56 protein-coding genes and 1 tRNA gene (2 of these 57 only partly in view) are annotated in these 54860 nt (G+C 69.4%); 26 read left to right on the top strand and 31 right to left on the bottom strand.

Annotated elements, in window-relative coordinates; translation table 11 throughout:
• Positions 1-828: the 5' portion of an ROK family protein gene (locus tag AC4GYY_RS02705; RefSeq protein WP_491118582.1), read on the bottom strand. It extends 57 nt beyond the left edge of the window; only the first 828 of its 885 coding nucleotides appear in the window; its start codon is at positions 826-828; the stop codon falls past the left edge of the window.
• Positions 825-1271, bottom strand: coding sequence for a MarR family winged helix-turn-helix transcriptional regulator (locus AC4GYY_RS02700; RefSeq protein ID WP_491118580.1), 447 nt, complete (start codon positions 1269-1271; stop codon positions 825-827). The genes AC4GYY_RS02705 and AC4GYY_RS02700 overlap by 4 nt, the downstream gene beginning before the upstream one ends.
• A 78-nt stretch (positions 1272-1349) precedes the next feature.
• Between AC4GYY_RS02700 and hppD the strand changes: the two genes are divergently transcribed.
• The 4 genes from hppD to AC4GYY_RS02680 all read left to right on the top strand — a co-directional run bounded on the left by hppD (position 1350) and on the right by AC4GYY_RS02680 (position 5129).
• Positions 1350-2420 (top strand): 4-hydroxyphenylpyruvate dioxygenase, encoded by a 1071-nt coding sequence (gene hppD, locus AC4GYY_RS02695; RefSeq protein ID WP_491118578.1) that lies wholly within the window; start codon positions 1350-1352, stop codon positions 2418-2420.
• Positions 2421-2575: 155 nt separating this feature from the next.
• Positions 2576-3853, top strand: a complete 1278-nt coding sequence (hmgA, locus tag AC4GYY_RS02690; RefSeq protein ID WP_491118576.1) for a homogentisate 1,2-dioxygenase — start codon at positions 2576-2578, stop codon at positions 3851-3853.
• On the top strand, positions 3817-4200 hold the full coding sequence (locus AC4GYY_RS02685) for a Rieske (2Fe-2S) protein (protein WP_491118574.1): 384 nt from the start codon (positions 3817-3819) through the stop codon (positions 4198-4200). The genes hmgA and AC4GYY_RS02685 overlap by 37 nt, the downstream gene beginning before the upstream one ends.
• Positions 4201-4235: 35 nt before the next feature.
• Positions 4236-5129 carry an alpha/beta fold hydrolase gene (locus AC4GYY_RS02680; protein ID WP_491118572.1) on the top strand — a complete coding sequence of 298 codons (894 nt, stop codon included), beginning with the start codon at positions 4236-4238 and terminating at the stop codon, positions 5127-5129.
• A 38-nt stretch (positions 5130-5167) separates the two neighbouring features.
• Here AC4GYY_RS02680 and AC4GYY_RS02675 read toward each other — a convergent pair whose 3' ends face one another.
• Genes AC4GYY_RS02675 through dapA form a run of 5 tightly spaced genes read right to left on the bottom strand, consistent with a single transcriptional unit; the run spans position 5168 to position 7499 of the window.
• The gene (locus tag AC4GYY_RS02675) at positions 5168-5716 is read right to left on the bottom strand and encodes a DUF2062 domain-containing protein (protein WP_491118570.1); all 549 of its coding nucleotides are present in this window, start codon (positions 5714-5716) and stop codon (positions 5168-5170) included.
• The gene (gene smpB, locus AC4GYY_RS02670; RefSeq protein ID WP_491118568.1) at positions 5716-6198 is read right to left on the bottom strand and encodes an SsrA-binding protein SmpB; all 483 of its coding nucleotides are present in this window, start codon (positions 6196-6198) and stop codon (positions 5716-5718) included. Before smpB ends, AC4GYY_RS02675 begins: the two co-directional genes overlap by 1 nt.
• 58 nt (positions 6199-6256) lie before the next feature.
• Positions 6257-6406 carry a hypothetical protein gene (locus AC4GYY_RS02665; protein WP_491118566.1) on the bottom strand — a complete coding sequence of 50 codons (150 nt, stop codon included), beginning with the start codon at positions 6404-6406 and terminating at the stop codon, positions 6257-6259.
• Positions 6403-6615, bottom strand: a complete 213-nt coding sequence (locus AC4GYY_RS02660; RefSeq protein WP_491118564.1) for a hypothetical protein — start codon at positions 6613-6615, stop codon at positions 6403-6405. The genes AC4GYY_RS02665 and AC4GYY_RS02660 overlap by 4 nt, the downstream gene beginning before the upstream one ends.
• Complete coding sequence (gene dapA, locus AC4GYY_RS02655; protein ID WP_491118562.1) at positions 6615-7499, bottom strand: 4-hydroxy-tetrahydrodipicolinate synthase; 885 nt, start codon at positions 7497-7499, stop codon at positions 6615-6617. Before dapA ends, AC4GYY_RS02660 begins: the two co-directional genes overlap by 1 nt.
• A gap of 76 nt (positions 7500-7575) precedes the next feature.
• On the opposite strand from dapA, the gene AC4GYY_RS02650 reads away from it, so the two are divergent.
• The 4 genes from AC4GYY_RS02650 to AC4GYY_RS02635 are packed head-to-tail and all read left to right on the top strand — an operon-like array spanning position 7576 to position 13148.
• Positions 7576-9579: a lytic transglycosylase domain-containing protein gene (locus tag AC4GYY_RS02650; RefSeq protein WP_491118560.1), complete on the top strand. Its 2004-nt coding sequence runs from the start codon at positions 7576-7578 to the stop codon at positions 9577-9579.
• A 43-nt stretch (positions 9580-9622) separates the two neighbouring features.
• Complete coding sequence (locus AC4GYY_RS02645) at positions 9623-10933, top strand: MFS transporter (protein WP_491118557.1); 1311 nt, start codon at positions 9623-9625, stop codon at positions 10931-10933.
• The gene (gene cysK / locus AC4GYY_RS02640; RefSeq protein ID WP_491118555.1) at positions 10930-11850 is read left to right on the top strand and encodes a cysteine synthase A; all 921 of its coding nucleotides are present in this window, start codon (positions 10930-10932) and stop codon (positions 11848-11850) included. The genes AC4GYY_RS02645 and cysK overlap by 4 nt, the downstream gene beginning before the upstream one ends.
• Positions 11847-13148: a cell wall hydrolase gene (locus tag AC4GYY_RS02635; RefSeq protein ID WP_491118553.1), complete on the top strand. Its 1302-nt coding sequence runs from the start codon at positions 11847-11849 to the stop codon at positions 13146-13148. The genes cysK and AC4GYY_RS02635 overlap by 4 nt, the downstream gene beginning before the upstream one ends.
• Positions 13149-13154: 6 nt before the next feature.
• On the opposite strand, the gene AC4GYY_RS02630 is transcribed toward AC4GYY_RS02635, so the two are convergent.
• From AC4GYY_RS02630 to modA, 3 genes are read right to left on the bottom strand one after another with little or no spacing between them, the layout of a single operon-like run.
• Positions 13155-13757: an ATP-binding cassette domain-containing protein gene (locus AC4GYY_RS02630; RefSeq protein WP_491118551.1), complete on the bottom strand. Its 603-nt coding sequence runs from the start codon at positions 13755-13757 to the stop codon at positions 13155-13157.
• Positions 13747-14430, bottom strand: coding sequence for a molybdate ABC transporter permease subunit (modB, locus tag AC4GYY_RS02625; protein ID WP_491118549.1), 684 nt, complete (start codon positions 14428-14430; stop codon positions 13747-13749). The genes AC4GYY_RS02630 and modB overlap by 11 nt, the downstream gene beginning before the upstream one ends.
• Positions 14427-15185, bottom strand: a complete 759-nt coding sequence (modA, locus tag AC4GYY_RS02620) for a molybdate ABC transporter substrate-binding protein (RefSeq protein WP_491118547.1) — start codon at positions 15183-15185, stop codon at positions 14427-14429. Before modA ends, modB begins: the two co-directional genes overlap by 4 nt.
• A gap of 81 nt (positions 15186-15266) precedes the next feature.
• On the opposite strand from modA, the gene AC4GYY_RS02615 reads away from it, so the two are divergent.
• Positions 15267-16580, top strand: coding sequence for an alginate export family protein (locus tag AC4GYY_RS02615; RefSeq protein WP_491118545.1), 1314 nt, complete (start codon positions 15267-15269; stop codon positions 16578-16580).
• Here AC4GYY_RS02615 and zapE read toward each other — a convergent pair.
• From zapE to AC4GYY_RS02585, 6 genes are all read right to left on the bottom strand, one after another.
• Positions 16577-17668: a cell division protein ZapE gene (gene zapE / locus AC4GYY_RS02610; protein ID WP_491119278.1), complete on the bottom strand. Its 1092-nt coding sequence runs from the start codon at positions 17666-17668 to the stop codon at positions 16577-16579. The two genes, AC4GYY_RS02615 and zapE, sit on opposite strands and share 4 nt — an antisense overlap.
• A gap of 5 nt (positions 17669-17673) precedes the next feature.
• A complete protein-coding gene (locus AC4GYY_RS02605) occupies positions 17674-18132 on the bottom strand; it encodes a PaaI family thioesterase (protein WP_491118543.1) in 459 nt (152 codons plus the stop codon).
• Between the two features lies 1 nt (position 18133).
• Positions 18134-18916, bottom strand: a complete 783-nt coding sequence (locus tag AC4GYY_RS02600) for a succinate dehydrogenase iron-sulfur subunit (RefSeq protein WP_491118541.1) — start codon at positions 18914-18916, stop codon at positions 18134-18136.
• Between the two features lie 68 nt (positions 18917-18984).
• Positions 18985-20196 carry a class I SAM-dependent methyltransferase gene (locus AC4GYY_RS02595; protein WP_491118539.1) on the bottom strand — a complete coding sequence of 404 codons (1212 nt, stop codon included), beginning with the start codon at positions 20194-20196 and terminating at the stop codon, positions 18985-18987.
• Positions 20197-20236: 40 nt separating this feature from the next.
• On the bottom strand, positions 20237-21589 hold the full coding sequence (locus AC4GYY_RS02590) for a cryptochrome/photolyase family protein (RefSeq protein WP_491118537.1): 1353 nt from the start codon (positions 21587-21589) through the stop codon (positions 20237-20239).
• A gap of 40 nt (positions 21590-21629) precedes the next feature.
• Positions 21630-22019 (bottom strand): dihydroneopterin aldolase, encoded by a 390-nt coding sequence (locus AC4GYY_RS02585; RefSeq protein WP_491118535.1) that lies wholly within the window; start codon positions 22017-22019, stop codon positions 21630-21632.
• A 55-nt stretch (positions 22020-22074) separates the two neighbouring features.
• Between AC4GYY_RS02585 and AC4GYY_RS02580 the strand changes: the two genes are divergently transcribed.
• Genes AC4GYY_RS02580 through AC4GYY_RS02565 form a run of 4 tightly spaced genes read left to right on the top strand, consistent with a single transcriptional unit; the run spans position 22075 to position 24956 of the window.
• Positions 22075-22593, top strand: coding sequence for a GNAT family N-acetyltransferase (locus tag AC4GYY_RS02580; RefSeq protein ID WP_491118533.1), 519 nt, complete (start codon positions 22075-22077; stop codon positions 22591-22593).
• Positions 22594-22630: 37 nt separating this feature from the next.
• Positions 22631-23191 carry a DUF1285 domain-containing protein gene (locus AC4GYY_RS02575; RefSeq protein ID WP_491118532.1) on the top strand — a complete coding sequence of 187 codons (561 nt, stop codon included), beginning with the start codon at positions 22631-22633 and terminating at the stop codon, positions 23189-23191.
• A complete protein-coding gene (locus AC4GYY_RS02570; protein ID WP_491118530.1) occupies positions 23188-23784 on the top strand; it encodes a CoA pyrophosphatase in 597 nt (198 codons plus the stop codon). Before AC4GYY_RS02575 ends, AC4GYY_RS02570 begins: the two co-directional genes overlap by 4 nt.
• Complete coding sequence (locus AC4GYY_RS02565) at positions 23772-24956, top strand: CCA tRNA nucleotidyltransferase (protein ID WP_491118528.1); 1185 nt, start codon at positions 23772-23774, stop codon at positions 24954-24956. The genes AC4GYY_RS02570 and AC4GYY_RS02565 overlap by 13 nt, the downstream gene beginning before the upstream one ends.
• On the opposite strand, the gene AC4GYY_RS02560 is transcribed toward AC4GYY_RS02565, so the two are convergent.
• The 3 genes from AC4GYY_RS02560 to AC4GYY_RS02550 are packed head-to-tail and all read right to left on the bottom strand — an operon-like array spanning position 24926 to position 29817.
• Positions 24926-26584, bottom strand: a complete 1659-nt coding sequence (locus AC4GYY_RS02560; RefSeq protein ID WP_491118526.1) for a putative bifunctional diguanylate cyclase/phosphodiesterase — start codon at positions 26582-26584, stop codon at positions 24926-24928. The two genes, AC4GYY_RS02565 and AC4GYY_RS02560, sit on opposite strands and share 31 nt — an antisense overlap.
• A 54-nt stretch (positions 26585-26638) precedes the next feature.
• Positions 26639-28891, bottom strand: a complete 2253-nt coding sequence (gene parC / locus AC4GYY_RS02555; RefSeq protein ID WP_491118524.1) for a DNA topoisomerase IV subunit A — start codon at positions 28889-28891, stop codon at positions 26639-26641.
• A 26-nt stretch (positions 28892-28917) separates the two neighbouring features.
• Positions 28918-29817 (bottom strand): LysR substrate-binding domain-containing protein, encoded by a 900-nt coding sequence (locus AC4GYY_RS02550; RefSeq protein WP_491118522.1) that lies wholly within the window; start codon positions 29815-29817, stop codon positions 28918-28920.
• Positions 29818-29914: 97 nt separating this feature from the next.
• Between AC4GYY_RS02550 and AC4GYY_RS02545 the strand changes: the two genes are divergently transcribed.
• The 6 genes from AC4GYY_RS02545 (at position 29915) to purQ (ending at position 34116) form a co-directional block, all read left to right on the top strand.
• Positions 29915-30070 (top strand): hypothetical protein, encoded by a 156-nt coding sequence (locus tag AC4GYY_RS02545; RefSeq protein ID WP_491118520.1) that lies wholly within the window; start codon positions 29915-29917, stop codon positions 30068-30070.
• A 117-nt stretch (positions 30071-30187) separates the two neighbouring features.
• Positions 30188-31108: an alpha/beta hydrolase gene (locus AC4GYY_RS02540; RefSeq protein WP_491118518.1), complete on the top strand. Its 921-nt coding sequence runs from the start codon at positions 30188-30190 to the stop codon at positions 31106-31108.
• Positions 31105-32319: a kynureninase gene (gene kynU, locus AC4GYY_RS02535; RefSeq protein WP_491118516.1), complete on the top strand. Its 1215-nt coding sequence runs from the start codon at positions 31105-31107 to the stop codon at positions 32317-32319. Before AC4GYY_RS02540 ends, kynU begins: the two co-directional genes overlap by 4 nt.
• Positions 32320-32433: 114 nt before the next feature.
• Entirely contained in the window at positions 32434-33213 is a 780-nt protein-coding gene (purC, locus tag AC4GYY_RS02530) for a phosphoribosylaminoimidazolesuccinocarboxamide synthase (protein ID WP_491118514.1), read from the top strand.
• Position 33214: 1 nt separating this feature from the next.
• Positions 33215-33436 (top strand): phosphoribosylformylglycinamidine synthase subunit PurS, encoded by a 222-nt coding sequence (gene purS, locus AC4GYY_RS02525; RefSeq protein WP_491118512.1) that lies wholly within the window; start codon positions 33215-33217, stop codon positions 33434-33436.
• 11 nt (positions 33437-33447) lie between these two features.
• Positions 33448-34116, top strand: coding sequence for a phosphoribosylformylglycinamidine synthase subunit PurQ (gene purQ, locus AC4GYY_RS02520; protein ID WP_491118510.1), 669 nt, complete (start codon positions 33448-33450; stop codon positions 34114-34116).
• Here purQ and AC4GYY_RS02515 read toward each other — a convergent pair.
• The 6 genes from AC4GYY_RS02515 to tpiA form a co-directional block, all read right to left on the bottom strand.
• Complete coding sequence (locus AC4GYY_RS02515) at positions 34113-34808, bottom strand: glutamine amidotransferase (RefSeq protein WP_491118508.1); 696 nt, start codon at positions 34806-34808, stop codon at positions 34113-34115. The two genes, purQ and AC4GYY_RS02515, sit on opposite strands and share 4 nt — an antisense overlap.
• 52 nt (positions 34809-34860) lie before the next feature.
• Positions 34861-36264 carry an NAD(P)H-dependent flavin oxidoreductase gene (locus AC4GYY_RS02510; RefSeq protein ID WP_491119277.1) on the bottom strand — a complete coding sequence of 468 codons (1404 nt, stop codon included), beginning with the start codon at positions 36262-36264 and terminating at the stop codon, positions 34861-34863.
• 73 nt (positions 36265-36337) lie between these two features.
• Positions 36338-37468 carry a glycosyltransferase family 4 protein gene (locus tag AC4GYY_RS02505; protein ID WP_491118506.1) on the bottom strand — a complete coding sequence of 377 codons (1131 nt, stop codon included), beginning with the start codon at positions 37466-37468 and terminating at the stop codon, positions 36338-36340.
• Positions 37469-37764: 296 nt separating this feature from the next.
• Positions 37765-39267: an SdrD B-like domain-containing protein gene (locus tag AC4GYY_RS02500; RefSeq protein ID WP_491118504.1), complete on the bottom strand. Its 1503-nt coding sequence runs from the start codon at positions 39265-39267 to the stop codon at positions 37765-37767.
• 207 nt (positions 39268-39474) lie between these two features.
• A tRNA-Glu gene (locus AC4GYY_RS02495) sits at positions 39475-39549 on the bottom strand.
• A gap of 37 nt (positions 39550-39586) precedes the next feature.
• A complete protein-coding gene (gene tpiA, locus AC4GYY_RS02490) occupies positions 39587-40327 on the bottom strand; it encodes a triose-phosphate isomerase (RefSeq protein WP_491118502.1) in 741 nt (246 codons plus the stop codon).
• A gap of 114 nt (positions 40328-40441) precedes the next feature.
• On the opposite strand from tpiA, the gene AC4GYY_RS02485 reads away from it, so the two are divergent.
• Together AC4GYY_RS02485 and trpE are read left to right on the top strand one after the other, a co-directional pair.
• Positions 40442-42388 (top strand): peptidylprolyl isomerase, encoded by a 1947-nt coding sequence (locus AC4GYY_RS02485; RefSeq protein WP_491118500.1) that lies wholly within the window; start codon positions 40442-40444, stop codon positions 42386-42388.
• Positions 42369-43874, top strand: coding sequence for an anthranilate synthase component I (gene trpE / locus AC4GYY_RS02480; protein WP_491118498.1), 1506 nt, complete (start codon positions 42369-42371; stop codon positions 43872-43874). Before AC4GYY_RS02485 ends, trpE begins: the two co-directional genes overlap by 20 nt.
• An 84-nt stretch (positions 43875-43958) precedes the next feature.
• On the opposite strand, the gene proC is transcribed toward trpE, so the two are convergent.
• From proC to AC4GYY_RS02450, 6 genes are all read right to left on the bottom strand, one after another.
• Positions 43959-44732 carry a pyrroline-5-carboxylate reductase gene (proC, locus tag AC4GYY_RS02475; protein ID WP_491119276.1) on the bottom strand — a complete coding sequence of 258 codons (774 nt, stop codon included), beginning with the start codon at positions 44730-44732 and terminating at the stop codon, positions 43959-43961.
• A gap of 26 nt (positions 44733-44758) precedes the next feature.
• Entirely contained in the window at positions 44759-45262 is a 504-nt protein-coding gene (locus AC4GYY_RS02470) for a type III secretion system chaperone family protein (protein WP_491118496.1), read from the bottom strand.
• 38 nt (positions 45263-45300) lie between these two features.
• Positions 45301-45564 (bottom strand): accessory factor UbiK family protein, encoded by a 264-nt coding sequence (locus tag AC4GYY_RS02465; RefSeq protein ID WP_491118494.1) that lies wholly within the window; start codon positions 45562-45564, stop codon positions 45301-45303.
• Between the two features lie 17 nt (positions 45565-45581).
• Positions 45582-46103 (bottom strand): TspO/MBR family protein, encoded by a 522-nt coding sequence (locus AC4GYY_RS02460; RefSeq protein ID WP_491118492.1) that lies wholly within the window; start codon positions 46101-46103, stop codon positions 45582-45584.
• Positions 46104-46200: 97 nt separating this feature from the next.
• Complete coding sequence (locus AC4GYY_RS02455; RefSeq protein WP_491118490.1) at positions 46201-46932, bottom strand: TlyA family RNA methyltransferase; 732 nt, start codon at positions 46930-46932, stop codon at positions 46201-46203.
• Between the two features lie 175 nt (positions 46933-47107).
• Positions 47108-49096: a protein-disulfide reductase DsbD family protein gene (locus AC4GYY_RS02450; protein ID WP_491118488.1), complete on the bottom strand. Its 1989-nt coding sequence runs from the start codon at positions 49094-49096 to the stop codon at positions 47108-47110.
• A gap of 46 nt (positions 49097-49142) precedes the next feature.
• Between AC4GYY_RS02450 and AC4GYY_RS02445 the strand changes: the two genes are divergently transcribed.
• The 5 genes from AC4GYY_RS02445 to AC4GYY_RS02425 form a co-directional block, all read left to right on the top strand.
• The gene (locus AC4GYY_RS02445) at positions 49143-50795 is read left to right on the top strand and encodes an alkaline phosphatase family protein (protein ID WP_491118486.1); all 1653 of its coding nucleotides are present in this window, start codon (positions 49143-49145) and stop codon (positions 50793-50795) included.
• 95 nt (positions 50796-50890) lie between these two features.
• Positions 50891-51970 (top strand): TIGR03032 family protein, encoded by a 1080-nt coding sequence (locus AC4GYY_RS02440; RefSeq protein WP_491118484.1) that lies wholly within the window; start codon positions 50891-50893, stop codon positions 51968-51970.
• A 226-nt stretch (positions 51971-52196) separates the two neighbouring features.
• On the top strand, positions 52197-52886 hold the full coding sequence (locus AC4GYY_RS02435) for a hypothetical protein (RefSeq protein WP_491118482.1): 690 nt from the start codon (positions 52197-52199) through the stop codon (positions 52884-52886).
• Positions 52887-53078: 192 nt separating this feature from the next.
• Positions 53079-54218, top strand: coding sequence for a TIGR03032 family protein (locus AC4GYY_RS02430; protein WP_491118480.1), 1140 nt, complete (start codon positions 53079-53081; stop codon positions 54216-54218).
• Positions 54219-54374: 156 nt separating this feature from the next.
• A protein-coding gene (locus AC4GYY_RS02425; RefSeq protein ID WP_491118478.1) for an RNA polymerase sigma factor crosses the window boundary here: on the top strand, positions 54375-54860 show its 5' portion. Its footprint extends 120 nt past the window's final position; 486 of the gene's 606 nt are visible here — the first part of the coding sequence; the start codon lies at positions 54375-54377; its stop codon lies beyond the right edge, outside the window.

Below are 54860 nucleotides of genomic sequence, written 5' to 3'. Positions count from 1 at the left end.
CAGCGCCGCCGGAACGACGAACGTGTCGATGTCCTCCACCTCGGCGAGCGCGACATAGCCGCCGAGCGACTGACGCAGCGCATCACGCACGCGCGGCAACAGGAACGGGCTTCCGACCATCATCCCGCCTCCCAACACGATGCGCCGCGGCACCCCGGTCAGGGTCACGACGTGGAGCAGCTGCCCCAGCGCGTCGACCACAGGGCGCCAGGCCGGGTGGTCGGCGGGCAGGTCCTGGCCCCTGATCCCCGTCCGTGCGGCGATCGCCGACCCGGAGGCGAGCCCTTCGACGCACGCGCCGTGAAAGGGACAACCGCCGACCCAATCGTCCCCTGCCAAGCGACGCGGGCGGACGTGGCCGAGTTCCGAATGGGTCAGGCCGTCGACCGGACGCCCGCCGGCGATCAGCCCGACCCCGACGCCGGTGCCGACCGTGACATAGGCGAGATCGGGAAGTCCGATCCCGGCGCCCCACCGCGCCTCGCCGAGCGCCGCGCCGACCACGTCGGTATGGAATCCGGTCGGGACGCCGCAGTGCGCGGCGATCCGCCGCGCCACGTCCGTACGCGACCAGTGCGGCTTCGTGGTGACGGTGATCTGCCCATAGTCGCCGGCAGCGCGGTCGATCGAGACCGGCCCGAAGCTCGCGATGCCGACCGCGGCGAACCCGCGCCAGGTGTCGAGCACCCCTTCGATCGCAGCGAGGGTCTCGGCGGGGCGGGTCGTCTCGATCCGCTTCTCCTCCAGGATCGCGTCGGGACCGCGCGCGAGGATCAGGTTGCATTTCGTGCCGCCCAGCTCGACACCGGCGATCAGCGGATCGGTCATGCCGGATCCTCCATCGCGGCGGCGTCGATGCGGCGGAGCATCGCCGTGAACGCCGCCAGTTCCGCCGCATTGAAGCGACCGAACAGTTCGGTCTCCATGGCCAGCGCCTTGGGCGCCACCGACTCGTAGAGCGACTGCCCCTCCCCGGTCAGCGACAGCAGATGCGAGCGGCGATCGCCGGCGTTCGGCGCCCGGGCGAGCAGCGAGCGTCCGACCAGTGCGATTGCGGCGCGACTGACGGTCACCTTGTCCATCCGCGTCCGCTCGCCGATCTCGGCCTGGGTGATCGCGCCTGCTTCGGCGACGACGGCGATCAGCCGCCATTCGGGGATCGTCAGGCCGAACAGAGCCTCATAGGTGCGCGCAATCCGATCGCTGACCAGATTGGACGTGATCGAGAGCCGATACGGCAGGAACTTGTCGAGCTGGAGGCGGTTGGCCATCGGCGGGACCGTAGCATTTGACACCGCCCGCTCAATCGGGATAATGGTTTCATCTGATACCAGTTGGGAGCAGGACCGATGGCGCTCGACGACCCGCAAGCCGATACGACCAGCACGCCCGTGAACCCGCTCGGCCTCAACGGCTTCGAGTTCGTGGAGTTCACCTCGCCCGACCCCGAGGCGATGGCGCGCCAGTTCGAGATGCTCGGCTTCGTGCCGAGCCACCGGCATCCGACCAAGAACATCACCCGCTACAAGCAGGGTCGCATCAACCTGATGCTCAACCGCGACGAGGCCGGGCGCGTGAAGGAGTTCCGCAACGCCCACGGCGCATCCGCAAGCGCGATGGCGTTCCGGGTCGCCGATCCATCGCAGGCCGTCGAGTGGGCGCTGGCGCACGGGGCCGAGCGGACCGAGGAGGACGATACCGTGATCCGCGGGATCGGCGGGTCGTACCTCTACTTCATCGAGGACGGACACGATCTCTACGCCGACTGGGCCGAGTTCCCCGGCTGGCGCGAGCGCGAGGCGGAGAACACCGTCGGCCTGGACCTGCTCGACCACCTGACCCACAACGTCCGGCGCGGCCAGATGCGGGTGTGGAGTGAGTTCTACAAGACGCTCTTCGGGTTCGAGGAGCAGAAGTATTTCGACATCAAAGGGAAGGCAACCGGGCTGTTCAGCCAGGCGATGATCGCCCCCGACAAGGCGATCCGTATCCCCTTGAACGAGAGCCAGGACGACAATTCCCAGATCGAGGAGTTCATCCGCCAGTATCAGGGAGAGGGTATCCAGCACCTCGCGCTGACGACGGACGACATCTTCGACACGGTCGAGCGGCTCCGCGCGCGCGGGGTCAAACTCCAGGACACGATCGAGACCTATTACGAACTGGTCGATAAGCGCGTCCCAGGCCACGGCGAGGATCTCGAACGGCTCCGTCGCAACCGCATCCTGATCGACGGCTCGGTCGAGACCGGCGAGGGCATCCTGCTCCAGATCTTCACCGAGAACATGTTCGGCCCGATCTTCTTCGAGATCATCCAGCGCAAGGGCAACGAGGGCTTCGGCAACGGCAACTTCCAGGCGCTGTTCGAGAGCATCGAGCTGGACCAGATCCGTCGAGGCGTCATCAAGGTCGAGGAGTAAGGGGTATTCCTCCCCGTTCACGGGCAGGGGGACCATGAGCATTCAGCGAATGGTGGAGGGGGCTCTCCTCCTCGATACGCTTATAGGGAGGAGAGCCCCCTCCGTCTCGCTTCGCTCGCCACCTCCCCGTAAACGGGGAGGATCAAGGAAGTGACATGACCACCTACCTCCCTGGCTTCGGCAACCACGTCTCCACCGAGGCCGTCCCCGGCGCGCTGCCGATCGGTCGGAACTCGCCGCAGAAGCCCGCCTTCGGCCTCTACGCCGAGCAGCTCTCGGGCACCGCCTTCACCGCGCCACGGCACGAGAACCGGCGTTCGTGGCTCTACCGCCTCCGCCCGAGCGCCGAGCACCCGCCCTTCACCCGCTACGAAGGCGCCCCCCGCTTCGCCCCCGGCACCGTCAAGGAACCGCTCGCCCCCAACCGCCTCCGCTGGGACCCTGTCGCAGACAGCGCCGCCGGGACCGACCTGATCGACGGCATGACGACGATGCTCGCGAATCGCGATCCCGCCGATCTCGAGGGCGTCGCGCTGCATGTCTACAGCGCCAACCGCGACATGGACGCGCGCGTCTTCGTCGATACCGACGGCGAATTGCTTTTCCTGCCCCAGGAGGGGCGCCTCGACCTCCTCACCGAACTCGGCCCGATTGAGGTCGCGCCCGGCCAGGTCGCGCTGATCCCCCGCGGCGTCCGCTTCCGCGCGCTCCTCCCCGACGGCGCGGCGCGCGGCTATGTCGCCGAGAATCACGGGGCGATGTTCCGCCTCCCCGATCTCGGCCCGATCGGCGCCAACGGCCTCGCCAACCCGCGCGACTTCGAGACCCCGGTCGCGTGGTTCGAGGATCGCGACGAGACGTTCGAGGTCGTCCAAAAATATCTCGGCTCGCTGTGGCGGACCGAGATCCACCACTCCCCGCTCGACGTCGTCGCCTGGCACGGCAACCTCGCGCCGTGGCGCTACGATCTGTCGCGCTTCAACACGATCAACACCGTCAGCTTCGACCACCCCGATCCCTCGATCTTCACCGTGCTGACCTCGCCCAGCGACGTGCCGGGCCGCGCCAACGCCGATTTCGTGATCTTCCCGCCGCGTTGGATGGTCGGCGAGGACACGTTCCGCCCGCCCTGGTTCCACCGCAATATCATGTCGGAGGCGATGGGGCTGCTGACCGGCGCCTATGACGCCAAGGCCGAGGGCTTTCGCCCGGGCGGTCTTTCGCTCCACAATCTGCTGAGCGGCCACGGCCCGGACAAGGCGACGTGGGAGGCGGCGTCGAACGCCGAACTCAAGCCGCACAAGATCGGCGGCACGATGGCGTTCATGCTCGAGAGCTGCTGGCCCTACCGTCCCACCCGCTTCGCGCTCGACCATTCGCAGCCCGATTACGACGAATGCTGGGCGGACTTTCCCAAGGCGCGGCTGCCCTGACCGAGCGCCTGACCGCGACCCCCGCCGGCGTGAAGCTCGGCGCGCTCGACCTGATCGCCGACGGCGCCGCGCGCGGCTTCGTGCTGGAGATGAAGGCGGGTCGCTTCCACGGCTTCGTCGTGCGGCGCGGCGAGAGCGTCCACGGCTATGTCGATCGGTGCCCGCACATGGGGCTACCGCTCGCCCAGGTGCTCGACGATTACGTGCAGGGCGACCGGATCGTGTGCTCGTGGCATGGCGCGATCTTCGCGGTCGAGGACGGACGCTGCCTGGGCGGACCATGTCCCGGCGCACGCCTCTCCCCCTGGCCGGTCGCGATTCGGGAAGGCTCGATTGTGACGGTTTAGTTGCAGCTTAATCCTGGCTGATGCATTCTCGTCGGATGGCCAAGCTGCGCGCGAACGGGATCGAGATCGAATATGAGAGCCACGGGCGCGAGAGCGACCCGGCGCTTCTCCTCATCATGGGACTCGGTGCGCAGCTGACCGTCTGGCCCCTCCCCTTCGTCGAGGCGCTGGTCGCGCGCGGCTTTCGGGTGATCCGTTTCGACAATCGCGACGTGGGCCTCTCGACCAAGATCGAGCGCGGCGGCGTGCCGAACCTCTACGCGCTCGTGGCCCAGCGCTTCCTGCGCTTCCACCCGCGCGTGCCCTACACGATCGGCGACATGGCGGAGGACGCCGCCGGGCTGCTCGACGCGCTGGGGATCGCGCGCGCGCACGTGGTCGGCGCATCGATGGGCGGGATGATCGCGCAGCACTTCGCCGCGAGCTGGCCCGAGCGCACGCTCTCGTTGACTTCGATGATGTCGACCACCGGCAACCCGATGCTGCCGATGGCGTCGTTCGATGCGATGCGGGCGTTGATCCGCCGGCCGCGCTCCGACGACATGGAGACGCTGATCGCGCACGGGATGGAGCTGACCCGCACCATCGCCGGTCCGGGCTATCCGATGGACGAGGAGATGCTGCGCGCCCGCGTCCGCGAGAACATCGAGCGGGCAAGCTACGCGCCCGGCTTCACTCGCCAGCTCGCGGCCATCATCGCCGACGGCGACCGGCGGGCGATGCTTCGGACGATTCGCACACCCACCGTGGTGATCCACGGCACCACCGATCCGCTGATCCCACCCGCCTGCGGTCGCGATACCGCCGCGAACATCCCGGGTGCTCGGCTGGTCGAGATCGAGCGGATGGGCCACAGCCTGCCGGTCGAGCTGATCCCGCAGATTGTCGATGCGATCGCTGGGGCGATGGAAAGGCGGCTGGCCGCCTGAAGCCCTTCCGTTCGTGCCGAGCGAACGGGGAAGTTGGATCAGCGCCGCCGCGCCTTCCACTTGCGGGCGATCCACAGCCGCCAGCCGACCGCCGCGAGCGCATAGCCGAGTACCGCCATCACGACCGCCAGGATCAGCAGCCCCACCGCCAGCGCCGGGGCGGCGTCCGACACCAGCCACTGCGCCCAGCCGAGCTGCGCCGCGTCGCGCACCGGCTGGCCCGGCACCACGGTGTCGAGCCGCAGTGCCCACTTGCCGGTCCAGTACGCCGCGGCCCAGATGAGCGGGGTCGTCAGCGGGTTGCTGATGAAGGTCACCAGCGAGGCCACCGGCACGTTGGCGCGGATCGGCAGGGCCAGCAGGGCGGAAAACGCGATCTGCGCGACCGGAAACAGGATGCCGGTGATCATGCCGAGCGCGACGCCGCGCGGCACCGACCGGCGCGTGAACCGCCACAGCTCGGGCGCAAGCACGCGGTGCGCGACCGGGCGGAGCAGCCTCGAGCGCGCCATCGACTCGCGCGTGGGCAGGTTCCGCCGGCACCAGCCGATCGACCGCTGCCAGACCGACGGCGCCAGCGAGGCCATCAGCCGTGATCCTTGAGGATGCGGCCGGCCTCCTTCTTCCACTCGCGCTCCTTGATGTGCTCGCGCTTGTCGTGCGCCTTCCGGCCTTTCGCCAACGCCAGCTCCACCTTCGCCCGCCCCTGCGAGTTGAAATAGACGGTCAGCGGCACGAGCGTCATGCCCTCGCGCGCGACCGCGCCGTGCATCTTGTTGATCTCGCGTTCGTGAAGCAGCAGCTTGCGCGGGCGCTTGGGCTCGTGATTGAAGCGGTTGCCGTGGCTGAACTCGGGAATGTTCGAATTGACCAGCCAGACGCCGTTGTCCTTCACCTCGGCGTAGGATTCGGCGATCGACCCCTCGCCGAAGCGCAGGCTCTTCACCTCGGTCCCGGTCAGCGCGATCCCCGCTTCGTAGGTCGTCTCCACCGCATAATCGAACCGGGCACGGCGGTTCTCGGCGACGATCTTCTTCTTGTCGAAGGTGGCGGGCTTGGGACGGGGCATGGGAGGGGTGGACTTAGGCCGTGCGGCGGAATGCGCAATCCCGGCCGGACGAAGCAACCTATTCCGCCGCCTGCTCCCGAGCCTCGCGCTCGCGCTTGGCTCCAGCCTGGCCGATCGCATGAGCTCGGCAAGCGGCAAGGTGCAGGCCGACGCCGAATACGAGAGCGAAGATCGCAGGCATATAGGGTGCCAGCCAATCGATCCTCATCCGACCTCCTCCTGCTCAAGTAGCGTGAGCCATCCAAAATACATAAGCCCGATCGCGACCATAGACCAGACAAGGGCCGCCGTATCGAACGTGACTGCGGAATAGACCCTGACGGCTGCCGCCGCGGCGAGCGCCCCGCCGGAGTTGAAGAGCAGGCTCGCAACCATCTTCAGACGTTCGTTCGCGACGATGATCGAGGGCGGACTCATCAAATCACCGCCGCCTTCGCCAGCCCCGCGTCCACCGCCGCCCGGCTCGCCTCGGACGGCCGGGTCATCGGCAGTCGAAGCGCCTCCGGGAAGCCGGGCCGCACCTTGGTCATCGCATATTTCACCGGCCCCGGTGAGGCGTCGGTGAACAGCGCCGTGTGCAGCGCGAACAGGCGATCGTGGAGCGTCCGTGCCGACGAATAGTCCCCGTCCACGCATGCCGCCTGGACATCGGCGCACAGCCGCGGGGCGACGTTTGCGGTCACCGAGATGCAACCCGTCCCGCCCAGAGCATTGAACGGCAGCGCGAGATCGTCGTTGCCCGAAAGCTGGCAGAAGTCCGGACCCAGCGCCGCGCGATGCTCCGACACGCGCTGGAGTACGCCGCTCGCATCCTTCACCCCGACTAACACCTTGGGGAACGCCGCGACGATCCGGACCAGCGTCGCCGGCAGGATGTCCGTCACCGTCCGCGCCGGGACGTTGTAGAGCACGATCGGCAACGGCGCCTTACCGGCGAGCGCCTCGAAATGGCGGAAAATGCCCTCTTGCGAGGGGCGGTTGTAATAGGGCGGCACCATCAGCGCCGCATCCGCTCCCGCCTCGTGCGCGGCGCGCAGGTTCTGCGCCGCGACGAGCGTGTCGTTCGACCCCGCGCCCGCGATCACCGGAACGCGGCCCTTCGCCTGATCGACGCAGACGCGGACGACGCGGAAATGCTCCTCGAAGGTCAGCGTCGCCGCCTCCCCCGTCGTGCCGCAGGCGACCAGCGCGGCGGAGCCTTCTGCGATCTGCCACTCGACGAGGTCGCGGTAAGCGGCTTCCGCGAATGCGCCGTCCGCGTCGAACGGCGTGACCAGCGCCGGGATCGAGCCGTGAAACATGAGATGCCCCTCGCGTGCGACGAATTAATCGGCTTTCGTTCAGGACAGATACGGGCGGGCGCTCTATCCTGTCCACATGGCGGTGACAGGTTTGAAGGCGGGCTCATTGATCGCGATATTCGCAGGGACCGCGGCGATGATGCTCGTCGCGCAGGACGGCGCGTACGATGCGCGCATGGCAAACGGGGGTGCGCAGACCCCGCCGCCGCAATCGCCTTGGGCGCCGAGCATGGCGTCGACACTCGCGACCTGGAAGGCGCTTCAGCAGACCGATTCGTTGCCCTTCGACAGCTATGCCTCGTTCCTGCTCGCCCACCCCGGCTGGCCCAACCAGACCGCCAACCGCAAGGCGGCGGAACGGCAGGCGGGGCTCGGCTCGGCGAGCCCTTCGAACATCGCCGCCTTCTTCCGCCGCTTCCCGCCGCTGACCGGCGCGGGCGGCGTCGCCTACGCCCGCGCACTCGCGGCGAGCGGACGGATCGCCGAAGCGAACGAGGCGGCGCGCCAGGCGTGGCGCCAGGGCGCGCTCTCCTCCACCGACGAGGGGACGGTGCTGACCCAGTTCGGCGGCGCGCTTACGCCTCGCGACCATGACGGGCGCTTCGACGCCCTGCTCTGGCAGGGGCAGACCGGCGCGGCGGCGCGGGTGCTGCCGCTGACCAGCGCGGGCGCGCGGCCGCTGTTCGAGGCTCGGCTGGCGTTCCGGACCAGGGCGCAGACCGCCTCCGACCTCGCGACCGCCAACGACGCCGCGGGCGCGGCGGATGCGGGCTACGTCGCCGACAAGGCGGTGTGGCTGCGCAATGCGGGCGCCTCGCCGAGCGCACGTGCGTGGCTCGCGCGCACCCGCACCGGCATGGTTCGCCCCGGCGACGTCGCCGCGTTCTACGACGTGCTCCTCACCAACGCGCGCGGCGCGGCGGCGGACCACCAGTGGCAGACCGCCTACGACATCGCGCGCCAAGTCGACGACGCCTATCCGCCTGGAACCGACGTCTCGAAGACGCCGTACGCCGAACGAGACCCGTACACCTCGCTCGTCTGGCTGGCGGGAACCGTGGCGCTGAAGCAGCTCGCGCGACCCGCCGACGCGATGACGATGTTCGATCGCTACGCGCGCGGTAGCCTCGCCCCGCAGACGCGCGCGAAGGGCTTCTACTGGGCCGGGCGCGCGGCCGAAGCGGCGGGCCGTCGCACCGACGCCGATGCCTTCCTCATCCGAGCGTCGGGCTATCGCGACCAATATTACGGCCAGCTCGCGACCGAGCGCCTCGGGCGCGCGCTCGTCGGCCCCCCGCCGGCCCCGCGTCCCGCGATCGATCCCACGGTGCGCCAGGCCTTTTACGCACGCGAGACGGTGCGCGCGGCACAGTTTCTCGGCCAGGTCGGTCAGTGGCAGGATCAGACCGCGTTCGTGAAGGTCATCGCCGGCGACGTCCAGACGGACACGGATCACGCGCTCGCGGACGAGCTGTCGCGGAGCCTGGGCCGTCCTGACCTCGGGGTGCTCGTCGGGCGCTCGGCGATGCAGAACGGGCTGACCGCCTACAGCGCTAACGCCTTCCCCACCGTCCCCGTGCCCCCCGGCTACGAGGATCGCTGGACGATGATCCACGCGATCAGCCGCCAGGAGAGCCAGTTCGACCGCGCCGCGACGAGCAGCGCCAGCGCCCGCGGCCTCATGCAGCTGATGCCCGCCACCGCGCGCGAGCAGGCGGGCAAGCTCGGCCTGTCCTACGACGCGGCGCGCCTGACGACCGACACCTCGTTCAACGTCATGCTCGGATCGAGCTATTTCCAGCGCATCTTCGGGATGTACGGCAGCTACCCGCTGGCGATCGCCGCCTATAACGCCGGACCAGGGAACGTGAATAAGTGGCTGGCGGCGAACGGCGATCCGCGCACCGGCTCCGTCGATCCGGTCGACTGGGTCGAGGCGATCCCCTATTCGGAGACGCGCAACTACGTGCAGCGCGTGCTGGAGAATGCGGTCGTATACGATCTGATGTACCCGGCTCGGGGCAAGAGCCGGGGGCCGGCGAACCTCAGCTGGTATCTGGGGAAGACGCGGCCGGGCTGAGGCGGGTGGGAATCGCCGGGCGAAGGCCCTAGAGGCTGACGCGATGGCCGCCGCTCCGCATCCCTTCCGCATCGCCAACTTCCGCTTTTATTGGCTTTCCCGCCTCGCCGGGACGATCGGCCAGACCGCGCTCGCGATCGTGATCGGCTGGCAGGTCTATGGCCTGGCCCGCCAGACGATGGACATTCGCGAAGCGGCGTTCCTGCTCGGAATGATCGGTGCCGCGCAGTTCGTGCCGCTGTTCGTGTTGACCCCGGTGGTCGGGCTGGTCGCGGACAGCGTGGATCGGCGCTGGATCGTCCGCGCCACCACGGCGCTGATGCTGGCGATCGTCGCGATGCTGGGCCTGCTGACCTGGCAGGGCGCGCTGACGCTGCCGGCGCTGTTCACCGCTGCGGTCTTCATCGGCGTCGCCCGCGCCTTCTCCGGCCCCGCCTATTCCGCGCTCGCCCCCAATCTCGTCCCGCGCGAGGTGCTGCCGACCGCGATCGCGGTGTCGTCGATCGCCTGGCAGGTCGGCTCGATCGCCGGGCCGAGCCTGGGCGGGCTGCTCTACGCGGTTCATCCCGACGTCGCCTACGCCACCGTCGCCGCGCTGCTGACGGTCGCGCTCGGCGGGATCTTCCTGATCGGCAAGGTGCCTCAGCCGCCGACCCAGAAGGATCACCGCGTCCTCGCTCGGATCGTCGACGGCTTCGCCTACGTCCGCCAGAACCGGCTGGTGCTCGCGGCGATCACGCTCGACCTGTTCGTGGTGCTGCTGGCGGGAGCGACCGCGCTGCTGCCGATCTACGCGCGCGACATCCTTCACGTCGGCGCGTCCGGCCTCGGCTTCCTCGCCGCCGGCATGGGCATCGGCGCGACCGCCGCTGCGGTCTTCTTCTCGGTTCGCCCGATGAAGCACAATGTCGGGGTCAAGATGCTCGCCGCGGTGATCGTGTTCGCCTTGGCGATCCTGACCTTCGGCGTGTCGCGGAGCTTCGCGCTCAGCCTTGCGGCGCTGATCGTCGCAGGCGCGGCGGACATGGTCTCGGTCTATGTGCGATCTTCCCTGATCCAGCTGCACACCCCTGACCACATGCGCGGGCGCGTCAGCGCGGTCAGCCAGCTCACCATCTCGGCGTCGAACGAACTCGGTGAGTTTGAATCCGGCCTCGCCGCATCGCTGCTCGGGCCCGTCGGCGCGGTGGTGGCGGGCGGCGTCGCGGCGATCGGGATCACGCTCCTCTGGTCGCGGCTGTTCCCCGAGCTGAGGCTTGCCAAGACCTTCGATCCGCCCGAAATGCCCCGTCCGGAGTCGGAAATGACCGACTCCCCAAATCTCGAACCCAAGCACGGAGTGGCCCAGCCATGAAGGCGAACACCATCCTCGAGACGATCGGCCGAACCCCCCACATCCGCGTCCAGCGGCTGTTCCCGGACAGCGAGGTTTGGATCAAGTCGGAGCGGTCGAACCCCGGCGGGTCGATCAAGGACCGCATCGCGCTCGCCATGATCGAGGCGGCGGAGGCAGACGGCAGCCTCAAGCCCGGTGGCACGATCATCGAGCCGACCTCGGGCAACACCGGCGTCGGCCTGGCGATGGTCGCCGCGGTCAAGGGTTACAAGCTGATCCTCGTGATGCCGGAGTCGATGTCGCTCGAGCGTCGCCGCCTGATGCTCGCTTACGGCGCCAGCTTCGATCTGACCCCCCGCGAGAAGGGGATGAAGGGCGCCATCGAACGCGCGCTCGAGCTCGTCGCCCAGACCCACAACTCGTGGATGCCGCAGCAGTTCGAGAATCCGGCGAACATCGACGTCCATGTCCGCACCACCTCGCAGGAGATCCTGGAGGACTTCGGCGACACGCCGATCGACGTGCTCATCACCGGCGTCGGCACCGGCGGCCATATCACCGGCGTCGCCGAGACGCTCAAGAAGACCTGGCCCGATCTCAAGGTCTATGCGGTCGAGCCGCAGGCCTCGCCCGTCATCTCGGGCGGGCAGCCGGGGCCGCACCCGATCCAGGGGATCGGCGCGGGCTTCATCCCGGCGAACCTCCATACCCAAGCGCTCGACGGCGTGATCGAGGTCGACGCCGCGGTCGCCAAGGACATGGCGCGCCGCGCCGCGCGTGAGGAAGGGATGCTCGTCGGCATCTCGTCGGGCGCGACCCTTGCCGCGATCCTCCAGAAGCTGCCTGATCTGCCCGACGGGGTGCGCGTGCTCGGCTTCAACTACGATACCGGCGAGCGCTATCTGTCCGTCCCGGACTTCCTGCCGGAGCAGTGACCGCAGCGACCACCGGCGCGCGCACCGGGCTCGGCAGTCTTGCCGCGCGCCTCAACATCATCCTCGCGCTGATCGCACTCGCAGCGCTGGTCCTGCCGCTGCTGTTCGCGCGCCATGCGCCGGTCCAGCCGCCGCGGCCCGGCGTCGCGAGCAAGATCCTGCTGCCGCGCCGCGTCGTTCCTGCCACCGTCGTTCCCGAGGTCGAGCCCGTCCAGCTCCAGGACGTCTCGCCCGAGGACGCACGCGCGTTCAACGACTCGCTCCCCCTCGTCGTCGGCGGGGTCGATCCGGCGCGGCCCTACCGGATGCTCGGCGGCGCCGACGACGTCGCGCGCGCGACCGATTGCCTGGCCGCCGCGGTGATCTACGAGGCGGGCGACGACGCCGTGGGCGAGCAGGCGGTCGCGCAGGTGATCCTCAATCGCCTCCACCATCCCGCATTCCCGAAATCGGTGTGCGGCGTCGTCTTTCAGGGGTCGGAGCGATCGACCGGCTGCCAGTTCACCTTCACCTGCGACGGTTCGATCGCGCGCCGCGCACCGGGGCAGGCGGCATGGCGCCGCGCGCGCGAGGTCGCGACGGCGGCGCTGTCGGGGTTCGTCTTCAAGCCAGTCGGACTCGCGACGCATTACCATACCGATTACGTGGTCCCTTATTGGCAATCGAGCCTCGACAAGATCGCGCAGGTCCACACCCACCTGTTCTTCCGCTGGACCGGGGTGTGGGGAACGCCGCCCGCATTCCGCAGGACGCCACTCACCGCCGAGCCGCCGGAGCCTCAGCTCGCCCTGCTGTCCGATGCGCACAAGCTTGGCGGCGATGTCGGCGTCGACGGGGTGATCGCCGCCACCCCCTTCTTCGGCCGCGCCGCGATGCCGCTGCCCGGCGACGCCAACGTCTTCATCACCGCCCTCAACCCGGCGCAGGCGGCGAGCTTCGCGGCGATGGCGCAATCGGCGTGCGGCGATCGCGACAAGTGCAAGTTCATGGGCTGGACCGACACCGAACAGATGCCGTTCACGGCATTGATGGCGCCGGGACAAATGGCGGCGATGTCGTTCAGCTATCTCCGCGACCGTACCAGCAACCTCGAGCGGACGCTGTGGAACTGCGCCGAGTTCAAGCGCCCCGCGGGACAATGTATGAAGCGGAGCGCGATGCGCGCGGCTTCCCCGCCGGTCGACGACGGTGAGGCGGACGCTGTCGCGCCGACGCCGGGCCCCGTGGACCTGAAGGGCGTGCGGAGGAAACCGGCCGCGTTGCCGATGCCCGCCCCGTCTCCGAGCCCGGCGGTCTAGCCTCCCTCACATTCGGACGATCGTCTGCCCCAGCCGATTTGCTTCGCCCTCGTCATGGGTGACGATCAGCATCGGCAGCGCCACCTCGTCGCGCACCCGCTCGATCATCCGCATGGCTTCCTCGCGCCGTGCGCGGTCGAGCGATACCAAGGGTTCGTCAAGCAGCAGGAAATCGGGCTGCGACAGCAGCGCCCGCCCGATCGCGACGCGCCGTGCCTCGCCTCCGGACAGCGTCCGCGGCCAGCGATCGAGCAGCCGGCCGATGTCGAGCATCCGCGCGATCTCCGCGGGATCGGTCTTCGCCGCCGCGCCGTACAGGAGGTTCGCGTGGACCGTCAGATGCGGGAACAGCCGCGGCTCCTGGAAGACGTAACCTGCCCGCCGCTCATGGATCGGAACCGCATGGCCGCTGGCGCTGTCGAGAAGCATTCGGCCGCCGACCAGCACCCGGCCGCGGTCGGGACGGACCAGCCCCGCGATGATGTCGAGCACACTCGTCTTTCCCGCTCCCGACGGCCCCACCAAAGCGACGGCGCGACGATCGGTCGCGAAGGTCAGGGCGATCTCGACCTCGCCCCGGCGCACGAGCACGTCGACGTCAAAGGACATGCGCGCCCCGAGCATAGCGCCGTGCCAGCAGCTCGGCGGCGACCAGCGCCGCCAGCGACACCGCGACCGAGATCGCCGACAGACGCCACACCGTCGCTTCCGCGCCGGGCTGCTGGAGCGCGGCGTAGATGGCGAGCGGCAGCGTTTCGGTCTCGCCCGGCACGTTCGAGACGAAGGTGATCGTCGCGCCGAACTCGCCGATCGAGCGCGCGAACCCCAGCACCGCTCCGGCCAGCACCCCGGGCAAACAGAGCGGCAGCGTGATCGAGCGGAACACCCGCCACGGCGTCGCTCCCAGAGTGCGCGCCGCGTCCTCCAGGCGCGGGTCGACCGCCTCGATCGACAGCCGGATCGCGCGCACGATCAGCGGCAGCGCCATCACCGCCGCCGCGATCGCCGCGCCGGTCCATCGAAACAGGACAGTGCCGCCGAAAATCGCGAGCACCTTCCCGAGCGGCCCGGCCGGTGCGAAGGCCAGCAGCAACAGCCAGCCGGTCACCACGGGCGGCAGCACCAGGGGCAAATGGATCGCCGCATCGAGCAGGACCCGCCCCGGAAACCGCCGTCGCGCCAGCAACCAGGCGAGCGCGAAGGCGATCGGCAGCGACGCCGCCACGGCGGTCCCGCCGACCAGCAGAGAGAGGCGGACGATCCCCCAGACGTCAGCGGTCAACGCGGACCGAACCCGTAGCGCGCGAAGATGGCCTTGCCTCGCGGGCTCAGCAGGAAGCGGCGGAAGCCCTCCGCGTCGCGGCTGGTCGACGCCTTGAGGCGCGCGAGCGGATAGACGATCGGCGGATGGCTCCGCGCCGAGAAGACGCCGACGATCCGGACCGCCGTCGAGGCGCGGGCGTCGGTCGCGTAGACGATCCCGAACGGCGCGGCGCCGCGCTCAACCAACGCCAAGGCCGCCCTGACGCTGTCGCCGCGGACGACATGGCCGGCGAGCGCGGGCCAGGCGCCAAAGGCGACCAGCGCCGCCTTGCCGTACTTGCCGGCGGGCACGGATCCGGGGTCCGCCATCGCCAGCGGTCCGGCGCCGAGCACGCGGCGAAGCCCGCCCGCGGTCATCGGCACCGCACCGCGCCGCGCCGCCGGGGCGACGATCACCAGGCGATTGCTCAGCCAATCCGCCCGCGTCCCGGTCGCGAGCAGCCCTTTCGCCTGGAGCACGTTCATCCAATCCTTGTCGGCGGAGGCGAACAGGTCCGCGGGCGCCCCAGCCTGCACCTGACGCGCCAGCGCCGAGGATGCGGCGAACGACACCACAGGGCGCGGGTGACCGGCCCTTGCCCAGACGTCCGCCGCGTCGGACATCGATTCTTGCAGGCTCGCGGCGGCGAGGACCAGCGGTCCCCTCGCCTGCGCCTCCGCCGATGCCGCGGCCAGCGCGCCCAACAGCCCGATCAGGGCGACGACGAACCGCATGATGGCACTCCCTTTCGTTCCGGTGTCCCGTATAGAGGCGATGCGCGGGGCCTCAAACCCGCGTCTCTAGGGGTAGAGACATTGCGGACTACGACGCTGGCGCGGCTCGCCGTCGCCCTCCTTTGGCCGTGCGTCGCGCATGCCGAAGACGGGAAGCTCGACGCCTCGCTGGAGGTGCGCGCGCGGGTCGAGGCGATCGACGGGCAGTTTCGCCCAGGCGTTGCGTCGTCCGACGTGGCGCTGTTGACCCGCGTCCTCGCCTACGCCGAATATGATGCTGGCCCGATCCGGATGGGCGGCGAACTGGAGGATTCCCGCAGCGTCTTCGAGCGCAGGCATTCCTCGGTTTCGACCAGCGAAGTCGACACGCTGGAACCGATTCAGGCCTATGTCACAACCGATGTGTCGGACGCGGCGAAGCTGACCGCGGGACGCTTCACCCTCAATCTAGGCTCGCGCCGGCTGGTCGCGCGCAACGCCTTCCGCAACACGATCAACGGCTTCACCGGCGCGAACCTGGTGCTGGGCGACAAGACGCTCGGGTTCACGGCTTTCTGGATGGTTCCGCAGGCGCGCCTCCCCGACGCGACCGAGCGCATTCACGACAATGCCGAAGAGCTCGACCGCGAGCGGGGCGGCCCCCGCTTCTTCGGCGTGTGGCAACACGCCGCGCTCTTCGGCGGGGCGGCGGAGGTCTATCTCTATCGGCTCGCCGAGAACGACTCGCCGGATATCCTGACCCGCAACCGTCACCTGTGGACGGCGGGGGCGCGACTGACCCGCCCGGCCAAGGCGGGCGTTGCCGATTACGACGTCGAGGGGGCGTACCAATGGGGCCGCGCGCGACAGTCGACGGCGGTCACCGACCTGGTCGACCGCGACGTCGCCGCGGGCTTCATCCACGCCGAAGGCGGCTACACGGTCGCGGGCGGCTGGCAGCCGCGTGCGTCGCTCGGGTTCGACTATGGCAGCGGCGAGGGATCGAGCAGCCGCTACACTCGCTTCGATCCGCTCTTTTCCGCCCGCGGCTTCGACTTCGGGCCGACCAGCTATTACGGTGCGCTCACCCGCGCCAACATCGTCAGCCCATTCGTGCGCCTCGATGCAAAGCCAAGCAAGCGCGCCGATGCGCAGGCGACGCTGCGACCGCTGTGGATCGCCTCCGCTACCGATCAGTTCGCGGTGACGGGCGTGCGCGACCCCAGCGGGTCAGTCGGCAAATGGGCGGGCGTCCAGTTCGACGCGCGGCTGCGCCGTTCGCTGATCCCCGACCATCTGCGCGCATCGGCCGGCTTCGCCTTGCTGCTGAAGGGACGCTTCCTGCGCGACGCCGCCAACGCCCCCGACACCGGCGACACGCGCTACGGCTTCGTCGAACTGACCGCGACCTTCTAGGCCCCGTGCCCCTGCGCGAGATACGCCTCGCTTCGCATCTCCTCCAGCCGGCTGACCGTGCGCTGGAACTCGAAACGGCCATCTCCTGCGGGATAGAGGTCGTCCGGTTCCGCATCCGCCGCCGCCAGCAGCTTGACCTTGTGTTCGTAAAGCGCGTCGACCAGCGACACGAAGCGCGCCGCCTCGTTGCGGTTCTCCGGCCCGAGCACGGGAATGCCGACGAGGATCACCGTGTGATACCGCCGCGCGATCGCCAGATAGTCCGCCGCCCCGCGCGCCTCCCCGCACAGCCGCTTGAAACTGAACACCGCGACGCCCTTGAGCGCCTTGGGAACGTGAAGCGTCCGCCCCTGCACCGACAGTTCCTCCGAGGGCACATGCGCGCGGTCCTCGACCGGATAGTCGGTCAGCCGGAAAAAGGCGGCGGAGAGCTGAGCGGTCGGATCGGCACCGTTGGGAACGAGCCAGGTGGGCTGCCGGCCCAACCGGTCGCGCCGGTAATCGACCGGACCGTTCAGCGCCAAAACGTCGAGCCGCTCCTCGATGAGCGCGATGAAGGGCAGGAAGTGTTCACGATTGAGCCCGTCCCGATAGAGGTCGCGCGGCGGCCGGTTCGAGGTGGTGACCACGGTCACGCCGCTCGCGATCATGGCGGTGAACAGCCGCGACACGATCATTGCGTCGGGCGAGTTCGTCACCATCATCTCGTCGAACGCGAGGAGGCGGGTCTCCTGGGCCAGATCGCGCGCGACCGGGACGATCGGGTCGCCGCGTTCCTTGCGCCGCTCGATCGCAATGCGTCCGTGGACCTCCAGCATGAACTCGGCGAAATGGACCCGCCGCTTCCGCTCGATCGAGAGATGGGCGAAGAACAAGTCCATCAGCATCGACTTGCCGCGGCCGACGTCGCCCCACAGATAGGCGCCGCGCGCGGGAACGGTGCGGCGGTGGAGCAGGCCGACCGTCTTCGGATGCTCCAGTTCGGTTGCGAGCGCATCCAGCCGGCGGGCGGCTGCGGCCTGCTCCGGATCGGGCCGAAGCTCGCCGTCGGCGACGAGGCTGCGATAGGCCTGGAAAACGTCCGGCACCTCGGTCAGCGCGGCTCCGACGGTTTCCGGATCGTTCCCGAGAACTCGCACACCGTCCCGGCGTCCTGCACCAGCAGCCCGCGCATGAAAAGCAGCCGCTTGGTCTCGCGCAGCAGCTCGACCCGCGCTTCCAGCGGCTCGCCGACCTTGCCCGCGCCGATGAAGTGCGTGTTGAGGTCCAGCGTCACCGAAGGTCCGGCGCTCGCCAGTCCGAACGTCCGCATCGCCGCGAACAGCGCCACGTCGATGAAGCCGAGCAAGGTGCCGCCATGGACGTTGTCGCCGAAGTTCGAGTGCCGCCGCCCCGGCGTCATCCGCACCCGCGCGAGTCCATCGTCGAGCCGCACGATGATCTCGCCGAGGAACGCATTGTAGCGCTCGGGATCGCGGAACTCCCACAAGGTCCAGCCAGGGTGATCCGGATGCGCCTCGAACACGAAGGCGGGCGGAGTGGACTCCGTCACCTCAGAGGACCCGCTCGGCCTCCATCTTCTTGATCTCGGCGATCGCCTTCGCCGGCGACAGCCCCTTCGGGCAGACGTTGGCGCAGTTCATGATCGTGTGGCAACGATACAGGCGGAAGGGGTCCTCCAGCTCGTCGAGCCGCTCGCCCGTCATCTCGTCGCGGCTGTCGGCGAGGAAGCGATAGGCCTGAAGCAGGATCGCCGGGCCGAGGAACTTGTCGGAGTTCCACCAATAGCTCGGGCACGAGGTGGAGCAGCAGGCGCACAGGATGCACTCGTACAGGCCGTCGAGCTTGGCACGGTCATCCGGCGACTGGAGCCGCTCCTTGCCGGCTGGGGCGGGCGTCACGGTCTGGAGCCACGGCTTGATCGAGGCATATTGTGCGTAGAAGTTGGTGAAGTCGGGCACCAGATCCTTGATCACGTCCATTGCGGGCAGCGGGGTAATCTTCACCTCCCCCTTCACGTCCTCGATCGCGGTGGTGCAGGCGAGCGCGTTGCGGCCGTCGATGTTCATCGAACAAGACCCGCAGATGCCCTCCCGGCACGAGCGGCGGAAGGTCAGCGAACTGTCCTGCTCACCCTTGATCTTGATGAGCGCGTCGAGGACCATCGGCCCGCATTCGTCGGTGTTGACCTGGAACGTGTCGTAGCGCGGGTTCGCACCGCTGTCGGGATCGTAGCGATAGATCTTGAAGTTGCGCATCGTCCCGCCGGGTTGCGGCGACGGGTGAGCCTGCCCCTTCTTGATCGTGGAGTTCTTCGGCAGGGTGAACTGAGCCATGACGTTCCGACAGTCCTCACGGAATTGCTGCGCTGCGGCTATGCCTTTCGGAACAGCGGCGCAACCCTTCAGGGTTTGACGAGCGTGACCTGGAGGACGGTGATGCCACCGCCGCGAAAGCCGCCCTCGCAGTACATGAGATAGTAGCGCCACAGCCGAATGAAACGCCCGTCCAGCCGCGCCGGCAGCCGATTTTCCGCGACCGCGGCGTCGAACCGGACGCGCCAGCGCCGCAGCGTTTCGGCATAGTCCAGGCCGAAGTGGTGCGGGTCGCGCCACGCGAACCCGGCCGCCTCCGTCAACGCGCGGAACCGGCGCTCCGAGATCAGCATGCCGCCTGGGAAGACGTAGCGCTGGATGAAGTCGACGCTGGACGCATAAGCCTCGAACACGTCGTCCGCGATCGCGATGAGCTGGAGCGCGGCGCGTCCGCCCGGCTTCAACACCCGCGCGACGGTATCGAGGTACGCACTCCAATAGCGCTCCCCCACCGCTTCGACCATCTCGATGCTCGCGACCGCATCATAGGATCCCGCAACCGCGCGGTAATCGGTGAGCGAGACGCTGACGCCGGGGAGCGCGAGCGCGTCGACGTGCGCCTTCTGCTCGCGCGACAGGGTGACGCCGTGAACCTGGACGCCCGCTTCGGCGGCGGCCGCGGCGAACGAGCCCCAGCCGCAGCCGATCTCCAGCACCCGCTCGCCCGCGCGCGCGCCGGTCCGCGCCAGGATCGACGCCAGCTTGCGTCGCTGCGCCGGCTCCAGCGGCTCGTCCGGTCCTTCGAACAAGGCGCTCGAATAGGTCATCGTCGCGTCGAGCCACTCGGCGTAAAAGTCGTTGCCGAGGTCGTAATGCGCCTCGATGTTCCGGCGGGCGCGGTGGGGCGTGTTGTCGCGGAGCAGGTGCCAGGCGCGGATCGCGAGCCGCGACGCCCCGCCGGCGCGCGCGACCTGCCCGAGCGGCAGGCGGTTGCGCATGAACAGGTCGAAAAGCGGAACCGGATCGTCGCACGTCCAGTCGCCCTTCGCCCAGGCATCGTACCAGCCGACCGAACCGGCGGTAACCAGCCGCAGCAGCGCCCGCCAGCGAACGACCCGGACGACCGCGAGGGGTCCGTCGCGACGGCCGCCGAGCAGCCGGTGCGTTCCGTCGGGAAGCGTCGCCTCGATCGCGCCTTCCTCCAGCCCCGCGTCGACGCGGTCGAGGATGCGATGGAATGGCCGCGCGATCGTACGCGCGCGCCACGGCACCGTGTGCCCGATCCTCCCGGCCCGGTTCATGCTACGCGCCATGCCGCCAAGCGCGCCGCGACGAAAGGGGTCAGCGCAGCGCCTTCGCCGCCGCCAGCGCGCGCTCGCGCGCCTCGCGGTGGCCGATGATCTTGGCCGGATAGGTCGCCGGGCGGCATCCCGCCTCGTCCGGATCGTGGATCGCGGTGTCCGGCACGTCGCGCAGTTCAGGCACCCAGCGCCGGATATACGCGCCGGCATCGAACTTTTCGGACTGGGTCAGCGGCGCCATGATCCGCGTGAAGATGCTCGCGTCCACGCCGGAGCCGGCGACCCACTGCCAATTCACGCTGTTGTTGCCGTAGTCGGCGTCGACCAGGCAGTCCCAGAACCAGCGCTCGCCCTCGCGCCAGTCGATCAGCAGGTGCTTGATCAGGAACGAAGCGGTGATCATCCGCACGCGGTTGTGCATCCATCCGAGCGTCCACAGCTGGCGCATCCCCGCATCGACGATCGGATAGCCGGTCCGCCCCTGCTGCCAAGCCTCGAGATCGCCGGGAGCATGACGCCACTTGAGCTTGTCGAACCGCTCGCGGCCGTTCCGGTCGGCATAATCGGGCATCGTCAGGATGAGCGTCGAGGTGAAGTCCCGCCAGGCCAGTTCGCGCCGATAACTCTCGATCCCCTCGCCCTTGCCACCGATCGCATGCCAGACCTGACGCGGGCTGATCTCGCCGTGGTGGAGGTGCGGCGAAAGCGTCGAGGTGCCCTCGACCGACGGGAGGTTGCGATCGGTGTCGTAGCCGTCGACCATCTTGGCGAAGCGATCGAGCGCACCCCGCGCCCCGGCTTCGCCCGGCGTCCAGTCGAATCCAATCGACCAATCGGGCTTGGTCGGCAGCAGGTCCCAGTCCACGAGGCGGTCGCTCTTCGGCCAGGCGCGCGGCGCATCGATCGCCCTCGGCGCGGAAAGCGGCTCATCGGGCGGCATGTGCTGCTGGAGCGCGCGCCAGAACGGCGTGAAGATCTTGAACGCACCGCCCGAGCCGGTCCGCAGCTCCTCGATCCGGACGAGCTGGTTTCCGTCGTGCAGCACGAGGGCGTCGCCCAGCGCCGCCTCTGCCGCGCGCCACCAGGGCTCATAGTGCCGGATCGCATGGATGCGCGTCGCCCCCGTCTCCTCCATCAGCGCCTGCAGCGTCTCGGCCGCCCGGCCGCGCCGCAGGATCAGCCGGCTGCCCGTCTGCTTCAGCGAAGCGTCGATGGCGGCGAGGCTATGGTGCAACCACCAGCGCTGCGCCCCGCCGATCCGCCACGCGCCCGGCGTCTCGTCATCGAGGATATAGACGGGGATCACCGCGCCGTTGGCGACCGCGGCGACGAGCGCGGGCTGGTCGCCGAGGCGAAGGTCCTGGCGGAGCCAGAGGAGAACGGGCTGGGTCATCCGGCAAAGACGCGGCGGTCCGAAGTTCGCTCCAGAACCGCTATCGCCGCCACCGTACCAACGTCATCCCGATCGATTCGCCGGCCTCCGCGATCGCGAGCTTGACGATCCGGACCTCCACGCGACGGACACGTGCGTCGCCCAGGAACAGCGTCTCGCAGATATGGTCGGCGACCGCCTCGATCAGCTTGAAATGCCGGCCCGGCGGCAGCGAGGCGGTCGCCGCCGACTTCAGGTCCAGATAGTTCTTCGAGGCAGACAGAGGCGTGTCGGGAGCGAAGTGATCGGGGCAATCCAGGTCGGCCGCGATCGAGATGCGGAGCGGCTGCGGAAGGTGCGTCTCCTCCGAATAGATGCCCGTCAGCACCTGCACTTCGAGATCGCTGACCTCGAGCCGCAGGCTGTCCTCGTTCATTCCCATTGCGTTCATGCAGCCGCCCGCTAAACGCCGCCGCCCCCGGCGTCCATGCCGGGCGAACGGAGGCATGGCGTTGGTCGAGCTGGTGGGGTTGGATGCGGTGGACCCGGCGGCGGTCGAGGCCTTGCTCGACCGCGCGTTTGGCGCCGATCGCCGCCTCCGCACCGCCTACCGCATCCGCGAAGGCGCGAGCGCCACGCCCGAGCTGAGCTTCGCCGCCCTCGACGGCGGCATGTTGATCGGCACGATCCAGTGCTGGCCGATCGCGCTCGCACGGGACGATGGGGTGACGATCCCGCTGACGATGGTCGGTCCGGTCGCGGTCGAGCCCCTGCGCCAGCAGCACGGCGTCGGCCGCAGGCTGATGCGCGCCAGTCTCGACGCCGCAGACCGCACCGGCGCGGCGCGCGCGCTGATGCTGATCGGCGACCCGGACTATTACGGTCGCTTCTTCGGTTTCTCGGCCGAGCGGACCACGCGCTGGCGGACTCCCGGACCGGTCGAGCGGCACCGCCTGCTCGCGCGCGGCGTGGACACGCCCGACGGCGCGGGGATGATCGGGCCGCGGGTTCGGGTCCCAGCCTGACTTTACCCGCCGCCTGGCCGCGCCTACCTGAGACACCATGCCGATGGCGCCGCTTCCCGAGCTCGACGCACTGACCTTCGCCGACATCGCCCGGCTGGAGGGCGACGACAGGCTGCCCCCGGTCGAGCGCTGGCATCCTGATCACTGCGGCGACAGCGAGATGCGGATCGCGCGCGACGGCACCTGGTACCACCAGGGCACACCCATCGGCCGACCACAGATGGTCCGCGCGTTCAGCCGCATCCTCCGTCGCGAGCCCGGCGGCGGCTATGTCCTCGTCACGCCGGTCGAGAAGCTCGACATCGCGGTCGAGGACGCGCCTTTTGTCGCGGTCGAGATGAAGGTCGAAGGCGAAGGACGCGATGCCTCGCTGGCCTTCCGGCTCAACACCGGCGAGCTCATCGCCGCAGGACCCGAGCACCCGATCCGCTTCGCCGAGCGCGACGATGGCCCCCACCCCTATCTCCACGTCCGCGGCGGGCTCGAGGCGCTGATCGTCCGCGCGCTGTATTACGAACTTGCCGAGCGTGCACTGTCGGGGGACGACGATCCGCCCGGCGTGTGGAGCGGCGGCGCGTTCTTCGCGATCCAGCCGTGACGCTGGCCGAACGGCTCGCCGTCGCGCTCGTCGCCGAGCGCCCCGACACGATCTACCTGACCGGCGACCGCGACGATCTCGATCTCGCTCCCGTCGAAACGCTGACCGCCGCCGCGGTGCTCGTACCGATCACCGACCGCGAACGGCCCGGCGTGATCCTGACCCAGCGTACCGAGACGCTGCGGAAGCACGCCGGGCAGGTCGCGTTCCCGGGCGGCCGCGTCGACCCGGGAGAGACCGTCACCCAGGCGGCGCTGCGCGAGGCGGACGAGGAGATCGGGCTGCCGCCATCCGCGGTCACCGTGATCGGCGAGGCCGATCGCTATCGCACCGTGACCAACTACGTCGTCACTCCGGTCCTCGCGGTGGTCCCGCCCGATCTGCCCCTGCGACCCAGCGAGGCCGAAGTGGCGAGCGTCTTCGAGGTTCCGCTCGATTTCGTCCTCGACATCGCCAATCACGTCCAGGCGAGCGCGACGTGGCAGGGCCAGATCCGCCATTATTACGAGATCCCGTGGGAGGGCCGCCGTATCTGGGGCGCCACCGCGGCGATGATCGTCAATCTCTCGCGGCGACTCCAGTGGACCGAGTGATCCCGCCGGAACGCTGGGCGGAGTTCGAAGGCCTGGCCGGGCTGGTCGAGGCCCTCGGCCAAGGCACGAGCCGCGTCGTCGGCGGGGCTGTGCGCGACACCTTGCTTGGCGGCGCGGTGACCGACGTCGATCTGGCAACCACGCTTGCGCCCGAGGAGACGATGGCGCGGGTGCGCGCCGCCGGGCTGAAGGCGGTGCCGACCGGCATCAAGCACGGCACGGTCACCGCGGTCCTCGCCTCGGGTCGCCCGATCGAGGTGACGACGCTGCGACGCGACGTCGAGACCGACGGCCGCCATGCGGTCGTCGCGTTCACCGACGACTGGCGCGAGGATGCGGCGCGGCGCGACTTCACGATCAACGCGCTCTACGCCGACGTGACGACCGGCGTGCTGTTCGATTATTTCGGCGGATTGGGCGACCTCGCGGCACGTCGCGTCCGGTTTATCGGCGATCCGTATCAACGGATCGCCGAGGACCACCTTCGGATCCTGCGCTACTTCCGCTTCCATGCCCGGTTCGGGGACGCGCTCGACGATGCGGGGCTTGCCGCCTGCACCGCGCGCGCCAACGACCTGATGGCGCTCAGCCGCGAGCGGATCGCGAGCGAGTTGCTCCGTCTGCTGGTCGCCCCCGCCGCCGTGACCGTCGTCGCGATTATGGTCGACCGGGGCATCCTCAAGCCCGTCCTGCCGGAGATCGATCAAGCGGGCGTGGCGCGCCTGGCGGCACTGGCCGAGCGCGAAGTGGCGAGCGGGGTCGTCCCCGACCCGGTCCGGCGGCTCGCCGCGCTCGTCCCGGCCGATGTCGCCGAGGTGATCGGCGCGCGGCTCAAGCTGTCGAACCTCGACCGGCGACGCCTCATGCTCGCCCGCGGCGCGCTCGAAGCCCCGCGGGTCCTCGGCTTCCGGATCGGAGTCGAGAGCGCGATCGACCGGCTGCTGCTCGCCGGCGAGGACACCGCCGATCTTGTCGGCTGGACACCGCCGCGGCTCCCGATCACCGGCGGCGCGCTGGTCGCGCGCGGGCTCGACAAGGGCCCGCAAGTCGCCGCAGCGCTGAAGGCGGTGGAGGATCGTTGGCTTGCCGAAGGGTTCCCCAACGAGAGGCGCGTGTGCGAACTCGCCGACGAAGCGGTCGCTCAGGCGTTGCGCTCGCACAGCAGCGCATAAGCGGAGTCGGCGTCCAGGGGGCGCGAGAAGGCGTAGCCTTGACCATAAGCGCAGCCGAGCGCGGCCAGCGTCTGCGCCAGCTGTTGCGTTTCGATCCCTTCGGCGACCGTCGCCATGCCCAGCGCCTGCGCGAGGCTCAGGATCGCACGAACGATCGCGACCTTGTCGCAATCCGCGAGCATCCCGGTCACGAAGCTGCGGTCGATCTTGAGCAGATCGATCGGCAGCTTCTGCAAATAGGCGAGGTTGGAATAGCCCGTTCCGAAATCGTCCATCGCGATCGTCACGCCCAGTCCCTTGAGGGCGCGGAGCGCGGAGGCGATCCGGTCCGGGTCGGCGATCAGCGCGCTTTCGGTGATCTCCAGCTTCAGCCGGTGCCCGTCGAGCCCGTTCGCCTGCAGTGCGGCGCGGACGATCGGCGGCATCCGGTCCCGCTGAAGCTGGATCGCCGAGACGTTGACGGCCATTCCGACGCCGCAATGGCCGCCGTGCCTGCGGTCCCACTCCGCCAAGGTTCGCAGCGACTCCTCGATGGCCCAGCGCCCGAGCGGCAGGATGAGCCCGGTCTCCTCGGCGACCGGAATGAACTGATCGGGAGGGAGGACTCCGCCCCTCAGATCGTGCCAGCGGGCCAGCGTTTCGAACGCGACTATCCGCCCGGTCGTGAGATCGCAGATCGGCTGATAGGACAGATGCAGTTCGCGCCGCTCGATGGCGCGGCGGAGGCGCGTCTCCATCGCGAACGTCTCGCGCGCCTGGTCGAGCGCGAGCGTCTGATACGCTTCGGCGCGGCCCGTCTCCTTGGCGCGCTTCATCGCGAACTGGGCGTGCCGGATCACGTTCTCCACGTCCTGGATCCGGTCGCCGCCGAACGCGATCCCGACGGCGCACGAGACGCGGAACTCATATTCGCTGAGTCGCACCGGCTCCGCGAGCGCCCGCTTGATCCGCCGCGCGGCGTGTTCCGCCTCGCCCTGCGCCTCGGTGATGGCGAGCAGGATCCCGAACTCGTCCCCGCCGGTCCGCGCCAGCACGTCGCGCGCGCGCAGCGCGCCGCGGATTCGCCGGGCCACAGTGATCAGCAGTTCGTCCCCCGCCATCGATCCCAGGCAGGCGTTGACGCGGCTGAACCGATCGAGGTCGAGCGTCAGGACGGCATAGCGACCGCCGGACTCGGAGATCTGCGCCTCGATGGCATCGCTGAAGCCGGCGCGGTTGGGCAAGCCGGTCAGGCTGTCCGTCGTCATCTCTCGGTGCAGGCTCTCGCGTCCGCGGACCTCGGCGGTCACCTCGACCAGGCTCAGCAGGCATCGCTCGGCGCAGACCGACGAACGCGCCAGCGTCACGCTGTGATGGCGCGCGTCGACCGGATCGCCATGTCGCCAGCGGAAGGTCTCGCGGCGGCCGTCGCCGGCGATGAAGCGTTGCGCCCGTTCGTACAAGTCTGGATGCAGCCCGCGCCACGGATCCGCGAGCGCGCGATAATCCGCGTTCGTCGCGCCGATCTGAAGGTCGCCGTCGACATTGATCAGTAGCGCGGCGGGAACGTCGATCAGCTCCAAGGGGCCGTCGGGGGGATCCGCGGCCGCAGGCGGCACGGGGAGTGTGGACGGAGTCCTGCTGGCCATCGACGCCGGGCCTAAGCACGACTGGTTAAATCGGCCTGAACCGATCGGTGGGCGTCAGAAGCGATTGTCGCGAGGAAAGCCGACGGGCGGCATCCGCCCGGCCGCGCCGCGGGCGGCGCGCCATGGGTTCATGTCGGCCTCGGTCCGGGTCCGCCCGCTCTCGCCGCCCATGCGCCACGACAGCCCGTCCGCATATCGGAACGCGATCGCGTCCGATAGCCCGCCCTCGCGGTACCGCTGAAGCTGCACCCCCTGTCCGCGCGAGAGTTCGGGCGCTTCGGTGAGCGGGAACACGAGCAGTTTCCGGTTGTCTCCGATCACCGCCAGATAGTCCGCATCCGGCGAAACGGGGCGGACCAGCGCCAGCCTCGCCCCGGAGCGAAGGGTCATGACGGTCTTGCCCTTGCGGGTCTCGGCGATGACCTCCGCCACCGGCGCGATGAAGCCGCGTCCGTCGCTCGCCGCGATCAGCAGTTTTTCGGTCTTCGCGGCGCGCAGGAGCGCGACGATCCCGACGCCGCCGTCGAGTTCGATCGACGCACGCACCGGCTCGCCGAAACCGCGGCCGCCCGGCAACTTGTCGGCGGCGAGCGTAAAGAAGCGTCCGTTCTCCGCCGCGAGCAGCAATTTGTCCGTGGTCTGCGCGTGGAAGGCGAAGGCGGGTCCGTCGCCCTCCTTGAACTTGAGCGTCTCCGCCGACGACAGCTCGACGTGCCCGCGCATCGCCCGGATCCAGCCGCGTTGCGAGAGGATGACGGTGATCGGCTCGCGCTCGATCATCGCCTCCAGCGGGATGTCGCGGGTCGGGGCGGCCTCCTCGATCGTCGTCCGCCGCTTGCCCAGCGGAGTCTCCGGGCCGTAGCGCGCGCGCACCTTGGCGAAATCCTTCTTCAGCCGGGTCCGCTGCCGCTGCTCCGAGCCGAGCAGCTGAGTGAGATCGACCTGCTCCTTCTCCAGCCCCGCCTGCTCCTTCCGAAGCTCCATTTCCTCGAGTTTGCGCAAGGAGCGCAGCCGCATGTTGAGGATCGCCTCCGCCTGGCGATCGGTCAGGCCGAACTCGGCCATCATCACCGCCTTGGGCTCGTCCTCGGTGCGGATGATCTCGATCACCCTGTCGAGATTGAGGAACGCGACAAGATAGCCGCCGACCAGCTCCAGCCGGTCGGCGATCTTGCCCAGCCGGTGCTCGGTCCGCCGGCGGAGCACCACGAACTGGTGGTCGACCCAGGCGACCAGCGCCTCCTTGAGGCTCATCACCCGAGGCGTGCGCTGGTGGTCGAGCACGTTGAGGTTGAGCGGGACCCGCACCTCCAGGTCTGACAGCCGGAACAACCCGTCCATCAGCACGGCCACGTCGACCGTGCGGCTGCGCGGCTCCAGGATCAGCCGGATCTCGGCGTCGCTCTCGTCGCGGACGTCGGCGAGGATCGGCAGCTTGCGGTCGTTCACTAAGGCGGCGATCTGCTCGATCAATTTGCCCTTCTGGACGCCGTAGGGGATTTCGGAGACGACCACCTGCCACCCCCCGCCCTTCTCGCGCTCGACCGACCAGCGCGCGCGGACCCGGAACGAGCCGCGCCCGGTCGCATAGGACTCGCGGATGACGGCGGCGGGGTCAACCACCAGCCCGCCGGTGGGGAAGTCCGGCCCTTGGACGAACGCCAGCGGATCGGCGTCGCGGTCGTCGACCAGCGCGATCGCGGCGTCGAGCAGCTCGGCGGCGTTGTGCGGCGGGATGCTCGTCGCCATCCCGACCGCAATTCCGCTGGCGCCGTTCGCCAGCAGATTGGGAAAGGCGCCCGGGAACAGCTCGGGCTCCTGCTCCTCGCCGTTGTAGGTCGCGCGGAACGCGACCGCGTCCTCGTCGAGCCCCTCCATCAGGTCGATCGCGACCTGGGTCAGCCGGGCCTCGGTGTAGCGGTAGGCGGCGGCGTTATCGCCGTCGATGTTGCCGAAGTTCCCCTGCCCGTCGACGAGCGGATAGCGCAGCGCGAAATCCTGCGCGAGCCGCACCATCGCGTCGTAGACCGATTGGTCGCCGTGCGGATGGTATTTGCCGATCACGTCGCCGACGACGCGCGCGCACTTCTTGTACCCCGACGCCGGATCGAGCCGCAGCAGCCGCATCGCCCACAGCAGCCGCCGGTGCACCGGCTTCAATCCGTCGCGCACGTCCGGCAGCGACCGCGCGGTGATCGTCGACAGCGCATAGACGAGATAGCGCTCGCTGAGCGCGCTGTCGAACGGCGCGTCGAGGATGCCGGCGGGGAGATCGTCGGGCGGCAGGTCGGTCGTGTCGGTGGCCATGGTCTGTTCTGCTAGCAGCCTCGTCGTTACGGGGCCAGCGAGCGGTCCGCGGCGATCTCCGCCAGCAGCCACTCCCGAAATCGCGCGATCTTCGGCACACGGCGGCGCGGCTCGGGGCAGACCAGCCAATAGCCGTAACCGCGGGTGGAGACCTGCTCCGACAGCCGCACCAGCTTCCCCTCGGCCAGATCGTTGCGCCAGAAGAAGGGGGTCAGCATCGCGACGCCCTGCCCCGCCATCGCCGCATGGCCCTCGTGCGCCTGCGAATCGAGGCGGACGCCCGCGAGCACCCTGTCGTCCGGCACGTCGACGCCCGCCTCGCGCAGCCAGTGCGGCCACCAGGGATCGTGCGGGCTGATCAACGGCAGGCGGAGCAGGTCGGTCGGCGCGATCCGTCCGCCGTGCGCGGCCAGAAAGTCCGGGCTCACCATCGGCGTGAAGTCGACCGCCATCAGCAGGTCCGCCGCCAACCCCGGCCACCCGCCCACCCCGGCGCGGATCGCCACGTCGACGTCGTCGGCGGCGAAATCCACCAAAGCGTCGCTGGTCAGCATCCGCACCGCCGCCTCGGGATGCGCCATCTGGAACCCGCCGATCCGCCAAGCGAGCCAGGTGTTGGCGAAGGTGTTGGTGCTGCTGATCGTCAGCAGTCGCTCGTCCTCGGCGCGCAGCCCCGCGAACGCCGCCTCGACCGCGTCGAAGGCGCGGGTCAGTTGCGCGGAGACGCGCGCGCCCGGCTCGGTCAGCACCACGCGCCGCCCGTCGCGCCGGAACAGCGGCACGCCCAAGCGCTCGGCGAGGACGCGCATCTGATAGCTGACCGCCGCCTGGGTCATCCCCAGTTCTTCGGCGGCGGCGGTGAAGGTCTGGTGCCGCGCTGCGGCCTCGAACACCCGGACGGCGGCGAGGGGCGGCAGCTTGCGCATTGCCGACCATAAGCACCGCTTATCGGTCGCGTCGACCGCTTTGTTGGCTTTGCTCCTGCGGCCGCGCCATCTCCGGCTCACCGAAAGGAGACATCCGATGCGTGACGATTATCTCTCCGCCGACTGGGCCAGGAGCCACCGCCAGGTGACCGACGCGCTGAACGCGCTGTTCAAGACGATCTCGATCGCCTTGGCCCGCCTCAACGCGATCCAGTATGACGCGCCTTGGAAGCACGAGCCGGCCGGGCGCTGACGACAGGGCGGCTGTCCTACACGGGGACGGCGTGATAGCGTCGAACCCATGCCGTTCCGCAATCCCGTCCCGTCACCGCGATCGGCGCCACGCCGGCGGCTTGGCGGAAGGTGACAAATGCGTCGTCCCACGCGCACCTTTCGCCTTGCCGTTCCGGTCGTCGCTCTATCGTTTCTCACCGCGCTCGCGCCGACCCGCTTGCCCGTGCCGATCGCTGATTTCACCCCGCTCACCTGGACCGATCTGACCTCGCGTCCGCGGCCTCATGCCGACGCGACCGTCGCTTACGGCGCAGGTTCGATGCAGAAGGTGGACGTGTGGGTTCCCGTGGGACCTGGTTCGCACCCGGTGGTGCTGATGGTCCACGGCGGCTGCTGGCAGACGAGCATCGCCGACCGCTCGCTCATGGATTGGATCGCGGGCGATCTCCGCGCGAGCCGCGTCGCGGTATGGAACATCGACTATCGCGGTGTCGATCGTGTCGGCGGCGGCTATCCCGGCACCTTCCTCGACGCAGCCGCCGCGACCGACCTGCTCCGCCGCGAGGGGCCACGGTTCAAGCTCGACCTGAGCCGGGTCGTCGCGGTCGGCCATTCGGCGGGCGGCCATCTCGCCTTATGGCTCGCGGCACGTCCGAGGCTGCCCGGGGACAGCCCGCTCCGCACCGCCGACCCGCTTCCGATCGCCCACGTCATCAGCCTCGGCGGGCTCCCGGACCTGGAAGCGACCGCCACCAGCCCCGATAACGGCTGCGGCACCGAGGTGATCGCGAAGCTCGTCGGCTGGCCCCCGCATTATGCCGACACGTCGGTCCCGCGCCTGCTCCCGCTCGGCGTGCCGCAGGACTTGGTCAACGGCCGTGAGGACAGGATCATCCCCCACCGGATGGCGACCGACTACGTCGCCCGCGCCAGGGCCGCAGGCGATCCGGTGACGCTTCATACCATCCCGCGGACCGGCCATGTCGAACTGGTCACCCCCGACACCGCCGCCTGGATCGAAACCAAGCGCTTGATCCACGAGGCTCTCGCCCGATGACCCTTGACGACGCCCGCACCCTCGACGCCGCCGACCCCCTCGCCCCTTTCCGCGAGCGCTTCGCGCTGCCCGATGGCGTGATCTACCTCGACGGCAACTCGCTGGGTGCGCTTCCTCGCGCGGTTCCCGGCGCGCTCGCCGATACGGCGGAGCGGCAATGGGGCGAACGGCTGATCCGAAGCTGGAACGAGGGCTGGATCGACGCGCCCCAGCGGCTCGGCGCCCTGATCGCGCCGCTGATCGGGGCCGCTGAAGACGAGGTGATCGTCGGCGACTCGACGTCGACGCATCTGTTCAAGGCGCTGGTCGCGGCACTCGGCGTCGACCCGAAGCGCCGCGTGGTGGTGAGCGAGACCGGCAATTTCCCGACCGACCTGCACGTCGCCGAGGGCGCGGTGTCCTGCGTCGCGGGCGCGACGCTGCGTGCCGTTCCCCGCGCGCGACTGGCGGAGGCGATCGGCGACGACACCGCGGTCGTGCTGCTGACCCAGGTCCACTATAAGAGCGCCGAGCGCTTCGACCTGGCCGATTGGACCGCACGCGCGCATGCGGCGGGTGCGCTGATCCTGTGGGACCTGAGCCATAGCGTCGGTGCGATCCCGATCGATCTCGGCGGTGCGGGGGCCGATCTCGCGGTCGGCTGCACCTACAAATATCTGAACGGCGGCCCCGGCGCCCCCGCCTTCCTCCATGTCGCGAGGCGCTGGCAGGATCGACTGGCGAACCCGCTCTCGGGCTGGATGGGCCATGCCGCGCCGTTCGCGTTCGAGGACGCGTACCGCCCGGCGGAGGGGATGAAGCGCTGGCTGGTGGGGACGCCGTCGATCCTGGCGATGGCCGCGCTGGAAGCGTCGCTTGCGATCTGGCGGGAGATCGACCCTGTCGCCCTCGCCGCGAAGAGCACCGCGCTGTTCGACATCCTCGTCGCGGCGGGCGATGCGCTGGACTTAGAGTGCATCACCCCGCGCGATCCTGGGACGCGCGGCAGCCACATCAGCTTCCGCCACCCCCACGCCTGGGAGTTGTCGCAAGCGCTGATCGACCGCGGCGTCATCGGCGACTTCCGCGATCCCGACGTGCTGCGCCTCGGGCTGACCCCGCTGTACCTCAGCCACGAGGACGTGTGGCGCGCGGGCGAGGTGATCGGTGACGTGCTGCGGAGCGAAGCGTGGCGGGACGCGAGATACGCGGCGCGGAGTGCGGTGACCTAGCGTGAGACACCCCGCCGATTGATCCCCCGATCCGCAATCCCTATAGGCTCCGCTCAACCCGCCCCGGCCCGGCGCCGTTCGCGCCGCCGGGGCCGCTCATTTCAGGGGACCGCGATGGCGCGCCGCCGGCAGATCTACGAGGGCAAGGCCAAGATCCTCTACGAGGGTCCCGAGCCCGGCACGCTCATCCAGTATTTCAAGGACGACGCCACCGCCTTCAACGCCCAGAAGAAGGGCACGATCAACGGCAAGGGCGTCCTCAACAACCGCATCTCCGAGCATATCTTCACGTTGCTCGATTCGATCGGGGTTCCGACCCACTTCATCCGCCGGCTCAACATGCGCGAGCAGCTGATCCGTCAGGTCGAGATCGTGCCGATCGAGGTCGTGGTCCGCAACGTCGCCGCGGGCTCGCTGTCGAAGCGGCTCGGGATCGAGGAGGGCACCAAGCTGCCCCGCACGATCCTCGAATATTACTACAAGGACGATGCGCTCGGCGATCCGATGATCTCGGACGAGCATATCGCCGCGTTCGGCTGGGCGAGCCAGGAGGAGATGCACGACATCGCCGATCTCGCGATCCGCGTGAACGACTTCCTGACCGGGCTGTTCGCGGGCTGCGGCATCCGGCTGGTCGACTTCAAGCTCGAGTTCGGTCGGATCTGGGACAATGACTACGGTCGGATCATCCTGGCGGACGAGATCAGTCCCGACGGCTGCCGTTTGTGGGACATGGACTCGGGCAACAAGCTCGACAAGGACCGCTTCCGTCAGGATCTGGGCGGCGAGGCGGAAGCCTATCAGGAGGTCGCGCGCCGGCTGGGGCTGCTGCCCGACGGCGAGGATTCGGCGGTGCTCGACCTGGAAAAGCACCGCCAGAAGCGGGGCAAGTGACATGAAGGTCAAGGTCCACGTCACGCTCAAGCCCGGCGTCCTCGATCCGCAGGGCAAGGCTATCGAGCACGCGCTCGCGGGGCTCGGCTTTGCGGGCGTCGACGGCGCGCGGGTCGGCAAGCTGATCGAACTCGACCTCGCCGACGAGAACGCCGACGTCGACGCGATGTGCCGCAAGCTGCTCGCGAACACCGTCATCGAGAATTACCGGATCGAACGCTGAGAGGCTTTGGCATGAAGACCGCGGTCATCGTCTTTCCGGGATCGAACTGCGACCGCGACCTCGCGGTGGCGCTGGAGGCGGTGACCGGCGCCAAGCCGGAAATGGTCTGGCATCGCGAGACCGAGTTGCCGGGGGGCGTCGGGCTGGTCGCGGTGCCGGGGGGCTTCTCTTACGGCGACTATCTGCGCAGCGGCGCCATGGCGGCGCGGTCGCCGATCATGGCGGCGGTGAGTGAGGCGGCGGGCAAGGGCCTGCCGGTGCTCGGCGTTTGCAACGGCTTCCAGGTGCTGACCGAAGCCGGGTTGCTGCCCGGCGCGTTGATGCGCAACGCCGGGCTCACCTTCGTCTGCCGCGATGTGGCGCTGAAGGTCGAGAATGCGCAATCGGCCTTCACCAGCCGCTACGACGCCGGCGAGACGATCCGCGTGCCGGTCGCGCACCATGACGGCAATTACTTCGCGGACGCCGAAACGCTCGACCGGCTCGAGGGCGAGGGCCGGGTGGCGTTCCGCTACGCGGAGAGGGTCAACGGCAGCGCCCGGGACATCGCCGGCATCCTCAACGCGCAGGGCAACGTGCTGGGCATGATGCCGCACCCGGAGCGCGCCGTGGAAGCGGCGCACGGCGGGACGGACGGACGGCGGCTGTTCGAGGGGCTGCTAGAGATGATCGCGGCCTAAAGCCCGGCCAGCCACTCGGCGATCATCGCCCGACCAGCCTTCACCGCGGACGGACCGAGCCGGTCGTGGTCGGCGGTGAGCGCAACCGGGTCGACCTCCGCACCCGCGAGATAGTCCCTCCCCTCCTCGATCCATTCGTGGAAGCGAGGGTCCTCCCCCATCTCCGCATGGAACTGGAGCGCGAGCAGGTTCGGCCCGCGGCGGAACGCCTGATTGGCATAGGCGGCGCTGCCGGCGAGCCGCTCCACGCCCTCGGGAAGGTCGAACGTGTCGCCGTGCCAGTGGAGAACCTCCACGTCGGCGACGTGGCGGAGCGACGATCCGCGCCCCGCGTCGGTGAGCGTCAGCGGCGAAAAGCCGATCTCGCGCACCGGGCCGGGATAGACCCGCGCGCCGAGCGCGGTGGCGGCGATCTGGCTACCAAGACAGACTCCCAGCACCGGCCGATCCGCCGCGATGCGGGATCGGATCGCCTCGATCTCGGCGGCGAGCCAGGGATGCTCGCGGGTCTCATACACCCCCATCGGCCCACCCATGACGACCAGCAGGTCCGGGGCCAGGATGTCGAGCGCGGCGAAATCGGTTTCGCAGGCCGGGATGCGCTCGATCTCGTAGCCGGCGGCTTCGATCGGATCGCGGTAGCCGGCGACGCCTTCGAACGCGACGTGGCGGACGACGAGTGCGGTCTTCATCAAACCATTCCTACTCGAACAGTAGGATTTGACAACCGTCGCTCGGCTCCGCTCAATCCCCCGTCAGGATCCGGTCTACCAGCTGCTTCACCGTCGGCACGAAGCCGTTCGAGTAGAACGGGTCGCGCTTGAAGTTGTACGCCGCGTGGCCGGCGAACATCAGGTTCTGCTCGATATCCCCGCCATGGGCGATCTCCTGGAGCGTCTTCTGGATGCAGAAGCTGCGCGGATCCGCAAGGCGGCCGGTCGAGTTGGTGTCGGTGTCGGCCCAGCTCGAGAACAGGCATTGCGACAGGCAGCCCATGCAATCGGCCTGATCCTTGCGGATCTCGGCCTTTTCGGGCGGCGAGACGAAGACGAGCGTGTTGTCGGGCGTCTTCAGCGCGTCGGTAAAGCCGAGCCCGAACCACTCGCGCGCGCGCAGCAGGTCGCCGCGAGTCACCCAGAAGTTCTTGCCCTTCACGCCGACGTCGAGCTGGAAGACGTGGTCCCCGGCCTCCTGCGTCGAAAACGCGATCTGCCGCTCCGATCGTGCCTCGAGCGAGCGGAGGAAGGGATTGCGGACGGCCGACGAGTAGAAGCCGGTGGGCGAGAAGCGGTGGAGAAGGACCTCGCCCTCCTCGATCGTAGTCAGCCGATCCTTCCACGCCTGCGGGATCGGGCTTTCCTGGGTCAGCAGCGGCCGGGTGCCGTATTGGAAGGCGATCTGACCGAGCTCGGGGTTGTCGATCCACGCGGTCCAGTCACGAAGATACCAGACGCCGCCGGCCATGATGATCGGGGTCGTGTCGGGGATGCCGCCCTCGCGCATCGTCTCGCGCAGCGCCTTGACGCGCGGGTACGGGTCCTCGGGCTTCAGCGGGTCTTCGGCGTTCGACAGGCCGTTGTGGCCGCCGGCCAGCCAAGGATCCTCGTAGACGACCGCCCCCAGCAGCTCGGCGACCTTCGAATAAGCGCGCTTCCAGAGGGCGCGAAAGGCACGACCCGAGCTGACGATCGGGAGATACTGGACGTTGTAGGAGGCGGCGATCTCCGAGAGCTTGTACGGCATGCCCGCGCCGCAGGTCACGCCCGCGACCAGGCCCTTGGTCCGTTCGAGCACACCCTGCAGCACCCGCTGCGCTCCGCCCATCTCCCACAACACGTTGATGTTGATGGCGCCCTTGCCGCCCGCGATCTCCCAGGCGCGCTGGACCTGCTGGACCGCGCCCTCGATCGCATAGGCGATCAGTTCCTCGTGCCGCTCGCGCCGGGTGAGCGCGCGGTAGATCTGCGGGATGATCTTGCCGTCGGGATCGTAGCTGTCGGCATTGACCGCCGACACCGTGCCGATGCCGCCCGCCGCCGCCCAGGCACCGGCCGAGGCGTGGTTGGTCGCGGCGACGCCCTTGCCGCCCTCGACGAGCGGCCAGACCTCGCGGCCACCATAGACGATCGGCTGTAGTCCCATGAACACGTGCGTGGTTGACCTTCCCGGCATGAAATACGCCCAGCTATACCGTAAGGATGCACCAAGGCGAGGCATTTACTCAGGTGAGCGATCCCGGTCGCCCCAGCGCGCCCTCGTAGAGCGCGGCGTAGCGCGCGATCATCCGTCCTTCGTCATACTCCGCCCGCGCCTTCGCTCGATTGGCGGCGCCGACCCGCGCGCGGGCGTCGGGATCGGACATCAGCGCCTGGATCGCGTCGCGCAGGCGGAGTTCGTCGGGATATTGCGCGATGTAGGGCGCATTCTCGGGGGCGAGCATCACCGGCACGTCCCCGACGGGCAAGGACGCCACCGGGAGTCCCGCGGCCATCGCCTCGACGACGTTGATCGGGAACTGTTCCGATCGCGACGAGACCGCCAGCAGGTCGAAGTGACGCATGAAGCGGTAGGGCCGGTCGAGAAAACCGGGGAGAACAATCTGATCCGCCAGCCCCATCGCTTCGGCCTGGCGGAGGATCGCCTCGCGTTCGGGGCCTGCGCCGGCGATCACCAGTCGGAACCTGCCCGACAGCCCGCCCGCGGCGCGGACCAGCGCGGGGAAGTCCTTGACCGCACGCAGCCCGCCGACTGCGCCGATCACGATCTCCTTCGGACGACGCACGAAGCCGGGGATAGCCTTGGGATCGGGGTCGCGCGCATAGGCCATGGTGGCAATGCCGTTCTCGATCCGATGGACGCGGGCGCGGGGCTGCTTCCACGTCTCCAGCGCGATCCGTTCGAGCGAAAGCGACGGGACGGCGAGCGCGTACGCGGCGGAAAGCGCGATGCGGCGGTACAGATTGCGCTCGCGCTTGAGGCCGGTCGCCTCGTCCTCGTTGAAGCCGTCTTCGTGGTGGACGATCGGCGGCATCCCCTTTGCAAATACCCGGCGCGCCATGACGCCGTCGATCGCGCCCCAATTGTAGGTCAGCACCAGATCGAAGCGGCGCATATATTTCGCGAGCGCCTCATATCGCGCGACCGAGGGGCGACCGGTCAGCGGCGGCGGGGTCTGCGCGATCTCGTACGACACGCCGCGGTCGATCCGCTCGCGCGCGCCGAGCGCGTCGGGGACGCCCGAGACGATCGTGTGCCGCGCCGCCTTGCCGAAGGCGTTCATCAGCCGCGTCGCGCGCGCCTCCTTGCCGCCGAGGTCGAAGGAGGAGTGGAGATGGAGGATCGAGACGGTCATTGGCTCAGCGCGGGGATCGGGGAGACGGATTGAGGCGGTTGAGGCCCGGATGCCGAAATCGGGCGGAACGCGACAGGTCCGCGACAGCTTCGCGCCCGCGACGCCGCAGGTCCGCGACACCCACGCGACACTGACGCGACATCGGCGCCGCTTCGGCATCACGGTCGGGGGCAGGAAGCGGTGTGCGTCGGCTCATGTGCGCGACCATGGCACACATGCGGCAATGTAGGACAGGCGCTCTGCCGACGGCCCGGAGTGGATCGGGAGGGCCGAACACGGCCGGCCCTCCCGATCCGTCAGGCGAGCGCGAAATGCGCGGTCTGGATCACGTGGTGGATCGGCAGCATCCCGAAGATCCCGGTATCCTCGCCGAACACGGGATGCGCGGCACTGCTCGCCGTGCCGACCGAGCCGAAGTCGATCCCGGTAGTCGTCTCGCCCGAATCCACCTGCACCGGCGCGCTGATCTGCTGACTGCCGGGCACGAAACGGATCACCTGCCCGTTGTGCAACACGCCCTCGTCGAACGAGAAAGTGGTGCCGATGCTCTCGTCCGGCTTCTCCAGCCCCACCGTCGCCGAGGTGCCGGCGTCGTCGAGCGACTTGTATTGGAAGGTGATCGCGCCGTCGTCGCCGACGATCGCCTGGAAGGTGAGGTGCGCGTCGGGATCGCGCAGCAGCGCCACGTCGCGCCATTCGACGATCGTCCGGTGGTTGGCCGCGTCCTCCAGGACGTAGACCTTGCCGGTCGTGCCCAGTGTCAGATCGTCCCAGAACGGCGCGATCAGCCCATTGGGGAAGTTGTGGTCGGGCAGGCGGCTGTTCGCGCCGAGATCCGCGAAGAAATCGCCGAACGCGACCGCGCCGTTGGTCGAGACCCAGACGGTTGAATAGTCGTCGCCGTAAAAGCTGATCGCGTGCTTGAGATCGACCGCGACCGCGGCGTCGTCGGCGCTGCCGAAGCTCAGCCGCTCGCCCGAGCGCGCGATTTCGACCCAAGAATAGGTCGCGTCGGCCTGGACGTAGCCGTTGTTGGGGACCGAGGGCGAGGTCTGCGTCCAACCCTCGGGCAGCACCTGCCACACGTCGTATGTGCCGAACGACAGGCCTGCGATCGTGTAACGGCCCTTGGCGTCCGACACCGCCGACTGCTCGTAATCCTCGAGCACGCCGTTGCCGTTCGTGTCGGCGAAGACGGTGCGGCCCGCGATCCACTGCTCGCCGCGATCATGGACGCCGTTCGCGTTCGCATCCTCGAACAGACGACCGCTGATCGCCCCCTTCTCGGCCCCGAACACCATGTGGTCGGCAGCGAACTGGAAGGACGCGGCGCCGGGGTGCGCCGGATCGGGCCGGCCACCATAAGCCGTGAAGACGACGTGGTCGACGTCGTCGAACCCGAGGCGGAAGGTCCTGGGCGTGTCGTTGTCGAGCTTGACGATGCGCGAATATTCGAGCTCGCCGTCGTCATAGGCGTCGATCCGCACCAACATGCCCAGGCGGTAGGCGGAGGTCAGCGACAGCGAGAGAAAGTCGAAGTTGCTGCCATCAAGCGTCTCGACGATCGACGGGTCGCCGTAGCCGTTGTAGGCGACGGCGTTGCCGGTGGTGACGCCGGCAGTGAAGCCGTTCGGTCCGATCTCGCCCTCGGCATAGGCGCCGTCAATCCAGCCCCAGTTGGACCAGTTCAGCCCCGTCCCCTGATAGTAGCTCGGCAGATTGCCAAAATCGGTGCCAAGGTCGTCGAAATCGGCGAAGATCTTATCCGCGGCGCGTGCGGCGGTCAGCGTTGTCGTCATGATAGCGCTCCCAGAATTACCATGGCGCATATCTGCCGGGTCGGGAGAGGCCTAGCAAGGGAGTTCGAAGCGGAGTGACGCCGCCTTAAGGGTGCCGCCGTCAACGCAGGGCAGGCCCGCTCTCCACGACTGATCTGGCAATGAGTGAGGTCGCCTTGCGGCTCCCGTCACCAAGGCACGAAGAGCGCCCCGCGCTCTTCGAGTCCTTGGTGACCCCTACGGGATTCGAACCCGTATTTCAGCCGTGAAAGGGCCGCGTCCTAACCCTTAGACGAAGGGGCCATCCGGTCGGGCCGCGTACGGGGGCGGCGCCGTCGGGTCAAGTCGCGGCGGTGATGATCGGCACGAACTTGGCCGCGGTCAGGCTCGCGCCGCCGACCAGCGCGCCGTCGACCTCGGGCGTGTGCAGGATCTGCGCGGCATTGTCGGCGGTGACCGAACCGCCATAGAGAATGCGGATGCCGTCGGCGCGGTCGCCGATCAGCGCGCGCATCTTGGCGCGGGCGATCGCGTGGATGCCGGTGATCTCGTCCAGCGTCGGGGTGCGCCCGGTGCCGATCGCCCACCGCGGCTCATAGGCCAGCGTGAACCAGGAGCCGTCGGCGTCGTCCGGAAGCGACTTCTCGACCTGCGCCTGCACCACCCGCTCGGCGCGGCCGGCGTCGCGTTCGGCCTGGGTCTCGCCGCAGCACAGGATCGCGCCGAGCCCGTGGCGATGCAGCGCCGCCGCCTTTCCCCAGGCATCCTGGCTGGTCTCGCCCTGGTCGTGGCGACGTTCGGAATGGCCGACGATCGAGAAGCGCGCGCCCGCCTCCGCGATCATCGCCGCCGAGACGCAGCCCGTATGCGCGCCGCTTTCCGCCTCGTGGACGTCCTGCGCGCCAATCGCGAAGCCGGGCGCGGCGGCGGCGGCGGCGGTGATGAGGGTGAAGGGAACCGCAAGCGAGACGTCGACGGCGTGATGCGCCGCCGCCGCGTCGGCGATCGGGCCGAGCTCGCGCAGCATCGTCCGCGAGCCGTTCATCTTCCAATTGCCCGCCACCAGCTTGCGCCGCGCCATGACCGTCCCCCCGAGTGGTTGTTCCGCGACGAGGCGCGTAACAAGCCGGGCGGGTTGATGCCACCCGTAGCCCGCCCTAAAGCGCGGGCTGTTCCCAACGATCTCGGACCCTCCATGCTCGCGTTCTTCCGGCGGATCATCAACTCGCGCGTCGGGGTGATCGTCACCTTCGGCGTCCTGATCCTGATCGCGCTGGCGTTCGGCCTGGGCGACGTGACCGGGCTCGGCTCCGGCGCGAGCCTGGGCGGCGGTTCGGTCGCCACGGTCGGCGGCCAGGCGATCGCGGCGGCCGAGCTGCGGAACCAGACGAGGACCCAGTTCGAAGATGCGCGGCGCCAGGACCCGCGGCTCGACCTGGGGCGCTTCGTCGCCGGCGGCGGCTTCGACGCGACGCTCCAGCGGCTGATCAACGAGCGGGCGATCGACCGGTTCGGCGACGCGATCGGGATGCGGGTCGGCAAGACACTGGTCGACGGGCAGCTGGCGAGCTTCCCGGGGCTCCAGGGCGTCGACGGCAAGTTCAATCAGAAGATCTACGAGCGCATCCTGCAGGAGCGTCGGATGACCGACGCGCAGGTCCGCGCCGACGTGGCGCGCGGGATCCTGGCGCAGCATCTGATGCTGCCGACGGGCGGCGCGACGCAGATGCCGGGCCAGCTCGCGCTCCCCTATGCCAACCTGCTGCTCGAGCGCCGTCAGGGGCAGATCGGCTTCGTGCCGACGACGGCGGTGCCGGCCGGACCCGCGCCGACCGATGCTCAGTTGCAGGACTGGTACAAGCGCAACGTGGCGCGCTATTCGCTGCCGGAGCGGCGGGTGATCCGCTATGCGCTGGTCACGCCGGCTTCGGTCGCGACCCGCGCCGCGCCGAGCGAGGCCGAGATCGCGCAGGCGTATCAGCAGCAGCGCCAGAAGTACCTGCCGACCGAGAAGCGGACGATCACGCAGGTGACCGTCCTGGACCAGACCGCCGCCAATGCGCTGGCCGCCAAGGTCAAGGGCGGCGCCGCGATCGGCGAGGCGGCGCAGGCGGCGGGGCTGGAGCCTCGCACGCTGACCGGCGTCGAAAAAGCGGGCTACGCCGCGCAGTCCTCGGCCGCGGCCGCCGATGCGGCGTTCGCCGCCGCGAAGGGCGCGACGATCGGTCCGGTGCGCGGCTCGCTCGGCTTCATCGTCGCCAAGGTCGATGGGGTGGAGCAGGTCGCGGGCCGCAGCCTTGCGCAGGCTCACGACGAGATCGCGAAGGCCCTGGCCGAGCAGAAGACCCGGCAGGTCATGTCCGACATCCAGGACAAGCTGGGCGGCGCGTTCGACGGCAATGCGACGTTCGCCGAAGCGATCGCGGACCAGAAGCTCCAGGCGCAGGCGACGCCGGCGCTGACCGCGCAGGGCCTCAATCCCGACCAGCCCGACGCCAAGCCCGATCCGGCGCTGGCGCAGATCGTATCCGCGGCGTTCGCGATGCAGTCCGGCGACGAGCCGAGCGTGGTCCAGACCGCCGCCGACGGCAGCTACGCGGTGGTCTCGCTCGACCGGGTGATCCCCGCCGCGCCGCGTCCGCTGGCCGCGGTCCGCGAGCAGGCGGCGAAGGACTTCGACGCGAACCGGCGCCAGCGCGCGGCGCGCCAGATCGCCGCGGCGATCGTCGCCAAGGTGGGGGGTGGGACCGCGCTGGCGCAGGCGATCTCGGGCGCCGGCCTCTCGCTCCCCGCCCCCAAGCCGCTCGCCGCCGCGCGCGCCGACCTGGCGCGGAGCCAGCAAGGCGCGCCGCCGCCGCTCGTACTCCTGTTCAACATGGCGCCGGGGACCGCCAAGCTGCTGGAGGCGCCGAACGCGCAGGGTTGGTACGTGATCAAGCTCGACACCGTGATCCCCGGCAACGCTCAGGCGCAGCCGCGCGTGGCGATGGCGGCGCGGCGCGAGATCGGGAAGCTGTTGGGGCGCGAATATGTCGAGCAGCTCACCGCCGCGATCCGCAAGCAGGTGGGGGTCAAGCGCAACGATCAGGCGATCGCCCAGGTGCGCGCGGCGCTCGCAGGCGATGGCGGCTCCGATCGATAGCGCCAGCGCGGCCCTCGCCGACGGCAGGCCCGCGCTGCTCTGGCGGCGGCGGGTCGCCGACACCGAGACCCCGGTCGCAGCCGCGCTGAAATTGATCGAGCCGGGCCGCGGCGACTTCCTCCTCGAATCGGTCGAAGGCGGAGCGGTGCGCGGGCGGCACAGCCTGATCGGGCTTGCGCCGGACCTTGTGTTCCGCGCGACCGGCGCAAAGGCGGAGATCAACGCGCGCTGGGGCGAAGATCGCACTGCCTTCGTTGAATGCGGTGCGCCCGCGCTCGAGGCGCTACGCGCGCTCGTCGCGTCGTGCCGGGCGGAGACCCCAGCCGAGCTGCCCCGCGCACTCGCCTGCCTGGTGGGCTATCTCGGCTACGAGACGATCGGCCTGGTCGAGCGCCTTCCCGCGCCAGCCGCCGACCCGCTGGGCCTGCCCGACATGCTGTTCGTACGTCCGACCGTGCTGCTGGTGTTCGATCGGCTGGCGGACGCGATGTTCCTGGTCGCTCCCGCCTGGCCCGACGCCGCGCGCGACCCGGAAGCGATCGTCGCCGCCGCCGAGGAGCGGCTCGACGCCGCCGAGGCGCGGCTCGACGCGGCGGCGGTTCCCGCGCCCGTCCGGGCCGAGCCGCAGGAGATCGCGCTGACGCCGCAGCTGCCGCCGGGAGGCTACGGCGCCATGGTCGCGGCGGCGAAGCGCTACATTACCGCGGGCGACATCTTCCAGGTCGTGCTGGCGCAGCGCTTCACCGCGCCGTTCGCGCTGCCGCCGTTCGAGCTGTACCGCTCGCTCCGCCGGATCAACCCCTCGCCCTTCCTCTATCACCTCGATCTGCCCGGCTTCGCGCTGACGGGCTCCAGCCCTGAAATTCTCGTTCGCGCGCGAGACGGCGAGGTGACGATCCGCCCGATCGCCGGCACGCGGCCGCGCGGCAAGACCGCGACCGAGGACGAGGCGAATCGCGCCGCGCTGCTCGCCGATCCGAAGGAACGCGCCGAGCATCTGATGCTGCTCGATCTGGGGCGCAACGACGTCGGCCGGGTGGCGACGCCGGGCACCGTCCGCGTGACCGAGAGCTACGGCGTCGAGTTCTACAGCCACGTCATGCACATCGTCTCCAACGTGGTCGGGCGGCTCGACAGGACCAAGGACGCGGTGGACGCGCTGCTGGCCGGATTCCCGGCGGGGACGGTGAGCGGCGCGCCCAAGGTGCGCGCGTGCGAGATCATCGCCGAACTCGAGCCCGAGCGGCGCGGCGCGTACGCCGGAGCGGTCGGCTATTTCTCGCCCGACGGCTCGATGGATTCGTGCATCGTGCTCAGGACCGGAGTGGTGAAGGACGGGACGCTCCACGTCCAGGCGGGCGCGGGCATCGTCGCAGACAGCGATCCGGCGTCGGAACAGCGCGAGTGCGAGGCGAAGGCGGGAGCGCTGTTCGCGGCGGCGCGCGAGGCGTATGCGCGGGCCGGCGAGGTGAAGTTCGGGCAGTGATCCGGAGGCCCCCCGCGAAGGCGGGGACCAGCCACGGGCGATCTCGCGAGTGGACCCAGGCTCCCGCCGTCGCGGGCGCACGGGTCAGGGTTGGCGCGCTTCCCGGGCCATCTCGACGTTGCGATCACGGGAGGCCCGAAGCGTCCGCTTCAACAGCGCCGCCAGCGCCTCGTCATCGTCGAGGACGTTGAGCCCGGCGCGCGTCGAACCGCCGGGGCTCGCGACGCGGTCGGCGAGCACCGCGGGCGAGACATCGCTGCCGCAAGCCAGCGCGGCGCTGCCCGCGACCGTGGCGAGCGCGAGACGGGCGGCCTGATCGGCGGGCAGGCCGAGCGCCTCCCCCGCCCGCGCGAGCGCATCGACGAAGCGGAAGGTGAAGGCCGGGCCGCAGCCCGAAAGCGCGGTCACGGCGTCGAACAGGCGTTCGTCCGCGATCCACTCGATGACACCCAGCGGGCGCATCAGCGCGGACGCGGCCGTCCGCGCGCGCGCGTCGGCCGATGTCGAGAACAGCGCCGTCACGCCCCGGCCGATCGCCACCGGAAGGTTCGGCATCGCGCGGACGATCGAACCCGCCGAACATACGCCGGCGAGGGTCGCCTCCTCCACGCCGGCGAGGATCGAGACGAAGAGCTTCGGGCCGAGGCGGGCGAGCGGCTCGGCGATCGCCGGCATCTGCTGTGGCTTGAGCGCAAGGATCACGGTGTCGGCGGGTTCGGGCGGGATGGCGGGCACCACCCGCACGCCGGCGGGCATGGCGCGCCCACTGGGGCTGACCACGGTCACGCGGTCGGGCGCCATTCCGGCATGGAGCCAGCGCGCGAGCATCGCCCCGCCCATGTTGCCGGCGCCGATCATCAGCACCGAACCGGCGACCGGCGGCGTCACGCCTCCCCGTGCGTCTCGACCAGCGCGGCGGCGAGCGCGTCCTTGGGGGACTTGCCGCCCCACAGGACGAACTGGAAGACGGGATAGAAGCGCTCGCATTCGTCGATCGCGGAGTCGACGACCATCTCGGCGGCGGCGAGGGACATGGTGCCCTCCTCCTCGTTGTCGACCATCGCGGCGTGGCGATAGAGGAGAATGCCGCTCGAGGACCACAATTCGAAATGGCCGAGCCACAGCTGCTCGTTCACGAGGCCCATCGCCTCGTAAACCGCGACCCGGCGATCCTCGGGAACCTTGATGTCGGGGAAAGCGAGGAACTGGAGGACGCCGTCCTCCTCACGCCAGAGCGCGCGAAGCTCGTATTCGGTCCAGCTGCCCTTGACGCTGACGACGATCTCATCGTCGTGGCGCTCGAACTCCCAGCCGTGCGCCGCGTAATAGGTCTCCAGCATGTCGATGGGCGCGGAATCCTCGCGCTCGTAATCGGCTTCGTCGAGCATCGCGGAAGCCTATCGCACGATTCGTGCGACGGGCAAAGTCACGCCGCGTCCGAAGGCCCTCGGGACGCCGCCTCGAGCGCGTCGAGCCGGGCACGCAGCGCCTCGGCCTCGTCGCGCGCGGCGGCGGCCATCGCCTTGACCGCCTCGAACTCGTCGCGGCTGACGAAATCGAGACCGCCGATCCACTCGCGGGCGCGCGAGCGCGCGTTCGCCTCGGCCTCGCGGCCCATGCCGGCGATGGTCCCGGCGGCGCCGTTGAGCACGCGGGCGAGGTCGTCGAAGATGCGGTTTTCGGTCTGCATGATGATCCCTGACAGCGTCAGCCGATGACTTGGGAGGTCGTGGCGCGGGGCACAAGGGCGGCGGCGTCCGGGTTCAGCTGTCCGATCCGCCAGGTGAGCACGCCGGCGAAGCCGATCCAGACGAGATAGGGGACCATCAGCCAGGCGGCGGCGACGCGGATCCGCCCGAAGGCGACCGTCGCGGCGATCGCCAGCACGAACATCAAAGCGACATCGATGAGCGCCAGATCGATCCGGTGCGCGCCGAAGAAGGTGGGCGTCCAGGCGAGGTTGCAGCCCAGCTGCGCCGCAAACAGCGTGATCGCGACGCCGCGCCCTCTGGCGCCGCGGGCGTTGAGGATCATCGCGAGCGCCAGCCCCATGAGGATGTAGAGCGCGGTCCAGGCGACCGGGAACAGCCAGGCGGGCGGGGTGAACGCGGGCTTGCGCAGCGCCAGATACCAGAGCGCCTCGTCGCGGCCGGCGACGCCCGCGCCCGCCAGGAAGCCGAGCAGCAGGATCGCCGGCACGCAGACCACCGCCCACCGCACGAACGACATCCGCAATTGGCCCCGAGACGCGATCCCGCCCAACGATGCACTCCTTCGCACGGCGGGCCTCATGCCGATCCGAAGCGCGCCCGTAAAGCGAAGAGGATCATCGTTCGGCGGCGAGCAGGAACTCGATATTGCCTTCGGGTCCCGTGATGGGACTCGGCACGACGCCCGCGACCCGCCAACCCTGCGCGCCGACCCAGCCGGCCACCTCGGCGCAGACGCGGGCGTGGACCGCCGGGTCGCGGACGACGCCGCCCTTCCCCACTTCCGCCCGCCCCGCCTCGAACTGCGGCTTCACCAGGGCGAGCAGCCGCGCACGCGGCGCCGCGAAGGAGAGCGGCACCTCGAGCACCTTAGCCAGGCCGATGAAGCTGGCGTCGCAGACGATCAGGTCGACCGGTTCGGGGATGTGGGATCCGGTCAGCACCCGGGCGCTGGTCTGCTCCAGCACGACGACGCGAGGGTCCTGGCGCAGCGTCCACGCGAGCTGGTTGGTGCCGCTGTCGACCGCATAGACGCGGACCGCGCCCCGGGTGAGCAGGACGTCGGTGAAGCCGCCGGTCGACGAGCCGACGTCGATCGCCGTCGTCCCGGTCACGTCCCAGCCGAACTGGTCCAGCCCGTGCGCGAGCTTCACGCCGCCGCGCGACACCCAGGGATGATCGCGTCCCCGAACCGTCAGCTCGGCATCGGCGGCATAGGTCTGGCCCGGCTTGTCGACCTTGCGATCGCCCGCGAAGACCAGCCCCGCCATCACCAGCGCCTGCGCGCGGGTCCGCGATTCGGCGAGGCCGCGCTCGACGAGCAACTGATCCACCCGCATCTTCGCCATCGGCGGTCCTATCGCGCGGCTTTCCGGTCGTCGCAACCGGGGCTCGCCCGGTCGCGGAGCTATTGCCTATCTGCTAAGTAGGAATAAGGTCGGCGGCGGGGTGGAGCCGCGGACAGCGTACCCCCTAGAGCGCTTGTGTCCGCGGCTTCATCTCGCCCGCCGCATCCCGGCGAAATCATAGCGCCGCCAGCATCCCCGGGGTCAGCACCTGGGGCAGCTCGCGCGGCGGCCCGCCGGTCGCGGGATAATAGAGATAAAGCGGAACGCCGGCGCGGCCGTGCGCCTCAAGGAAACGGCCGAGCGCCGGGTCGCCGTCGGTCCAGTCGCCGACCAGCACCGCGACGTTCTTGCGGCGGAACGCGGTCCGCGCCGCGTCGGTCTCGATCGCCGCCTGCTCGTTGACCTTGCAGGTCAGGCACCAGTCCGCGGTGAAATAGGCGAAGACGGGCCGGCCGCTCGCGCGCAGCGCGGCCAGCCGCGACTCGGAAAAGGCCTCTCCCGGGTTCGTCGGTCGCGCCTGGACCCGCGGCAGCGCCACCGTCACGACGGCGGCGACCACCAGCGCGGCGAGCGTGGGCGCCCAGACGACGCCGCGGCCCCGGTGCTGCCGCGCACCGCTCCACCAGAGGCCGAGCGCGACGACCGACGCGGCGGCGACGCCGAGGATCAGCCCCCCCTCCCCCGTCTGGCGCCCGAGCAGCCAGGCGAGCGCCGCGACGGTCGCGGCCATCGGGACCGCCAGGATGCGCCGCAAGGTGCGCATCCACGGGCCCGGGCGCGGCAGTCGGCCGCGCAGCGCGGGGACGAAGCCGATCGCCAGGAACGGGATCGCGATGCCCAGCCCCAGCCCGGCGAAGACTAATATCGCCGCCACCGGCGGCAGCACCAGCGCCGCGCCGAGCGCCGCGCCCATGAACGGACCGCTGCACGGAGTCGCGACGAAGGCGGCGAGCGCGCCGGTCGCGAACGCGCCGGCGGTCCCGCTGCGCCCGGCGAAGGCGGGGGTCGGCAGCTCGAAGACGCCGAGCAGGTTGAGCGTGATCGCGGCAGTGAGCAGCAGCAGCGCCAAGACGACCCGCGCGTCCTGGAGCTGGAACGCCCAGCCGACCGTCGTCCCGCCCGCACGCAGCAGCAGGATCGCGCCGCCGAGTCCGACGCAGACCAGCACCACACCGGCGGTGTAGGCGAGCGCATCGTTTCGCGCCGCGGCGGTGCTCTCGCCCGAGCGCGCCAGGCTCAGCGCCTTGAGGCTGAGGATCGGGAAGACGCAGGGCATGATGTTGAGCAGCAGCCCGCCGACCACCGCGCCCAGAAAGGCGAGCGCGGCGGCGGTCCACGGAGATCCCGTCCGGGCCGGGACCTCGCCGGGTCGCGCCGAGATCGCCAGCGCGGGGCCGCCGGTGGTCAGGACGCCCTCGACCCGATCGGGCACGCCGACCGCCTTGGCCGAGACGAGTACGGTGTCGCCGCGACGCTCGACCGTCTGCGGCGCGGCATAGGCGAGCGCGCCGGGGGTGAGCGGATAGAAATAGGCGTCGGCGAGCGGCGCGCTCGCCGGATAGGGGATGGCGAGGCGAAGCGCGCCGTCCGCCACCGCGAAGTGCGCAATTCCCCCGAGCGGGCGCGGCAGCGCGCGTCGCCAGGCGTCGAACCTCGCGGCCGTCGCCCGATCGATCGCGCCATCGCCGATCGTGAGATCGGTCGCGAGCGTCGCGGTCTCGGGAACGCAGAGCGTGTCGGAGCAGACCAGATACTCCGCCTTGACGGAGACGGGCAGCCGCGTGCCGGGCTCGAGCCCGGCCGGGATCGCGAGGTCGACCATCAAGGCGTACGGCCTGGCATAGACATAGTTCATCAGCCCGGCGACGATCAGCCGCTCGGGCGCGGGATAGCGGATGGCGCCGGCGGTGACGCCGTTCGGCAATGTCCAGGCGAGCCGGGTCTCGACCCCGGCGTCGCCGCCGTTCTTCCAATAGCCGTGCCAGCCCGGCTGCGGCGTCGCGGCGAGCGCGATCGTCAGCGTCGAGCCCGCGACGGGTCGCACGGTCTCCGGGATCAGGCGGAAGGTCAGATGGCGTGGAGCCTGCGCCGTCGCGGCTCCCGCCACGATCAGCCAAAGCGCCGCGAGCGCGCGTATGTAGAACCACAGCTTGCCTGTCAGCATGGCGGGTCCCATAGCCCGCGCCGCCTGCCATTGCACGAGAGTCCCCATGCGCCGTGTCGCCGCCGCTCTGGCCCTGCCGCTGATGTTCGCCGCCCCGCTGTCGGCTCAGCCCGCCGCAGCGCCGCCCGCGCCCGCACCCGCACCCGCGCCGAGGGCCGCGCCCAAGCTGATCGTCGCGATCTCGGTCGACCAATTCTCCGGCGATCTGTTCGCGCAGTACCGCCAGCGCTTCTCCGGCGGGTTCGCGCGGCTGCTGCAAGGGGCGGTATTCCCGTCCGGCTACCAGAGCCATGCCGCGACCGAGACCTGCCCGGGGCATTCGACGATCCTGACCGGGATGCGCCCCGCGCACACCGGGATCATCGCCAACACCTGGGTCGACCGCAAGGCCGGACGGCCGGACACCCTGGTCTATTGCGCGGAGGACGAGCGGGTCCCCGGCTCGACGCACGACACCTATACGGCTTCGGATCTGCACCTGCGCGTGCCGACGCTCGGCGAGCGGATGAAGGCCGCAAACCCGGCGACGCGGGTCGTCTCGGTGGCGGGCAAGGACCGCGCGGCCATCATGATGGGCGGGCACCGGGTCGACCAGCTCTGGTTCTGGGACGGCAAGGCGTTCGTCAGCTACGCCGGCCGACCGACGCCGCCGACGCTGGAACGCGCGAATAGCCAGGTGGCGGCGCTGATCGCCGCGCCGCAGGGGCCGCTGCCGTTGCCCGGCTGGTGCGCGCCGCTCGCCCAACCGATCCAGGCGGGAAGCGTCACCGTCGGTGCCGGACGGTTCGAGCGCGCGGCGGGGGACGCCAAGGCGTTCCGCGCCTCGCCCGCGCTCGATTCAGCGGTGCTCGGTATCGCGTTCGGGCTGGTGCAGGAGATGACGCTCGGGCGAGGGCCGACGACGGACCTGCTCGCGGTCGGACTGTCGGCGACGGATTACATCGGCCACGCCTTCGGGACCGAAGGCGCCGAAATGTGCATCCAGATGAACGAGCTCGACCTGGCGCTCGGCGCGTTCTTCGACGCGCTCGACGGATTGGGCGTCGATTACGAGGTGGTGCTGACCGCCGACCACGGCTCGCACGACATGACCGAACGTCAGCGGCAGCGCGCGATGCCGATGGAGCAACGCGCCAGCCCGGCGCTGTCGGCGAAGGCGATCGGCGCTCAGATCGCTTCGAAGCTGGGGCTTAACGGCCCGGTGCTGATCGCGCCGGAGGGCGACGTCTATGTCGCCCCCGACGTGCCCGCCGCGAAGACGCAGGTGGTGATCGACGAGGCGGTGCGCCTGTACCGCGCGCAGCCTCAGGTCGCGGCGGTGCTGACCGCTCGGGAGATCGCGGCGACGCCGATGCCGAGCGGACCGCCCGAGACCTGGACCCTCGCCGAGCGCGCCCGCGCCTCGCACGACGACGAGCGGTCCGGCGACCTCCTGGTGATGCTCAAGCCCCGCGTGACCGCGATCCCGCAGCCCGGCCCCGGCTATGTCGCGACCCACGGCAGCCCTTGGGATTACGACCGCCGCGTGCCGATCATCTTCTGGCGAAAGGGGATGCAAGGGTTCGAGCAGCCGCTCTCGGTCGAGACGGTCGACATCGCGCCGACTCTGGCCGCGACCATCGGATTGAGGATCCCGGGGCTCGACGGACGCTGCCTCGATCTGGACTCGGGCCCGGGCGATCCGTGCGGCGCGCCGTGACGCGCCTCGTGCCTCTGTCGCCGGACGGTTGACCGCGGATCGGCGCGCCGTAAGTTCGCGCGCTCCCCTCTCCCCGGCCAAGGACATCAGAACCCGTGACGAGCCCTCCCGCGACGGGCCCCGAGACCACGATCACCGTCTCGGACGGACTGGCCTCGTGGATGCGGCGCCGCGATCTCAGCATCGCCTTCACCTCGTACCAGTTCGGCGAACTGATCCTGGTCGGGGTCGCGCCGAGCGGCGAGGTACGCTTCAGCCGCCAGCAGCTGGGGCGAACCGCGGGCCTCCACTTCAAGGGCGGGCGGCTCCACCTCGCCGGCGCCTATCAGCTGTGGCGGATCGAGAACGCGCTCAAGCCGGGCGAGATCAGCCACGGCACCTACGACGCGGTGTTCGTGCCGCGGGCGTCGTTCATCATCGGCGATGTCGACCTCCACGAGATCGGGATGACGCCCGACGGCAAGCCGCTGATGGTCAACACCAAGTACAATTGCCTCTGCACGCTCGATCCGGTCCAGAGCTTCCGCCCCACGTGGATGCCGCCGTTCGTCTCGGACCTGGTCGGCGAGGATCGCTGCCATCTGAACGGCCTGGCGATGGACAAGGGACGGCCGCGTTACGTGACGATGCTGAGCAGCGACGACACGTTCGAAGGCTGGCGCAAGCGGCCCAAGGCGGGCGTGCTGATGGAGGTGGAGAGTCAGCGGATCGTCTCCGACGAAGTGTCGATGCCGCACAGTCCCCGCGTCCAGAGGGACGGCGTTTACATGCTCGAGAGCGGACGCGGGATGATCGTCCGCGTCGATCCCAAGACGGGCAAGAGCGAAGACCTGGCCTTCTGCCCAGGGTTCCTGCGCGGCTTTACCATCGTCGACGACCACGCGCTGGTCACCATCTCCAAGCCGACCAAGGCGGACTATCGGCCGCTCGCGATCCAGGACGAGCTGGACGCGCGCGGGATTTCGGCCTGGTGCGGCGTTCTCGTGGTCAACCTGACGACGGGCGAGACGGTCGAGTGGATCCGGCTCGAGGGGACGACCAACCAGCTGTTCGACGTCGTCTCCCTTCCAGGGATCGCCTGTCCGCTAATGCTGGGCCCCGAAGACCTCCGGACGGCCATCAATTTCGACCGAAGCGCATTGCCGGTGAAGCGCAAACGCAGTGCGCCCGCGTGATCGTCCACCCTTGCGATTGAACGATTGTTGCATCGCAGCGTACGGTCAAGCGCCTCGAACATGAGCCGAATTGCGTCGGAAGGTTCGAATATTCCGGTTGATCGTCGGCGATCGCAGCCTAAGCTGGCGTCAGCGAATCGGCGGCCCGCGACGTATCATCCGGGAGTTCACGTCGAGAGCCTGTACAGCGTCAAAAGTTCAGGGACCTTAACAAGGGAAGACTTGCATGAGCTGGAACTCGCACCACGCCGACGTCGACTATGATTCGATCGTCGCCGCCAAGTCCAAGACGATCAACTTCGATAACGTCGATACGACCCCGTACGGCTTCGCCGTCCTGGAGAACGGCTATTCGAAGCTGAACTGGGAGAACCTGTACGTTCTCAACATCCCGAACTCGGGCATCGAATATTACGGCAACAGCGGCTACATCACCGGCAACACCTCGGGTGACCAGGTGATGTACAACCCGTATTCGGCCACCGAGGCTTCGATCTCGCTGACCACGGGTACGTTCACGTTTGACAGCGTGCAGATGACCTCGGGGTGGAACCTCAAGGAGACCGTCAAGATCGTCGCCTATGATGAGGGCGGTAATGTGATCGACTCGACGAAGGTCAAGCTGACCGACAAGGGTCCGCTCGACGTCGAGCTGCACTGGACGGGCGTCAACAAGGTGACGTTCTTCTTCAACGACAACGGCAAGCCGGATCCCGATCTGCTCGGCAGCGGCAACAACGTCGTGTTCGACGACCTCGTCGTGTCGAAGGTCAAGGGCACGTCCGGCGGCGCCGAGCTCGACGGCCACAAGGTCGTCTCGGACGGTGCGTTCGGCATGAACAGCCATCACGAGTCGATCGGCGCCGTTCACCACGTGGCTGACGCCGCTCACCCGGTGAACCTGCACCTCGTCTGAGCTCCTCGCTTAGGTGAACAGTTTGGGGTGGTCCGCCTGGCGGGCCACCCCATTCTTTTGCAGGCGAGTCGAGCGGGCGACGCCTCGTCCCATCGACGCGCCGGCCGCTGCAGCGGATGTTGTCGGCTTGCGCCTCTCGCCGCAGTCGTCCCGAGGTGTTGCCATCTTGCGAACCGATCCTACGAGAGCCTCATGAGCGGCGCCGTCACCCCCATCGATCTCCTCATGCCCGACGTCGAGGCCGAGAAGGCTGCGGATTCGCCCAAGGACTCCACCGTCCGCGACTCGCGCGGCCTGGGCGAGTGGCTGACCCGCCACGGGCTGACGATCGCGGTCTCCTGCTACCAGTCGTCGCAGCTGTTCCTTGTCGGCGCCACGCCGTCGGGAAAGGTCTCCTTCAGCTTCCAGGCGTTCGGCAAGGCCATGGGCCTCGCTCGGAAGGGCAACAGCCTGTATCTCGCCGCGGCGTTCCAGCTTTGGCGGATGGAGAATATCCTGCGGCCCGGCGAGATCAGCAGCGGGACCTTCGACGCGGTGTTCCTGCCGCGGGTCGGCTTCACCATCGGCGATCTCGACATGCACGAGATCGGGGTCACCTTCGACAACAAGCCGCTGATCGTCAACACGCGCTACAACTGCCTGTGCACGCTCGATCCGGTCCACGCCTTTCGCGCGGTGTGGAAGCCGTTCTTCATCTCCGAGATCGCGCAGGGCGATCGCTGTCACCTGAACGGGCTGGCGATGGACAAGGGCCGCGCGCGCTACGTCACCGCGCTCGGCCAAGCCGACGAGCAGGCAGGATGGAAGGCCGCGCCCGATCGCGGGCTGCTGATGGAGGTCGAGCGCAACCGCATCCTCCGCGACGATCTCTACATGCCGCATAGTCCCCGAGTCGAGGCAGGGCAGCTGTACCTCCTCGAAAGCGGGCGCGGCTTCCTGGTGCGGCTCGATCTCAAGACCGGCGAGAAGACCGACCTCTGCTTCCTCCCCGGCTTCGCGCGCGGACTGAGCTTCCACGGCGGCTTCGCCATCGTCACGCTATCGCGCCCGCGCGAGAGCGACATCGACCGCGTCCCGCTTCACGACGAGCTGGTCCGACGCGGTCTCGAGCCGTGGTGCGGGGTGGCGATCATCGATCTGGCGGCGGGCGAGATCGTCGAGTGGATCAAGTTCGAGGGCAAGATCAACCAGCTGTTCGACGTCCTGCCGATCACCGGCATCCGCTGCGCGATGCTGCTGGGGCCGCTGTCGGGGGAGATGGCGAACGCGATCAGCTTCGACTCCTCGGCGGTGCCGAAGACGTCAGCGGCCAAGGGCTCCGCGCGTCGATAATCGAAGGGGACGGGCACACGCGGGCCGGCCGTCGTCGTCCGCTGCCGGGATGCCGCCGCGGTCGCGACCCCCGCGCTCCGACGACCGGCCCGATCCCGTCCGGGGTGACCCGTCATCGGCGGACGCCGTTGAACCGTTTCGGCGGATCGCGCACTCATGGATGATGAGGGATGGGGTGTGACGCCGATGCCGTCGCCGGCGACGGGGCCGCAGTCGGGATCGGACGAGGCGGTGCTCATCGCCCGTCTGCGCGCGGGCGACCGGCAGGCGTTCGAGCAGGTGTACAGGACGTATCATGCGCGGCTGACGCGGTTCTTGATGAACATGCTGCGGCGGCCGCATCTGGTGGAGGAGGTCCTCGACGATACGATGATGGTGGTGTGGCGGCGGATCGACGGCTTCGAGGGGAAGAGCCGGTTGTCGACCTGGATCTTCGGCATCGGCTACCGTCAGGCGCTCGCCGCGCTGCGCAAGCTCGACGAGCCGATCGAGGATGATCGCTCGGACGCGCTCGGAAGCCTCGATCCGACTCCCGAACAGCACAGCGGCGCGGTGCGATCCCGGAAGGCGCTGGCCGCGGCGATCGAAAGCCTGTCGGCCCCGCATCGCGCGGTGGTCAACCTCACCTACTTTCAGCAGTTC

This window comes from Sphingomonas sp. SP6 (assembly GCF_058313435.1).
The sequence above is the reverse complement of the archived record's forward strand: the minus strand, read 5'-3'. Positions and strand labels throughout refer to the sequence as shown.

Excerpts from the sequence above, each read along its gene's own strand:
- AC4GYY_RS02700 (WP_491118580.1), bottom strand. The coding sequence starts at position 1,271 with ATGGCCAACCGCCTCCAGCTCGACAAGTTCCTGCCGTATCGGCTCTCG.
- hppD (WP_491118578.1), top strand. The coding sequence starts at position 1,350 with ATGGCGCTCGACGACCCGCAAGCCGATACGACCAGCACGCCCGTGAAC.
- hmgA (WP_491118576.1), top strand. The coding sequence starts at position 2,576 with ATGACCACCTACCTCCCTGGCTTCGGCAACCACGTCTCCACCGAGGCC.
- AC4GYY_RS02685 (WP_491118574.1), top strand. The coding sequence starts at position 3,817 with ATGCTGGGCGGACTTTCCCAAGGCGCGGCTGCCCTGACCGAGCGCCTG.
- AC4GYY_RS02680 (WP_491118572.1), top strand. The coding sequence starts at position 4,236 with ATGGCCAAGCTGCGCGCGAACGGGATCGAGATCGAATATGAGAGCCAC.
- AC4GYY_RS02675 (WP_491118570.1), bottom strand. The coding sequence starts at position 5,716 with ATGGCCTCGCTGGCGCCGTCGGTCTGGCAGCGGTCGATCGGCTGGTGC.
- smpB (WP_491118568.1), bottom strand. The coding sequence starts at position 6,198 with ATGCCCCGTCCCAAGCCCGCCACCTTCGACAAGAAGAAGATCGTCGCC.
- AC4GYY_RS02665 (WP_491118566.1), bottom strand. The coding sequence starts at position 6,406 with ATGAGGATCGATTGGCTGGCACCCTATATGCCTGCGATCTTCGCTCTC.
- AC4GYY_RS02660 (WP_491118564.1), bottom strand. The coding sequence starts at position 6,615 with ATGAGTCCGCCCTCGATCATCGTCGCGAACGAACGTCTGAAGATGGTT.
- dapA (WP_491118562.1), bottom strand. The coding sequence starts at position 7,499 with ATGTTTCACGGCTCGATCCCGGCGCTGGTCACGCCGTTCGACGCGGAC.
- AC4GYY_RS02650 (WP_491118560.1), top strand. The coding sequence starts at position 7,576 with ATGGCGGTGACAGGTTTGAAGGCGGGCTCATTGATCGCGATATTCGCA.
- AC4GYY_RS02645 (WP_491118557.1), top strand. The coding sequence starts at position 9,623 with ATGGCCGCCGCTCCGCATCCCTTCCGCATCGCCAACTTCCGCTTTTAT.
- cysK (WP_491118555.1), top strand. The coding sequence starts at position 10,930 with ATGAAGGCGAACACCATCCTCGAGACGATCGGCCGAACCCCCCACATC.
- AC4GYY_RS02630 (WP_491118551.1), bottom strand. The coding sequence starts at position 13,757 with ATGTCCTTTGACGTCGACGTGCTCGTGCGCCGGGGCGAGGTCGAGATC.
- modA (WP_491118547.1), bottom strand. The coding sequence starts at position 15,185 with ATGCGGTTCGTCGTCGCCCTGATCGGGCTGTTGGGCGCGCTGGCCGCG.
- AC4GYY_RS02600 (WP_491118541.1), bottom strand. The coding sequence starts at position 18,916 with ATGGCTCAGTTCACCCTGCCGAAGAACTCCACGATCAAGAAGGGGCAG.
- AC4GYY_RS02595 (WP_491118539.1), bottom strand. The coding sequence starts at position 20,196 with ATGAACCGGGCCGGGAGGATCGGGCACACGGTGCCGTGGCGCGCGCGT.
- AC4GYY_RS02590 (WP_491118537.1), bottom strand. The coding sequence starts at position 21,589 with ATGACCCAGCCCGTTCTCCTCTGGCTCCGCCAGGACCTTCGCCTCGGC.
- AC4GYY_RS02585 (WP_491118535.1), bottom strand. The coding sequence starts at position 22,019 with ATGAACGCAATGGGAATGAACGAGGACAGCCTGCGGCTCGAGGTCAGC.
- AC4GYY_RS02580 (WP_491118533.1), top strand. The coding sequence starts at position 22,075 with ATGGCGTTGGTCGAGCTGGTGGGGTTGGATGCGGTGGACCCGGCGGCG.
- AC4GYY_RS02575 (WP_491118532.1), top strand. The coding sequence starts at position 22,631 with ATGCCGATGGCGCCGCTTCCCGAGCTCGACGCACTGACCTTCGCCGAC.
- AC4GYY_RS02560 (WP_491118526.1), bottom strand. The coding sequence starts at position 26,584 with ATGGCCAGCAGGACTCCGTCCACACTCCCCGTGCCGCCTGCGGCCGCG.
- parC (WP_491118524.1), bottom strand. The coding sequence starts at position 28,891 with ATGGCCACCGACACGACCGACCTGCCGCCCGACGATCTCCCCGCCGGC.
- AC4GYY_RS02550 (WP_491118522.1), bottom strand. The coding sequence starts at position 29,817 with ATGCGCAAGCTGCCGCCCCTCGCCGCCGTCCGGGTGTTCGAGGCCGCA.
- AC4GYY_RS02545 (WP_491118520.1), top strand. The coding sequence starts at position 29,915 with ATGCGTGACGATTATCTCTCCGCCGACTGGGCCAGGAGCCACCGCCAG.
- AC4GYY_RS02540 (WP_491118518.1), top strand. The coding sequence starts at position 30,188 with ATGCGTCGTCCCACGCGCACCTTTCGCCTTGCCGTTCCGGTCGTCGCT.
- kynU (WP_491118516.1), top strand. The coding sequence starts at position 31,105 with ATGACCCTTGACGACGCCCGCACCCTCGACGCCGCCGACCCCCTCGCC.
- purC (WP_491118514.1), top strand. The coding sequence starts at position 32,434 with ATGGCGCGCCGCCGGCAGATCTACGAGGGCAAGGCCAAGATCCTCTAC.
- purS (WP_491118512.1), top strand. The coding sequence starts at position 33,215 with ATGAAGGTCAAGGTCCACGTCACGCTCAAGCCCGGCGTCCTCGATCCG.
- purQ (WP_491118510.1), top strand. The coding sequence starts at position 33,448 with ATGAAGACCGCGGTCATCGTCTTTCCGGGATCGAACTGCGACCGCGAC.
- AC4GYY_RS02515 (WP_491118508.1), bottom strand. The coding sequence starts at position 34,808 with ATGAAGACCGCACTCGTCGTCCGCCACGTCGCGTTCGAAGGCGTCGCC.
- AC4GYY_RS02505 (WP_491118506.1), bottom strand. The coding sequence starts at position 37,468 with ATGACCGTCTCGATCCTCCATCTCCACTCCTCCTTCGACCTCGGCGGC.
- AC4GYY_RS02500 (WP_491118504.1), bottom strand. The coding sequence starts at position 39,267 with ATGACGACAACGCTGACCGCCGCACGCGCCGCGGATAAGATCTTCGCC.
- tpiA (WP_491118502.1), bottom strand. The coding sequence starts at position 40,327 with ATGGCGCGGCGCAAGCTGGTGGCGGGCAATTGGAAGATGAACGGCTCG.
- AC4GYY_RS02485 (WP_491118500.1), top strand. The coding sequence starts at position 40,442 with ATGCTCGCGTTCTTCCGGCGGATCATCAACTCGCGCGTCGGGGTGATC.
- trpE (WP_491118498.1), top strand. The coding sequence starts at position 42,369 with ATGGCGGCTCCGATCGATAGCGCCAGCGCGGCCCTCGCCGACGGCAGG.
- proC (WP_491119276.1), bottom strand. The coding sequence starts at position 44,732 with ATGATCGGCGCCGGCAACATGGGCGGGGCGATGCTCGCGCGCTGGCTC.
- AC4GYY_RS02470 (WP_491118496.1), bottom strand. The coding sequence starts at position 45,262 with ATGCTCGACGAAGCCGATTACGAGCGCGAGGATTCCGCGCCCATCGAC.
- AC4GYY_RS02465 (WP_491118494.1), bottom strand. The coding sequence starts at position 45,564 with ATGCAGACCGAAAACCGCATCTTCGACGACCTCGCCCGCGTGCTCAAC.
- AC4GYY_RS02460 (WP_491118492.1), bottom strand. The coding sequence starts at position 46,103 with ATGTCGTTCGTGCGGTGGGCGGTGGTCTGCGTGCCGGCGATCCTGCTG.
- AC4GYY_RS02455 (WP_491118490.1), bottom strand. The coding sequence starts at position 46,932 with ATGGCGAAGATGCGGGTGGATCAGTTGCTCGTCGAGCGCGGCCTCGCC.
- AC4GYY_RS02450 (WP_491118488.1), bottom strand. The coding sequence starts at position 49,096 with ATGCTGACAGGCAAGCTGTGGTTCTACATACGCGCGCTCGCGGCGCTT.
- AC4GYY_RS02445 (WP_491118486.1), top strand. The coding sequence starts at position 49,143 with ATGCGCCGTGTCGCCGCCGCTCTGGCCCTGCCGCTGATGTTCGCCGCC.
- AC4GYY_RS02435 (WP_491118482.1), top strand. The coding sequence starts at position 52,197 with ATGAGCTGGAACTCGCACCACGCCGACGTCGACTATGATTCGATCGTC.
- AC4GYY_RS02430 (WP_491118480.1), top strand. The coding sequence starts at position 53,079 with ATGAGCGGCGCCGTCACCCCCATCGATCTCCTCATGCCCGACGTCGAG.